The organism is Clostridioides sp. GD02377 (assembly GCF_045899875.1).
GTDB lineage: Bacteria > Bacillota > Clostridia > Peptostreptococcales > Peptostreptococcaceae > Clostridioides > Clostridioides difficile_A.
In genome coordinates, this window is the sequence record NZ_JBJODA010000001.1 from 346028 (window position 1) to 391130 (window position 45103).

The 45103-nt window shown below is 28.0% G+C and carries 34 protein-coding genes and 1 pseudogene (1 of these 35 only partly in view); 4 read left to right on the forward strand and 31 right to left on the reverse strand.

Features of this window, described 5'->3' with window-relative positions; all coding sequences use genetic code 11:
* Positions 1 to 716: the 5' portion of a hypothetical protein gene (locus tag Q3304_RS01675; protein WP_407813295.1), read on the reverse strand. The gene continues 202 nt to the left of window position 1, outside the view; 716 of the gene's 918 nt are visible here — the first part of the coding sequence; it begins with the start codon at positions 714 to 716; its stop codon lies beyond the left edge, outside the window.
* Between the two features lie 211 nt (positions 717 to 927).
* On the opposite strand from Q3304_RS01675, the gene Q3304_RS01680 reads away from it, so the two are divergent.
* Complete coding sequence (locus tag Q3304_RS01680; protein ID WP_054269615.1) at positions 928 to 1326, forward strand: hypothetical protein; 399 nt, start codon at positions 928 to 930, stop codon at positions 1324 to 1326.
* A gap of 121 nt (positions 1327 to 1447) precedes the next feature.
* Here Q3304_RS01680 and ccpA read toward each other — a convergent pair whose 3' ends face one another.
* The 5 genes from ccpA to Q3304_RS01705 form a co-directional block, all read right to left on the reverse strand.
* Positions 1448 to 2470 carry a LacI family transcriptional regulator CcpA gene (gene ccpA, locus Q3304_RS01685; RefSeq protein ID WP_054269614.1) on the reverse strand — a complete coding sequence of 341 codons (1023 nt, stop codon included), beginning with the start codon at positions 2468 to 2470 and terminating at the stop codon, positions 1448 to 1450.
* Positions 2471 to 2716: 246 nt separating this feature from the next.
* Complete coding sequence (locus Q3304_RS01690; RefSeq protein ID WP_054269613.1) at positions 2717 to 2923, reverse strand: hypothetical protein; 207 nt, start codon at positions 2921 to 2923, stop codon at positions 2717 to 2719.
* Positions 2924 to 2957: 34 nt separating this feature from the next.
* Positions 2958 to 3137, reverse strand: coding sequence for a hypothetical protein (locus Q3304_RS01695; RefSeq protein ID WP_054269612.1), 180 nt, complete (start codon positions 3135 to 3137; stop codon positions 2958 to 2960).
* Between the two features lie 218 nt (positions 3138 to 3355).
* Positions 3356 to 3562, reverse strand: coding sequence for a hypothetical protein (locus tag Q3304_RS01700; RefSeq protein ID WP_054269611.1), 207 nt, complete (start codon positions 3560 to 3562; stop codon positions 3356 to 3358).
* Between the two features lie 47 nt (positions 3563 to 3609).
* Entirely contained in the window at positions 3610 to 4035 is a 426-nt protein-coding gene (locus Q3304_RS01705) for a hypothetical protein (protein ID WP_407813294.1), read from the reverse strand.
* Between the two features lie 171 nt (positions 4036 to 4206).
* Between Q3304_RS01705 and acpP the strand changes: the two genes are divergently transcribed.
* Complete coding sequence (gene acpP, locus Q3304_RS01710; RefSeq protein WP_003418905.1) at positions 4207 to 4434, forward strand: acyl carrier protein; 228 nt, start codon at positions 4207 to 4209, stop codon at positions 4432 to 4434.
* 140 nt (positions 4435 to 4574) lie between these two features.
* On the opposite strand, the gene Q3304_RS01715 is transcribed toward acpP, so the two are convergent.
* The 12 genes from Q3304_RS01715 to Q3304_RS01770 all read right to left on the reverse strand — a co-directional run bounded on the left by Q3304_RS01715 (position 4575) and on the right by Q3304_RS01770 (position 16106).
* Positions 4575 to 5579 carry a nucleoid-associated protein gene (locus Q3304_RS01715; protein WP_054276200.1) on the reverse strand — a complete coding sequence of 335 codons (1005 nt, stop codon included), beginning with the start codon at positions 5577 to 5579 and terminating at the stop codon, positions 4575 to 4577.
* 13 nt (positions 5580 to 5592) lie between these two features.
* Positions 5593 to 6495: an RluA family pseudouridine synthase gene (locus Q3304_RS01720; RefSeq protein ID WP_407813293.1), complete on the reverse strand. Its 903-nt coding sequence runs from the start codon at positions 6493 to 6495 to the stop codon at positions 5593 to 5595.
* 177 nt (positions 6496 to 6672) lie between these two features.
* Positions 6673 to 7848 carry an acetyl-CoA C-acetyltransferase gene (locus Q3304_RS01725; protein ID WP_054276199.1) on the reverse strand — a complete coding sequence of 392 codons (1176 nt, stop codon included), beginning with the start codon at positions 7846 to 7848 and terminating at the stop codon, positions 6673 to 6675.
* A gap of 81 nt (positions 7849 to 7929) precedes the next feature.
* Entirely contained in the window at positions 7930 to 8775 is an 846-nt protein-coding gene (locus Q3304_RS01730; RefSeq protein ID WP_021383883.1) for a 3-hydroxybutyryl-CoA dehydrogenase, read from the reverse strand.
* 99 nt (positions 8776 to 8874) lie between these two features.
* Positions 8875 to 9672, reverse strand: a complete 798-nt coding sequence (locus tag Q3304_RS01735) for an enoyl-CoA hydratase-related protein (RefSeq protein ID WP_054269606.1) — start codon at positions 9670 to 9672, stop codon at positions 8875 to 8877.
* An 18-nt stretch (positions 9673 to 9690) separates the two neighbouring features.
* Entirely contained in the window at positions 9691 to 10701 is a 1011-nt protein-coding gene (locus tag Q3304_RS01740) for an electron transfer flavoprotein subunit alpha/FixB family protein (RefSeq protein ID WP_054269605.1), read from the reverse strand.
* An 18-nt stretch (positions 10702 to 10719) separates the two neighbouring features.
* On the reverse strand, positions 10720 to 11502 hold the full coding sequence (locus Q3304_RS01745) for an electron transfer flavoprotein subunit beta/FixA family protein (protein ID WP_054269604.1): 783 nt from the start codon (positions 11500 to 11502) through the stop codon (positions 10720 to 10722).
* Between the two features lie 55 nt (positions 11503 to 11557).
* The gene (locus Q3304_RS01750; RefSeq protein ID WP_054269603.1) at positions 11558 to 12694 is read right to left on the reverse strand and encodes an acyl-CoA dehydrogenase; all 1137 of its coding nucleotides are present in this window, start codon (positions 12692 to 12694) and stop codon (positions 11558 to 11560) included.
* A 716-nt stretch (positions 12695 to 13410) separates the two neighbouring features.
* Positions 13411 to 13878 (reverse strand): YbaK/EbsC family protein, encoded by a 468-nt coding sequence (locus tag Q3304_RS01755; RefSeq protein ID WP_054269602.1) that lies wholly within the window; start codon positions 13876 to 13878, stop codon positions 13411 to 13413.
* 87 nt (positions 13879 to 13965) lie between these two features.
* Entirely contained in the window at positions 13966 to 14508 is a 543-nt protein-coding gene (locus tag Q3304_RS01760) for a hypothetical protein (protein ID WP_407813292.1), read from the reverse strand.
* Positions 14509 to 14559: 51 nt separating this feature from the next.
* Complete coding sequence (locus tag Q3304_RS01765) at positions 14560 to 15246, reverse strand: ABC-2 transporter permease (protein WP_054269600.1); 687 nt, start codon at positions 15244 to 15246, stop codon at positions 14560 to 14562.
* Positions 15246 to 16106, reverse strand: coding sequence for an ABC transporter ATP-binding protein (locus Q3304_RS01770; RefSeq protein WP_054269599.1), 861 nt, complete (start codon positions 16104 to 16106; stop codon positions 15246 to 15248). The genes Q3304_RS01765 and Q3304_RS01770 overlap by 1 nt, the downstream gene beginning before the upstream one ends.
* 137 nt (positions 16107 to 16243) lie before the next feature.
* On the opposite strand from Q3304_RS01770, the gene Q3304_RS01775 reads away from it, so the two are divergent.
* Both Q3304_RS01775 and yfcE read left to right on the forward strand, forming a co-directional pair.
* The gene (locus tag Q3304_RS01775; protein ID WP_054269598.1) at positions 16244 to 17044 is read left to right on the forward strand and encodes an NAD(+)/NADH kinase; all 801 of its coding nucleotides are present in this window, start codon (positions 16244 to 16246) and stop codon (positions 17042 to 17044) included.
* Positions 17045 to 17068: 24 nt separating this feature from the next.
* A complete protein-coding gene (gene yfcE, locus Q3304_RS01780; protein WP_407813291.1) occupies positions 17069 to 17638 on the forward strand; it encodes a phosphodiesterase in 570 nt (189 codons plus the stop codon).
* A 172-nt stretch (positions 17639 to 17810) separates the two neighbouring features.
* Here yfcE and Q3304_RS01785 read toward each other — a convergent pair whose 3' ends face one another.
* From Q3304_RS01785 to Q3304_RS01845, 13 genes and pseudogenes are all read right to left on the reverse strand, one after another.
* Positions 17811 to 18863 (reverse strand): cell wall-binding repeat-containing protein, encoded by a 1053-nt coding sequence (locus tag Q3304_RS01785; protein ID WP_407813290.1) that lies wholly within the window; start codon positions 18861 to 18863, stop codon positions 17811 to 17813.
* Between the two features lie 205 nt (positions 18864 to 19068).
* The gene (pepT, locus tag Q3304_RS01790) at positions 19069 to 20295 is read right to left on the reverse strand and encodes a peptidase T (RefSeq protein WP_407813289.1); all 1227 of its coding nucleotides are present in this window, start codon (positions 20293 to 20295) and stop codon (positions 19069 to 19071) included.
* Between the two features lie 89 nt (positions 20296 to 20384).
* Positions 20385 to 21437, reverse strand: a complete 1053-nt coding sequence (gene ytvI / locus Q3304_RS01795; protein WP_407813288.1) for a sporulation integral membrane protein YtvI — start codon at positions 21435 to 21437, stop codon at positions 20385 to 20387.
* A gap of 150 nt (positions 21438 to 21587) precedes the next feature.
* Entirely contained in the window at positions 21588 to 22841 is a 1254-nt protein-coding gene (locus Q3304_RS01800; RefSeq protein ID WP_054269593.1) for an HlyC/CorC family transporter, read from the reverse strand.
* Between the two features lie 129 nt (positions 22842 to 22970).
* The gene (locus Q3304_RS01805; RefSeq protein ID WP_074179580.1) at positions 22971 to 26498 is read right to left on the reverse strand and encodes an AAA family ATPase; all 3528 of its coding nucleotides are present in this window, start codon (positions 26496 to 26498) and stop codon (positions 22971 to 22973) included.
* The gene (locus Q3304_RS01810) at positions 26485 to 27696 is read right to left on the reverse strand and encodes an exonuclease SbcCD subunit D (RefSeq protein ID WP_054269957.1); all 1212 of its coding nucleotides are present in this window, start codon (positions 27694 to 27696) and stop codon (positions 26485 to 26487) included. Before Q3304_RS01810 ends, Q3304_RS01805 begins: the two co-directional genes overlap by 14 nt.
* A gap of 44 nt (positions 27697 to 27740) precedes the next feature.
* Complete coding sequence (addA, locus tag Q3304_RS01815) at positions 27741 to 31565, reverse strand: helicase-exonuclease AddAB subunit AddA (RefSeq protein ID WP_407813287.1); 3825 nt, start codon at positions 31563 to 31565, stop codon at positions 27741 to 27743.
* The gene (gene addB, locus Q3304_RS01820; protein WP_407813286.1) at positions 31565 to 35032 is read right to left on the reverse strand and encodes a helicase-exonuclease AddAB subunit AddB; all 3468 of its coding nucleotides are present in this window, start codon (positions 35030 to 35032) and stop codon (positions 31565 to 31567) included. Before addB ends, addA begins: the two co-directional genes overlap by 1 nt.
* Positions 35022 to 35852, reverse strand: coding sequence for a PD-(D/E)XK nuclease family protein (locus Q3304_RS01825; RefSeq protein ID WP_074179577.1), 831 nt, complete (start codon positions 35850 to 35852; stop codon positions 35022 to 35024). Before Q3304_RS01825 ends, addB begins: the two co-directional genes overlap by 11 nt.
* Positions 35853 to 35962: 110 nt before the next feature.
* Positions 35963 to 38188: an ATP-dependent helicase gene (locus Q3304_RS01830; RefSeq protein WP_407813285.1), complete on the reverse strand. Its 2226-nt coding sequence runs from the start codon at positions 38186 to 38188 to the stop codon at positions 35963 to 35965.
* Entirely contained in the window at positions 38181 to 40097 is a 1917-nt protein-coding gene (locus tag Q3304_RS01835; protein ID WP_407813284.1) for a hypothetical protein, read from the reverse strand. The genes Q3304_RS01830 and Q3304_RS01835 overlap by 8 nt, the downstream gene beginning before the upstream one ends.
* Positions 40098 to 40344: 247 nt before the next feature.
* Positions 40345 to 42363: pseudogene (locus Q3304_RS01840) on the reverse strand (N-acetylmuramoyl-L-alanine amidase).
* Between the two features lie 459 nt (positions 42364 to 42822).
* Positions 42823 to 44844 (reverse strand): N-acetylmuramoyl-L-alanine amidase, encoded by a 2022-nt coding sequence (locus Q3304_RS01845; RefSeq protein ID WP_407813283.1) that lies wholly within the window; start codon positions 44842 to 44844, stop codon positions 42823 to 42825.
* Between the last annotated feature and the right edge of the window lie 259 nt (positions 44845 to 45103).

Genomic DNA, 45103 nt, shown 5'->3' on the forward strand with positions numbered 1-45103 from the left:
TCATCGTCCTCACAATCTTCTTCATCTTCATAATCTGATTCCTCATCCTCATAATCTAATTCTTCATTGTTATCTTCATCTTTATTGTTATCATCACCTCTTAAAAGGCTACCAAGCAATTTAAGATTACTCATGCTTCCTAGATTATTTATATTTGCCAAAGAACTTAGACTGAATCCACCTTCTCCAAAGTCATCTGGCAAAAATAATTCTGCAAATAAGTCTATTTTCTTTTTCATTCCTATAGCTTTTTCAACTGAATTTTTTCTCTTTTCTGGGAATACATCTATAATTTCTTTTATCATCATATTCTTTTTATCATCGCTATCCATTTTTCTGAAAAAATCTGTCTCATCTTCTGTATCTACTAAATCTATATTATTTAATTTTTTTATGCCTCTAACTAAGTCTAAAACACTTTCTATTTTTATTAGTATTTTTCTTTCATCTCTTGACATGTATTTTTTAGTTCTAGTTATTATTTCCATTCCCATTTCTAAATCTTCTTCACTCAAATCCATAAGCCTTAAACCTCTTTTTATATCATTTGCATCAAACCTTAAATTTCCATGTGTAGATTGTGATAGTTTATCATTTGCATTTTTTTTGTTTTTTCTAACTCTATTATTTCCTTTTGATTTATTTTTATCATCAAATATAGAGATATTACCATTACTCAATGCAATCACTCCAATCAAAAATAGTAAATTATTCAAGACAATTCCCCCTTATATTATATAATTGCCCTATATTAAAGTATGTTTTTCATATTTTAATGTTCCATTTTTAAAGCTCAGTGCATATATATTATCTATAAGAATTTTTATTTATATTATATATCACTCACAATTCACCACTTCAATATTATTTCTATATATAAATAGTATGAATATAATTCAATATATATTTATAGAAAGGGGTTTTTTTATGAAAAAATTAGATACAGAGTCATTAGAAAAAATGGCTAAACAAAAAAATATTGACAAGGATAAGATAGAAAAGATTGCTGATAATTACAAAGGAAAGTCAGAAAACGAACTTATGGAGGAACTTATAAAGATAGGTAAAAACTTGGATGGAAGAGATGAAGTAGTATCAAAATTCAAAGCATTTTTAGATGAAAATCAACGTAAAAAATTAGATAATATAATGGAAAAAATCTCAGATGCAGAAACTCAAAGAGATACTAAGGCGACTAAGACTAAGAAAACTAAACCTACTAAAGGTAAACCAAGTTCACCTGCACCAAAAAATACACCAAATGGTCAACAAAAAAAATCTAAAGGTTTATTTAAGAAAACTAAGAAATCCAATCCTCATGAATAAATAAAAAGTAAACCATTTAAATATTAAAACAATTATTTTTTTAAACTATTCTTAAATTTGATATTATTGACATAAAAAATCAGGTAGTGCTTTAAGCGCTACCTGATTTACTTTAATAGTTTTATTTTTTTCTTTCTATAACACTTTCTCTATCAACAATTCTATAAGGTAATTCTATTTTTTTATTTTCAATTATTTCTTTATTTATTAATTTTATAACCATTCTTATTGCTACTGCTCCCATATCATATAAAGGTTGATATACTGTAGTAAGTTTAGGTCTATACATTTTAGCTATCTTAACATCATTAAATCCTGCAACTGATATATCTTCTGGAACTTTATATCCAGCATCACAGATAGCATTTATAGCACCTATAGCGGCCTCATCACCTGTTACAAAAGCTGCGTGAGGTATTATTCCATCATCTAATAATTCTTTCATACTGTTGTATCCACTTTCATAATCAGTTCCACCATATTTAATTAAACTCTGGTCTAATTCTATGTTGTTATTTGAAAGTGCTTTCTCATAACCTGAGAGTCTCTCCATCTCTAAAACAGTATCATCTTTACTCGTCATTATAAAAGCTATCTTTTCATGACCTTTCTTTATAAGATGTTCTGTCATATCAAAAGTAGCCTCTTTATTACTAGTACTTACTGTATATATATCATAATCTCTAGCAGTTTTACTTATATATGTTGCTGGTATACCACAATTTTGTATATAGTTGATGTGTTCTTGTTCAACCACCCATGAAATCATAACTATACCTTCCACTTGTTTTGCTCTCAATAGATTTATACTCTTAAGTTCTTGTTCTTTATCAGAGTATGTATTAGCTAAAAGGATGTCATAATCATACATTTTAGCAACTTCCTCTATCCCATTTAATACCTCATTAACAAAAGAATCTGAAACTTCTGGAACTATTACCCCTATTAATTGACTCTTCTTAGTTACTAAACTTCTCGCAAGCGGATTTGGTATATATCCAGTTTCTTTTATAACCTCTAAAACTTTTTGTTTGACTTCATCAGTCACAGGTTTTGAATCATTTATAACTCTAGATACTGTAGATATTGACACGCCTGCTTGTTTAGCAACATCTTTTATCGTTATATTGCCTTTCATCTTCATCCTCCTTATTTTACTAAATTTATCTAAAACTGAACCAAATTTATGAAGGTTCCTATTTTAACTATATTTATATAAGTTTTTATTTTACCATAAAAGCAAGTACATTTAAATACATTATATTTTATATTATACCCTATATTCAACAAATTTAATAATATTCATTATTAATTTAAATCATATTAAAAAACAAAATAAAAAAATGCTGGTATTTTATACCAGCATTTTTCCACTTTAATGATATTAGTATTAGCAACCGCAGCCACAGCCTCCATCACCATCAAAGAATCCACCACATGAACAAGTTATTAATAATAGTATTAAGAAAGGTATCCATGACATTATGTCAATATCTCTCCAGCAATCTTCAAAAGCTAAGAATAGGAAGAATAGTACTATTATCCACCATCCTCCTCCACCAAAGCATCCTTCTTCTCCAAAAAATCTATCTAACATAACAAAGCCCTCCTTTTTTTAGTAACTACTATCTTTACTCTAAGCATCCACCACAGCAGCAAAGTATTAATAAAACTATTAGGAATGGTATCCATGCCATTATGTCAAATTCTGCCCAGCTTTCTCCAAAAGCTAAGAATAGGAAGAATAGTACTATTATCCACCATCCTCCTCCACCAAAACATCCTTCTTCTCCAAAGAATCTATCTAACATTCCACGTTACCTCCTGTTGATATTTTGTTGAGCTTTTCGCTCCTAACATATACTATGCATTTGGTTTCCATTTTGCTAATGTATTTTCATTATTTTTTTAATTTTTTCTCATCCTAAAAAAGTAAGGTTTGTACATTCATCTTATAATCTAAACTAAAAAAGGCAAAACCACAACTTGTATAAGTTACTGGCTTTGCCTATTTAATAATCAATATTTTTTAGCAACAACAACCATCATCGAAGTTAAATAACAACAATACTATTAGTATAACCCATATCCATATATTGTCATCGCATAATAAGTCTTCTAAAATGTCTGTACATAATAATAAGAATACTACAACTATTATTATCAACATTTTATTACTAAAAAAACCTTCGCATCCTCCAAAGAAACGTTCCATATTGTCTTCTAATTTTGTCATAACTAATCCTCCTTGAATCATTAAGAGACTAAGTTCTGTCTCTTTAATTAAATATATGTAGTAATAGACAGATAAGTTACTTCTAAAAAGTTTTTATTGATTAGTTTATTTATTTCTTTTTCGCCCAGTTTATTGTATCTATCAACTTCATCTAGATAGTCTTTTTTTTCTTCTGATATAGTATAAATTAAACTTTCTATTGATTTTACTTTGTACTCTTTATATCTTTCTATCAAGAAGGATGTTTTTGAACTTTCTATCCCTTTCTTCACATGCATTAATCTTGATATGTAATCTTCTTTTTCATTAGATACATAGCTTTCTTTTTCAGCTACATCTTCAAGGATTAAATTGGTTTCTATTACATAATCCTCTATACGTTGCATATCTAAAGTTATTGAATTATAATAAAAATTTACTGCTATAAGTAAAAACATTCCTACTGATGCTAGTAATAGTCCTACATATTTCATAGCATTTCCTCCTAAGTTATATTTGTTATCAATAAAGTTTATTCATCAAATAATACTTTATTACTACCTTTATAAAATTTTATTATTTTTTATGGATTCCATATTGAAAAATTCTCGATATTATATTAAACTAACATTAAAATTAATTAAAACTGCTTTAGGAGGCTTAAAATGTTTGAAAAAATAAAAGAAATAATAGCAGAACAATTAGGGGTAGACAATTTAGATGAGATAACTATGGAAGCGTCTTTAATGGATGACTTAGAAGCTGATTCACTAGATGCTGTTGAAATTATAATGGCCCTTGAAGACGAATTTGGAATAGAAATACCAGACGAAGAAGCTGAGAATTTTAAATGTATCGGTGATATATGTAAATATATCGAAGAAAACAAATAATATTGTTTTGTCTACAAATATAAATAGTCTGTGTAAACTTCTATATAATAATTTATATCGAAGTTTACACAGACTATATTACGTTTATTTACAATTATAGAAAATATTCAATTTTCATATATAAATTACTCAAATTAAAGTTACTTTTCTTCATAAAATGTTACATTCTTTATTACTATATCTATGGTTCCATCTTGATTTTGTTTTACAGTATATTTCATTGGGTCTTCAAAATCAGTTAAATTTCCTTTTATATCAAACCCATTATCTGTTTTTATACTTCTTTTTTTAAGCTTTTTCTCAACCCATTTCTTATCTATACTAAAACCTTCATCAAGACCTTTTTCCTCCATATGTTCTTTGAAGCTATCTTTTAGCTCCTCATCTTTAATTGAATTATCAACAAAGTCATTTATATCAACCTCATGTTTTTCCTTCAATGTATAGTTTAATATACTTCTTACATCCTCTGCTTGTTTTATATCATTACTAAGGGCATTCGTTATCCAATTTTCAGCTGTGTTTTTAAACACTTTTGTTTTATACTTATCGTCATCAATTTTTTTAGCATTTAAAAATTCTGTAACAAACTTTGATTCTGACCCTTCTTTTTCTGCATCTTTATCTAAAAGTCTTAGATGAAACTCATCATTCATTCCACTTAAACTAATTAAAGCTCCTTGTTTTTGTCTTAGAGTCTCTGGAATACCAATTTCATTTGAAACCATTTGAATATTGAATTTATCATCTACAAATTCAATTGAATGAGTATACAATTTTTTATAATCTAATTTTAATATAGCTACACTCTTTTCATCTTTAATAGTATATAAACAAATTGCCAAATCACAAGATTCTAATGCAGCATTGATTTTCATAACATCAAACAAGTAAGATGCAATTTCTTTAGAGTTTTTTAAAAAAGAACTTTCATCATATATTATTTGCTCACAACAATTCTTAATTAAATTATCATTATAATCTTTAAAAATACCTTTTCTTAAATCCTCATCTTTCGCAATTCTCTTTATAGCTTTTTGAAAAAATCCATCCACTTCTTGATTAACCTTGCCTTCAAAATCATTTAATATTGGAACATCACTATTTTTATCCAAAACATGTATTATAAATTTATGTATTATCATATATATCACCCCATTATCTTAATTTCGATATTAACTCTTTCATATCCTTTGGTATATCTGCTTTAAATTTCAATTTTTCTTTTGTTCTTGGTTGCTCAAACTCCAACTCATAAGCATGAAGTGCTTGCCTATCTATAAGATTTTCATCTACACAACCATATAACTCATCACCTATTATTCCATGTCCTATATGAGCCATATGAACCCTTATTTGATGTGTTCTACCAGTTTCTAAACTTACTTCTAGTACAGTTGCATTTTTTAATCTCTCTATCACCTTATAATGAGTAATAGATACCTGTCCTCTTTCATCTATTATTCTCTTTATAGAGTCCTCTGTTTGTCTATAAATCGGTTCATTTATAGTTCCTTCATCTTCTTCTATAATTCCATCAACTACTGCTATATAAGTTTTTTTAACCTTATTTTCACTCATTGCTATAGACAAAGTGTGATGTGCATAAGCATTTTTAGCTACTATGACAAGTCCTGATGTATTCATATCTAACCTATTTACAAATCGTATTTTTACATTTTCCTTTTGATTATCTATATAGTAACTGACACCATTTGCTATTGTTTTATCATAGTGGCTTTTGGTTGGATGAACTACCATAAATGGAGGTTTATTTACCATGATTATATCAAAGTCATCATATATTATTTGCAAATTTAAATCTTGAGGTTCAAATTTTGCTTTTTCTTCTTCTATTTTTACCTCTATCAAATCACCACAATATACTTTTATGCTTGGTTTTTTATATACTCCATTTACTAGAACACTCTTTTCTCTCTTCATTTTTGATAATGACCTAACTGAGAAATTCAGTTTGTCCAATAAAACTTCTTTTAAAGTCATTTCTTCTTCATTTGTATATGATATTATATTATATCTTTGATTTTCTTTTTTAAACAATCCTTTACCTACTTTCTTTTATATCTTCAAAATCATGATATTATATATTTTACACTATTTTTGTTTAATAGATAATAATTATTTTTAACTATAAAAACCTGTAAGAATAACGAATAGTTACTCTTACAGGTTACATTCATGTTTAAATATTTAATTTTAAAAGATTATAATTTAGAACTATCTTTTAACTATTAGTGTAGTTCCCATTCCACCACCTATACAAAGTGTAGCTAAACCAGTTTTAGCATCTCTTCTCTTCATTTCATATAGAAGTGTAGTAAGTATTCTTGCTCCTGAACAACCTATTGGATGCCCTATAGCTATTGCTCCACCATTAACATTAACTTTAGCCATGTCTATATTCAAGTCTTTTACTACAGCTATAGATTGAGCAGCAAATGCTTCATTAGCTTCAACTAAATCTATATCTTCTATAGTCATATTAGCAGCTTCTAAAGCTTTTTTAGTTGCTGGAACTGGTCCATATCCCATTATCTTAGGGTCAACACCAGCTGTTCCATAAGAAACTATAGTAGCAAGAGGCTCTATTCCTAATTCTTCAGCTTTTTCCTTAGCCATTACTACTAACATAGCAGCACCATCATTGATTCCTGATGCGTTACCAGCAGTAACTGTTCCATCTTTCTTAAATGCTGGTCTTAATTTAGCAAGTTTCTCCATTGTAGTACCAGCTTTTATATATTCATCTTTATCTACTATAGTGTCGCCTTTTCTACCTTTTATAACAACTGGAACTATTTCTTCGTCAAATTTTCCTTCAGCTTGAGCTTTTTCAGCTTTGTTTTGGCTTGCAAGAGCTAGCTCATCTTGTTCTTCTCTAGTTATATTCCATTGTTCTGCTATATTTTCAGCAGTAATACCCATGTGGTAGTTATTGAATATGTCTGATAATCCATCTTTTATCATTGAATCAACAAAAGCAGCATCACCCATTCTTGCACCGTATCTAGCACTTGGTACTAAATAAGGAGACATACTCATGTTTTCAGCTCCACCAACTAGCATTATATCAGCATCACCTAATGCTATAAGTTGAGATGCCATTGAAACAGATCTTAATCCAGAACCACAAACTATATTTATAGTCATAGCTGGTTTTTCTACTGGTATTCCTGCACCTAATGCTATTTGTCTTGCTACATTTTGTCCAAGACCAGCTGTAAGTACTCCTCCTAAAAGTGATTCATCTATCATATCTGGAGTTATATTCGCTCTTTTTATAGCTTCTTTAGCAGCTGTTATTCCTAAGTCTACTGCTGAAACTGATTTAAATGCTCCTCCAAAACTTCCTACTGCTGTTCTAGCTGCACTGGCAATTACTACTTCTCTCATATTCATTACCCCCATTAAATTAGATTTTTATCAGATTTCCGAAATTATTTCTTAAACAATACTATTTAAATTTCTAAACTCTTATTTATTGTAATCATAGAATCCTATCTTAGTTTTTCTTCCTAACTGATTAGCTCTAACCATTTTAGCTAAAAGTGGATGTGGTCTATACTTAGTATCTCCAAATTCAGTATATAGAACGTTCATTATAGCTAAAACAACGTCTAATCCTATTAAGTCACCTAATGCTAGTGGTCCCATTGGATGGTTTGCTCCTAATTTCATAGCTTCATCTATTTCTTCTTTACTTGCAACGCCATCTGCATATATACCAACAGCTTCATTTATCATAGGTATAAGTATTCTGTTTACTACAAATCCAGGAGATTCAGATACATCTACTGGCACTTTATTGATACTCTTAGATAGTTCAAATACTGTATCAAAAGTAACTTTTGATGTTAACTGACCGCTTATAACCTCAACTAATTTCATCATAGGAACTGGATTGAAGAAATGCATTCCTATAACTTTATCTGGTCTAGTAGTAGAAGAAGCTATTTCTGTTATAGATAAAGATGAAGTATTTGTTGCTAAAATAGTATCTTCTTTGCATAACTCATCTAATAATTTGAAAACATCTTTCTTTATGTTCATATCTTCCACAGATGCTTCTATTATTAAATCCATATCTTTTAAGTCTTCATAGTTAGTAGTTGAACTAACATGACTTAATATTTCTGCTTTTGTAGCTTCATCCATTTTTCCTTTAGTAACTAACTTAGTTAAATTTTTATCTAATAAGCCTAAACATTTATCTATAGCACCTTGAGTTCTACTCTTTAAACATACATCATGACCACAACTTGCAAAAGTTTGTACAATACCACTTCCCATAGTTCCACTACCTATTACAGCTAATTTCATAGTTATAACCTCCTGTTATTTTAGTATTTATATTCTGCTAACTAGATTAAAATATTTATTTAATCTAGTTAACAGCAAATATATTTTTAATTAGATTTTTTACCCTTTTATAAAGTTCGCTTCTCTTTTTTCAATAAAAGCTGACATTCCTTCTTTTTGGTCCTTAGTTGAGAAACAAAGACCAAATAAATTAGATTCTATATCTATTCCAGTATTTATATCAGTTTGAGCACCAAGTTGTATTGCTTCTTTAGAGTATCTAACTGCAAGTTGAGCATTTTTAGCTATTACCTTAGCTAATTTTTCAACTTCTTCCATTAAAACTTCTGGCTCAACTACTCTATTTACTAGCCCTATTTTTTCAGCTTCATCAGCTTTTATAACTTGACCTGTAAAGATTAGTTCCTTTGCTTTTGCCATCCCAACCAATCTTGTAAGTCTTTGAGTTCCTCCATATCCTGGAGTTATTCCAAGAGTTACTTCTGGTTGGCCAAATTTAGCTTTAGCAGATGCAATTCTTATATCACATGCCATTGCAAGTTCGCATCCTCCACCTAAAGCAAATCCATTTACAGCAGCTATTACTACTTTTTTGCTATTTTCTATTTCTCCACAAGCTTTTGCTCCTAGGCCACTAAAATCTTTAGCAGCTACAGCATCTAAATCTTTCATATATGCAATATCTGCTCCAGCTACAAATGCTTTTCCTTCCCCTGTCAATATTACAACATCAATAGTTTCATCATTATTAATATCTACAAATATTTCATAAAGTTCTTCTAAAGTTTTGGAATTTATTGCATTAAGGGCTTTAGGTCTATTCATTTTCACTGTGCATATATTTCCATTTACTTCAACAGCTACATTCTCATAAACTTTAACATCACTTGTACTCATAATATCCTCCCCAAGAAATTAGTTAGCTAAAACTTCACCTTTTTCTTTTGCAACACTTAATTGACTGATAAGTTCTGGAAGTACTTTATGAACATCTCCAACTATACCAACATCAGCATATTTAAATATTGGAGCTTCTGGATTTTTGTTTATAGCAACTATAAACTCAGCATCTTCCATACCAGCTATATGCTGTATTGCTCCAGATATACCACATGCTATATAAAGGTCTGGTCTTACAGTTTTACCAGTTTGACCAACTTGTCTTGCTTTGTCTAACCATCCTGCATCTATAGTGGCACGAGAACCAGAAACTTCTCCACCTATGATTTCAGCTAATTCATAAAGTACGTCTAAGTTTTCTTTTCCACCCATTCCACGTCCTGCAGAAACTAGTATCTTAGCATCTTCTATCTTAACTTGTTTTTTAGCTTCTTTTATTACTTCTACAACTTGAACTAATTTGTCAGCTTCAGTAAATTCTACTTTAAAACGATTGATTACAGCTTCTTTAGTTTCATCGATTTCATTTTTCTTCATAACTCCTGGTCTAACTGTAGACATTTGAGGTCTGAAATCTTTACAAACTATTGTTGCCATTATATTTCCACCAAAAGCAGGTCTTGTCATTAATAATAATTTTGTATCCTCAGCTACTGCAAGACCTGTACAGTCAGCAGTAAGTCCTGTATGTATTCTAGCAGATACTCTAGGAGCTAAATCTCTACCTATTGAAGTTGCTCCAAATAGTACAACGATTGGGTCAGCTGCTTTTATTGCTTCATAAGCTGCTTTTGTATATGGTTCAGTTGTATACACTGCTAAAGCTTCATCATCAACTACAATTACTTCATCTGCTCCATAGTGTGCTAATGTATCTATTAAACCTTCTACTTTACTTCCTAAAAGTAATGCAGAAACTTTTGTATCATAATCTTTTGCTATTTCTGTAGCCTTTCCTAGCAATTCTAAAGAAACGGTTTGAATTACATTTTCTCTTTGTTCTATTACTACTAAAACGTTACCCATTCTTTATCCCCCCTTAAATTATATGATAAACTTCTCTTTTAATTTATCTATTACAATTCCAGCTGATGTTTTTGCATCTTCATTGTATATTGTGCCAGCTGGTTTAACTGATTTTGTAAATGATTTAAATACACTAGTTGGAGAACCTTTAAGACCTAAATTAGTAGGGTCAACTTCTATATCTTTTACAGTCCAAGTTTCTACTACATCATTTTCAAATGCATCGTATATTCTTCCAACCTTCATGTATCTTGGTGTGTTCATATCTTTAAGAGTTGTTATAAGGCATGGCATTTTAACTTTTAAGTCATGACAACAATCTTCAAATTGTCTTTTTACTAATACATATTCACCTTCAGTTTTTATTTCTTCAGCATATGTTATTGATGGAAGTTTTAAATGTTCAGCTATTTGAGGACCAACTTGTGCAGTATCTCCATCTATAGCCTGTCTTCCAGCTATTATAATATCAAAATCTATATTTTTTAATGCTCCTGCTAATGCTGATGAAGTCGCCCAAGTATCAGCACCTGCAAATGCTCTATCTGTTAATAATATTCCTCTATCTGCACCCATTGCTAAAGCTTCTTTTAAAGCCATATCTGCTTGAGGAGGTCCCATTGTTATAACAGTTACATGAGCACCCATTTCTTCTTTTAATCTTATAGCTTCCTCTAGACCTGCTTTATCATCAGGGTTTATTATACTTGGTACTCCATCTCTAATTAAAGTACCTGTATTAGGATCTAGTTTAACTTCTGTTGTATCTGGAACTTGTTTTATACAAACGACTATATTCATAAATCCTTCCTCCATATCTATTTTAATATCGACCTATTGTGTATATTGTATTTATCTATTTTAATAATTTTCCTGAAATAACCATTCTTTGAACTTCACTAGTTCCTTCATATATTTCAGTTATCTTAGCATCTCTCATCATTCTTTCTACTGGATAGTCACGAGTGTATCCATATCCACCATGAAGTTGTACAGCCTTTGTAGTAACTTCCATAGCTGTTTCAGCTGCAAATAGTTTTGCCATCGCTGCTTCTACTCCATAAGGTTTTCCTTCATCTTTGTTTATAGCTGCTTGATATACAAGATGTCTAGCCGCTTGTATTTTAACTTCCATATCAGCTAATTGGAATTGTGTATTTTGGAATTTTGATAGTGGTCTACCAAATTGTACTCTTTCTTTTACATATTTAACTGTTTCATCAAGAGCTCCTTGTGCTAAACCTAAAGCTTGTGCTGCTATACCAATTCTACCACCATCAAGAGTAGACATCGCTATCTTAAATCCTTGTCCTTCTTTTCCAAGTAAATTTTCTTTAGGTATTCTGCAATCTTCAAATATTAATTCGCTAGTAGCAGAACCTCTTATACCCATTTTCTTTTCTTTAACCCCAAAGCTAAATCCAGGAGTTCCTTTTTCAACTATAAATGCTGATATTCCTCTGTTCCCTTTAGACTTATCAGTCATTGCCATCACTACATATATATCACCAGCTATTGCATTTGTTATAAATATTTTTGAGCCATTAAGTATGTATTCATCTCCATCTAAAACAGCAGTTGTTTGTTGTCCAGACGCATCTGTTCCAGCATTAGGTTCAGTAAGACCAAATGCTCCTAATTTTTCCCCACTTGCTAATGGCTTTAAGAATTTTTGTTTTTGTTCTTCGTTACCATATTGATATATAGGCCAAGAACCAAGAGATGTATGAGCTGATAAGATAACTCCTGTAGTACCACAAACTCTAGACAATTCTTCAACTGCCATTATGTATCCTACAGTATCTCCACCTTCTCCACCATACTCTTTTGGATATGGTATACCCATCATTCCTGCTTTTGCCATTTTTTCCACTGTTTCGTATGGAAATCTTTCTTCTTCATCAAGTTCTGTTGCTAAAGGTTTAACTTCATTTTCAGCGAAGCTTGCATATAACTCTTTAAGCATCTGATATTTTTTAGAATTTAAATCCATAATAGCCTCCTCAGTATTTTATAAATATTTTATTTTCATTTATTAATTAAAATCTCGGCAGCATCTATAATAAAGTATTTGAACATACGTCGAGAAATTTATAACCTTAATTAAAGTCAGCTCTATATTTATATGCAATTATACTAACCAATTATGACATTAATTTAATTATAAATTGTTAATTTAAAATCAACTACACTTAAAAAAAATCTCGCTTTTTGGAATTTTGTGAAATTTCAAGCTAAAATAAGACTTCTCTCACAATGGTCATAGATAAAATAATTTGTTTATGATATTTACTTTTAGGGTATTTCAATAGTAAAGAGTATATACATTGCTACTTTCACTACTATTTTTAACCCATATAAAAATTTTTTCTCATATCAAAATTATTTTAATAGAGCTAAATAATCTTGCTTTTTTATGATTATTTTGTTTTTTAAATATCTTACATTTATAATAGTATCACTCAAAGGATAATTTTTCAATAATTTCTAATTATTTTTTTAACAATATTTACTACATTTTTTCCATTTTTTTGTCATTTTTTTTTAATTTAGAAGAAAAATCAGAATTTTTTAACTTTATTTTGGATTATTAGTTTAAATTAGATTTTCCCATTAGATTTATAAATATTTCATCAAAAAAACTATCCCTGTATACGATTTATACAGGGATAGTTTTTTACAAACTTCTACTATAATTTACTATATTTTTTACCAATTCTTACAAACATCCACCCATTTTTCACAATTAGAGAACTTCTCCATTTCATCACAAGTAAGTTCTATTGCAGAATTACTACTTCCACATGCAGGAAACACTGTATCAAATCTTTTCATTGAGTCATCTAAATAAACTTTTAAAGGATTCTTTAAACCAAATGGGCAAACACCTCCAATAGCATGTCCAGTAAACTCTAGCACTTCTTCTGGTGTTAACATCTTTGCTTTACAACTAAATTCAGCCTTATATTTCTTATTATCAATCTTAGCATCTCCAGCTGTTACAATTAATATTGCATCATCACCTATCTTAAATGAAAGTGTCTTAGCTATCCTTGCTGGAATAACACCTGCTGCTTCAGCTGCAAGCTCTACAGTAGCGCTAGATTGTTCAAACTCCAATATACTTTCTTCTCTTCCAAATCCTTTAAAATACTCTCTTACATTACTTATTGACATCAAATACCCCTCCTAATCTGAATGTTTATAAACCTCATATTATTCTTAATTATATATATGATTGGTTGATTTTTCAATTTTTAAAAATTATTCCATAATAGTGGAGTTCCATACATCATTATTTTTGCCAACTACTAAATATAAACCTTCTGCCATTGGAATATCGACAATGTATTCTCCCTTATATTCGACACTCATGCTAGACTGATTAAAGTATCTATAATCAAAACTTAACCCTTTTGGAATTATAAAGTCAACATAACCTTGATTATTTGGCTTTATTCCATATTTTAGAGTTTTTTCAGTTACAGAATTTTTTTCATTAGATAAATCTATATTTACATATGAAGAACATTTATTTATTCCTTTTTTATTTTCTACACAGTTTTCAAACTTCATTTTAGCACTTCTTAGCCTATAACTATATCTACTATTATTACTTATTTTAAATCTTACAATAGTACCAACATCTCTACTTCTCCTGCTATCAAAATCAAAACCAATTTCCTCTAAATGATTTATTTCATAATCTTTGACACTTACCATATCTCTATATACTAATTTATTTATAGCTATGAATAGTGTAAAAATCCCAAAAATAAAAAATGAAACCTTTATAAACTTATTCATTTCTAGTCTCCTTATATTTTGTGCTATTGTGCTATAATATTAATTTAAATTTTAATAATTAAACTTATTCTTTTTTGAAATCTTAATAGAAAAATACATCGATATTATAAAAATTATTATTGTTAAAAACGTAATGCTATACAGGTTTATGTATTTAGTATTAACCATATCAGTTACATAATTTGAAAGATATACTCCTCCAATTTTACTATAATTAAAATGCTTTACTTGATATACAACCATGCTAATCGTCTTTAAAAGACCCCCATATGCAAAGTAGATTAAAATACTTATTATTAGACTACAAACTTTCATTTTGCCATATCCAAATTTAAAAATTAAAGGAAGTAAAATCGCTAAAATTGCTAAGAATATATTTATAGAGAAAAATACATCATTTAAAACCATATTTCTGAAAAATACTAGTGATGTCAATTTGCTTATTAAAGACACAACTATTGTTACAGAAATTATTAAACCCACACCTAATAAATATTTTGAGTATACTATATCTTCTATACTAACTGGCATACTTCTTATAAAAATCCTTGAATCATTTTCATAATCACACTCAAATGTATTTATAAACATTAGATAACTCACAACAATACTTACTGTATAATATGAAATTGAATTAAGGAAAAAATAAAAAACAAAAAATAATACTATGTACTTTAAATTCCGTATACCATCTGAACTAATTCCTATTATTAAATCTTTCCTTATTAAATTAAACATTATTTCACCTCATTTACATAATAATACATTAGTTCTTCTATAGTAGGATTTTTGACCTTATGCTTATCAATTTCTACCAACAAACTTTTTATTTTCAAACTGTCTCCAACTTTAACAAGTGCCTCATTATAATATTTATACTCTTTTACCCCAACTATATTTTCTTTAATTTCTTCTAATTCTGCTTTATTTGCTCTAATTATTTTATATTCCTGTTCTATTAAATCTTTCTTAACTGTAAAAATCTGATTTCCTTTGTTTATGAAAACGAGATAATCAGCAACTTTAATTAAATTATCAGTGTTATGAGTAGAAATTATTACACTGCTGTTTCCATTTTTTACAAAATCTTTTAAGTACTGCATTATTTCAGACCTTACAATTGGGTCTATTCCAGCAGTTGGCTCATCCAAAATCAATAATTTAGCATTATGACTAAGTGCATTTGACAACATAAGTTTCTCAGATTGACCTTTAGATAAATTCTTAATATGCATATTTTCTTCTATGTCAAATTTTTTAAGATATTCATCAAATCTTTCTCTATCAAAATCACTATAAAACAATGATACTATTCTTCTAAATTCTTTAACCTTTAAGTGTGGATAAAATTGTAAAGAATCATATACAAAACCAATATTGTTTTTAAAACTTATTGGAGAATCGTCAATAGTCTCATCACAAAGTTTAATTTCTCCTTCATCTGCATCAATAATTCCCATTATAATTTTTATTAAAGTCGTCTTTCCTGAGCCATTTGGACCTATAATGCCGACAATATCCCCTTCATTTAGCTTCAAGTTTATATCATTCAACTTGAATTTACCTAATTTTTTTGTGATATTCTTTACTTCAAACACATCTTCACCTCTTATGTATGTTTTTATACCCGCCTATACATATTTTAACACATTCACAACAAGCTAGGTCATTTATAAATTTATAAATTAAGAATTATAAAACTATGTTATAATACAAAGTATGAAGAGGTGAATATATGAAAAGAATTATAACTATAAATACAAACCAATTAAATAAGTCCCTTGAGACTAAAGAACTCTTAACTAGAAAACTTACCAATGCTGGTTTTGAAGTGTATTCAGATGTTTATCCAGATACAGAGCTCATTATATCAATTGGCGGTGATGGCTCTTTTTTAAGGACAGTTAGAGATTTCGATTTTCCTGAAATTCCTATAATGGGTATAAATACAGGACATCTAGGTTTTTTTCCTGATATTTTACCAGATAAAATCGATAACTTTATTGAAGCTTATCTAAAAAAAGATTATATTATTCAAGAAATGTCACTTCTTAATGCTGAAGTATACACAACTACTAGTGGCTCTAACATGCTTGCTGTAAATGAGGTTGTTATAAGGGGGGACAAGTCTAGGACTATACACCTAAATTTAAACCTTGATAATAGACACATACAAAATTTTAGTGGAGATGGTATGATTATTTCTACTTCCACAGGTTCAACAGCCTATAACTATTCTGCTGGAGGTAGTATTGTTGATATAAATCTTGAACTTATGCAGATTACACCTTTACACCCAATAAACACCAACGCATATAGGTGTTTTACATCAAGTATAATATGTTCAAATGAATCTATTATAAAAATTGCACCAGAATACAGATTTGAAGATTCAGTATTAATTGTAGTTGATGGAGTTGAACACAGATTTAGACAAATCGAAAATATAAAAGTTAGTATATCTGATGCAAAAATAAAATTACTTAGGATGTCAAATTATGAGTTTTGGCATAGAGTATCTGAAAAATTTTTATAGACTGCACTTAGGAGGATTTTAAATATGAAAATAGGAATAATGAGTGATACTCATGGTAGCTTGCTTTACTTTGAAAAAGCATTAAATGTATTATCTGATTGTGATATTCTCTTACATGGTGGAGATGTCCTATATCATGGGCCTAGAAATGAGATTCCAGAAGGATACAATCCTAAAAAATTTATCGAAGTATTAAATAAGTTAGAAAATATTATGATTGTAAAAGGAAACTGTGATGCAGATGTTGACCAGATGGTAATAGAACATCCTATTCAAAGTCCTTATGTCATGAGTCAATTTGGTGAAATTAGAATTATATTAAATCATGGCTATACAGAATCAGAAGAAGAAATTATTGACAATGCAAAAAAAATGGGTGCTGACATATTGGTTTTAGGTCATACCCATATAAAGAAACTATATATGGATGATAATTTAATAGTTATAAATCCAGGAAGTACTTCTATTCCTAAAGATGGAAGCCACTCTGTAGCAATTATAGATATTATAAAAACTGATGATGAAGATGAACTTGAACTTGATATCAACTTAGTTGACATCCATACTGGAAATATAATAAATATTAACGAATAATAAACTTTCAATAAAAATAAATCAAACTTAATTCTTTTAAATGAACAAAAAAAACAAGTAAACTCTGCTATTTATATCTTAATTAGAACTTTAAAGATAATATCCTAGACCTCTAATTAAATCTAACTTAGTTTACTTGTTTTTATTATATGTTGTTATTGATTTATCTATATTACTGTAATTCTAATGCTTCTGTATATGGTTTACTATTCTTACCTCCACCAACTTGCACAAATTTATCAGCCTTTACTTTTTTTATAAAACTTTTCTGTGCACTACTTAAACTTCCACTTGCAAGGATTACAGGTGATTTTGTCTTTGATGCTAATACTCCAGCAGCAAGCCCATCAACTAAATCAGCTTCTCTTCCACTTCCATCTTTTGCAAAATACATATTATTAACTTTACTTAATTTTCCATAAAATTTTTCTAAAACTTTGGCATTTGTATCTTTTCTATCTGTACCTGCTAGCCTTTCTGAATTGGCTAATTGTCCCTCAAGGTTTTTACTTATACTATATTCTCCACCTATTATGTAAGTCTCATTTGAATTTTGTGTAATAAAACTCTTTGCTCCACTTCTTATACTATCTTTACTTGTATATATTATAGCCATATTATCACTTGCTGCTGGGCTTGATATTGAAGTTGCATCTGCTAACCCATTGTATCCATTAACTACTGCTACTTTTGAAACACCTAAATCTCCTGTATCATCCAGTTGCTTAGTAAGAAGTAATGAAGTTTCTTCTCTATCTGCTCCACCAATTCTGCTTACTAACACTCCTATGTCCTCAAGAGATTCTTTTACACTTGATGAAATAGCTCCTTCACTTCCGATTAAAATAACTTCTTCTGGATTAAGTCTTTTTATTTCATCTGTAACATTATCTGGTATACTATTTTTATTAGTAAGTAGTATTGGTGCATCCAGCTTGCTAGCTAAAGGAGTTGAAGCCAATGCATCTGGTAATGAATTTGAATTAACTAGAAATACTCTCTCTGAACCATTATTCCATCCACTTTGAGATATTTTTATGGCCGTATCAAATCTATCTTCACCAATTAATGTTTCTCCCTTTGGAGATTTTCTGTTTTTAAGATAATGATTCATACCTGTCTGTGTATTTTGATTTTTATCAGTGATGTCTGCATATACACAACTTGGTATCATAATTCCCACTACAAGTGCAAATGCTATTATTTTTTTAGATTTAATTTTCAATATAATTCCCCCTTTTTAATATTAATACTTATTGCTATCTGTACCTTTTATAGATACACACAATTAAAAATAATTATCCTTTATAAAACTAATTACAAAAATAGCTATATCATCTCAAATACAATACAAACTCATAATCAGTTTGACTTATAAAGAATGATATAGCTATTATAACTTTAAATGATTAGTTTTTAAATACTTTTAACTAAACTCTTTCAGCATATTTTTCAGCTATTCTTATAATTAATTGAGTAGCTTTCTCCATAGAACTAACTGGTATACATTCATTTTTACCATGGAAGTTTAATCCTCCAGTAAATATATTTGGACAAGGTAATCCATTAAAAGATAATCTTGCTCCATCAGTTCCTCCTCTTACAGGAACTAGACGTGGCTTTATACCTAATTCCTCCATAGCATCTTTAGCTATATCAACTATAAACATAACTGGTTCAATTTTTTCTTTCATATTATAATAAGAATCTTTTAAGTCTAATTCTACTCTATTGTCATATTTCTTATTTATTTTTTCTATATTTTCTATCATAATAGACTTTCTCTGTTCAAACTTTTCTCTACAATGGTCTCTAATAATATAAGCCATACTTACATTTTCAACATTTCCACCTATAGAATTTAGATGCCAAAAACCTTCATATCCCTCTGTTGTTTCTGGTCTTTCATCTGCTGGAAACATTTCTGATATTTCAGCAGCTATATGTATAGCATTTACCATTTTATTTTTAGCTGACCCTGGATGAACATTTCTACCATGTATAGTAATAGTTGCATTTGCTGCATTGAAGTTTTCACATTCAAGCTCTCCAACTATTCCTCCATCTAAAGTATATGCATATTTTGCTCCAAATTTTTCAACATTAAATAAATCAGCACCTCTACCAATTTCTTCATCAGGTGTAAATCCTATTTTTATATCTCCATGTTTAATTTCTGGATGATTTATTAAGTATTCTATTGCAGTTACTATTTCAGCTATACCAGCTTTATCATCAGAACCAAGTAAAGTTGTTCCATCAGTAACTATTAAATCATCTCCCTTAAATTCTTCTAACTCTGGAGAATCACTTATATACGTAACAACATTTAATTCTTCATTTAAAACTATATCTTTTCCATCATAGTTTTGAATTATTCTTGGTTTAATATCTTTTCCACTAACATCTTCAATTGTATCTAAATGTGATATGAACCCTATAGTATCCACACCATCAGTGTTTCCCTTTAAAGTAGCCATTATATAACTATTTTCATCTAAACTTACATCATCAATACCCATTGATTTTAGCTCTTCAACTATATACTTAGCTAAAACTCTTTGACCTTCTGAAGATGGACAATTTTCACATTGAGAATTGGATGTTGTATCAAATGATACGTATTTTAAAAATCTTTCTACTACTTTTTGTTTCACGTATATACCCTCTTTCTTATACTATTAATGAAATTTTTTATTTATTAGTGAATAAATTTTTATTAAAAAAAAGTTCTAAGTTATTATAATTAAAAAATATCCACCTTCTTAAGTATATCATGCATACACACCAAACCCAAACAAAAAATTACGCCAATTATTCCTTTTACTTGGATTCCAATAAAAATTGCAGCAAGTGTAGCCAGTGGATTTAATCCAACATTTACAGATACTAGTTTAGGTTCTAGTATTTCTCTAATTAAAGATAAGATAAAAAATATTATAGTCATACTTATAGCTATAAAATAATTTTTTATAAGAAAATAGTAAACTATTACTGGAAGGTATATTGTTATAATACCTAGAAATGGAATTAAATCCATTAAAGCTCCCACAAATCCTACTATTAAACCATATTTTAATCCAAATAAAGCAAAACTTCCCCAAATTGCAAAAAATGTTATAGCCATGAGTATTGTATAAGCTCTTATATATCCAACAAGAGAAAGACCTGCTTCTTTTTTTACATTTTTTACTTTCTTTCTGACATCAGTAGTGAACATATTATAAAAGCTATTTTCAATTTTATCTAAATCTTTTGCTATAAAATATGTAGCAATAAACAAAGTAATTATAAATATTATAATATATGGGATGGAAGTGGCTAATCCAAGGATACTTGTAAGAAGATTTTTTGTAATTTGCATCACTTCACCACTAAATTTATTTACTAACTGCTCTACATCAAAATTAGCTATTTCTTGAAATGTTTTCATGAAGTCGTTTACTTTATTTAAGAAATACATAATAGTATTACTTATATCTTCAGGATTAGCTGATACATTATTTAAAAATCCCATTAGTTCTTTTACTGAGTTTATTACTATTATTGTAGTAACTGTACTAACTATAGCAACTGCAAGAAAACTTAAAACCAACGTAGATACACCTTTATTTATGTGAAATTTATTTTCTAACTTTTGTGATATAGGATTAATCATAAGTGCTATTATACCACCTAAAAAAAATGGGGCTATGTATGGAAAAGCTTTATAAAGAAAAACAAATAACAATGTATATATACAAAAAAAGATGGTATTATTTTTTAATTTATATAAGAAATTATTTTCTAGTATGCTCATCTTAAAAATCTCCTTTCTTCTAATTTATATTTTTATTTTGTCCATTTCATACTAGTTTTATTTGAATATAAAATAAAAATAAGTGCATGCAATATAAAATTTAACTTTTACATTACATGCACTCATAATAAATTTAAGAACATTATTACATTATGTATATATTCTTATTTTTTTAATTCTATTTTTTTCTATACTCTCTATACAAAATCTTATATTATCGACTTCAATTACTTCATTCTCTTCTGGCAATCTGCTCAAGTGTCCAATTATAAAGCCACCTATAGAATCAAATTCTTCAGATTCTAAGTTTACACCAATAAGTTCATTAACATCACCAATTTTAGTACTTCCATCTACAATATACTCATCTTCTTTTATAACTTGTATTTCATCTTCTTCCTCATCATATTCATCCTCTATATCACCAACAATTACTTCTACTAAATCTTCTATAGTTAGAAGACCAGATGTTCCACCATACTCATCTACAACTATGGCCATTTGGCTTTTTTCAAGTTTCATCTCTTCAAGAAGTTGTGTTATTTTTTTGAATTCATATGTGAAAAAAGGCTCTCTCATATAGTTTTTAATGTCAAATGATTCTATTTCCTCATCTGATAAAAATATAATGTCTTTTATATTAAGTATTCCTACAATATCATCTATAGTCTCTTCATACACGGGCATTCTACTCAATTTCTCAGTTTTAAATACCTGTATTATCTCATCATAACTATCTTCCATATCTATAGCTACCATATCTATTCTTTGTATCATTGCATTTTTAGCTTGCATATCTCCAAATTCAAATACATTGTTTATAATTTCTCTTTCTTCCATTTCAAGGACGCCTTCTTCATGGCTTACATTTACCATGGTTTTTAATTCTTCTTCAGTTATGAATGATTTGGCTCCTTTATTTGTTATACCGAATAATTTAAATATAACACTTGTGATTATGTTAAATATCCATACTATTGGTCTTAATATAAATATAATTACTTTTATAGGTTTGGATACTAATAGAGAAACCTTTTCTGAATTACTTGCTGCTATTGTCTTTGGAGTAATTTCACCAAATATCAATACTAACACTGTCATCACAGCTGTAGCAAGTGCCACTCCTTTTTCTCCCATTAATCCTATAAATAAAGATGTTGATATGGATGTTGCTGCTATATTTACGACGTTATTTCCAACCAATATAGAACTTAAAAGTTTATTTGGACTTTCTATTAATGAACTTACTAACTTAGCTCCTTTAACTCCTTCATCTTGCATATATCTGATTCTGATTTTACTCAATGACATTAAAGCCGTTTCAGATGCTGAGAAAAATGCAGACCCCATAAGTAATACTATTAAAAATATAATCTGAATCAAATTATTGGGCGATTCCAACACTTACCACACTCCTAATTACATGTTTTTATATTAATATTAATTATAAATAACTTTAATATTAGTTTTAATTATATCACAATTATATATTTTTTGGAAATATTAGATAATATATTCAATTAACATATGTTTTTAACTATATTCAATTTTTACTTGTGAACCTACTCCAGCCTCACTAGATGAAACTATTAACTTAACAGGAACTCTATTTTTAAGTTCCTCGACATGACTTATTATACCCACACTTAGATTATTACTATGCAATCTTTCCAATGATTCTATAACAATTTCTAAAAGTTCACTGTCTAGTGAGCCAAAACCTTCATCTAAAAAGAAGAATTCTAGAGGTGCACTTCCCTTTAATTGTATCTGAGATGAAAGAGCAAGTGCTAATGATAGAGAAGTTAAGAATGTTTCTCCACCAGATAGGGTATCAATACTTCTTCTTTCTCCTCCATTAAAATTATCTCTCATTACAAAATTCAGCGTCGAATCAATTTCAAGTGCATATCTTCCTTTTGTTATTCTTTCCAATCTTTTTGATGCTTCCAAAGCGATATATTTTAATTGGTTTGTAGAAACATATTCTACAAACTTGTTTCCTTGCACACATTTATCTAATTCCTCTAATAAATCTACCTGGTGTTCAACTACTTTAAGCTCTTTATTAAAATCATTTATCTTATCTAAAGAGTCTTTTAATGTTATTAGCTTATTTTGATTAGCTCCAATATCTTTTGATATATTACCTATCTCAACTTTTAGATTATAAATCTCGTCTTTTAATTGCTCAAAGTATTCCTTCTTTACAGTCCTACCATTTAATTTTTCTTTTGATGATTTTATTTTAAATGTCAATAATTTTTGTTCTTCTTCATATTCTAATATTTCTTCAATTAATTTTTTTATTTCATCGCCATCTAACAAAGCTCTTTTTACTGCATATATACTTTCAAATTTATTTTCTGCTAATAATCCATTTAATATTACTTTTTGTTCTTTATATTGCTCTCTAGCTGTTTTAAGTCTACCATCTATATTGTGTTTTTCAGCAATATTTTTTTCATACTCTAATCTTTGCTCTTCTAATTTTTTTCTACTTGATTCTTCTTGTTCTAATATCTTACATATATTTTCTTCAACATTATGTAAAAGATTTTTAGCCAAATCACCCTTAGTTATGTTAATAACTTCTTTATACTTATTTTCTCTATGAACTTTTTTTTCTACATATAATTCTCTAGCTCTTATTAACTCTATCTCTATCTCATGTAGTTTACTTTGATTTTCTCTTATTTTAAGGTCTAATGAATCTCTATTTTTTAATAATTTGGAGTATCCAGTGCTTAGTAATTCTAATTTTTTTTCATTTTCTCTTATTTCTTCTACCTTTGATGATAGATTAGAAACTTTAGTAATCGTCTTTAATCCTATATACTCCTGTTTTAGTTTTTTACATTTATTTTCTAGACTTTCTATCTCTGTATTTAAGTCTCTCGTTAATTTCTTATAGTTATTCAAGCTTTCTTTTATTTTTAGTTCTTCTTTTTCAACTTTATTCTTCTCTTCTTTAACTAATGTTATCTTATTTTCGGTATCTTCTTTCTCTTTCTCCCATTCTTGAATGTTAGATTTAAGCAAAGCAAGTTTTCTTTGTTCGTCATCAAGCTTTTTTAACAATTGACTAGATGGAATATCACCTAGTTTTCCTTTTACATCTTCCAATTCTTTAGTTTTCATTTTTTCTACAGATAAATATCCACTTACTTTAGCATTTAATTCCTCTATATTGCGTCTTATACTTAATTTTTCTTTTTCCTGTTTTTCTAGTTTTTCTTTGACAAAAGCTATATTCTCATCATATTTAGTTATATTATGGTTTTCATGATGTTTTGACCCACAAACTGGGCATGGCGTATTTTCTTTTAACTCACGTCTAAGCTCTGATGCTAAATTTAAATATTTTAACTCTTCTAGTTCTTTTTCTAGGTCTTCTCTATTTTTTCTATTATTTTCAAGCTTCTCATTTAGTAAATTTATTTCTCTTTCAGTATTAAACTTACTTTCTAGTACTATCTTTAATTCATCTTGTATATTATTCTTCTTAATTTCATTTTCTTTAGTATTGTTTGCTTTATTTCTTAATTCAGTTACATATTCAGATTTTAAAAGTAAATCTTCACTCTTACCAGGACATTTTCTAAGAAGAACATCTAAGTGAAGAGATAAATTTTCTAAATTACGTTTTGTATCATTTTTATCTTTATCGATATATCTGATTTTTAAATTTATGTCTTCTGTCTCTTTAAGTATTTCTTCTAGTTTATTTACTTTTTGATTCTTCTCTTCTAAGACTTTATTATAATCTTTCTCATATTCATATGCTAAAAATATCTTTTGTTTTAATTCAGCACCTATATTTACTTTATCGATTTTTCCTTCAACTTCTTTTATGGACTTAATTACTGCATCTTTTCTAGATTCAGCCTCTTGTTTTACTTTTTCTAATTCTACTTTATTCTTATTTAAATTAACACCATGTTCTTTTAACTCTTTTAACTCTTTATCTAATAAAACTAACTCCTCTTCTAATCTTATTGCCTGTTGCAACCTTATCTTTTCTTCACTTAATTTAGGAACCTCTTCATTTTTAATTCTACTTATTTTTTCATATCTATTTTTTATGACCTCAAGTTCCTGATTTAGTATCACTAATTTCTTTTCTAAATTACTTACAGTAAAGTTATCTTCATTTATTTTTTTTTCTAGATTTTGAACAGAGCCTATGTATGGGTCTACTTTTCTTGCATTATTATCATTTTCTACAACACTTGTCTTTTCTTTTATCTCATTGCTTTTTAAATTAAGTTCATCTTTTCTAATCTCATTTTTCTCTAGTTTTAATTGTTCTTCATATACTGCTTTACTCTCTTCATAAGATTTCTGAGCCAAATCCAAAGCTTTATTTTTCTCTTTTTCAGTTTGTTTTAATTCTATTAATTCTTGATTTATATTGTTGTATACTTCTTCTGTAACTCCATCATATTGGCTTAATTTTGATTTTAAATCTTTTAAATTTTGTAAATGTAGGTTTTTTCTCTTTTTTACTTTTTCTCCAAGACTTCTTCCATATTTCTCAAGATTGAAAATTCTCTCTAACATGTCTCTTCTATCTGCACGTGACAATCTCAGAAACTCATTAAATTTATCTTGTGGCAAAACTACTGACCTAGTAAAGTCATTAGCTGTTAGCCCTACAACTTGAGCTACCTTTTCATTTACTTCCACAACCTTATCAGCTAAAACATTTTTAGTATTGTCATTCAATATCTCTATTAATCTAGCATTAGAAGTCTTTGTTCCTGTTTTGCTTCTAGCAATAGTTCTATCTACAATATATCTTCTTCTAGTATTTTTACTTCCTATCTCAAATTCATATGATATAATTGCCTTATCACATACACTATTTATATATTCTTTTGTATTTCTGGAGATATTTCCATACATAGCAATGGTTATTGCATCTAAAATTGTAGATTTTCCACTTCCAGTAGTTCCAAATATCCCAAACAAACCTCTTTCAATTAGCTTTTCAAAGTCTATAACTTGTTTATCAATGTAACTATTAAGTCCTGTAACTTCTAACCTAATTGGTCTCATCTGCTGATTCACCCTCTTCACTTATTATATCTAGAAACAAATCCATAAGCTCCCCCTTTGGCTCCACACCTCTACTAAAAGAATAAAATTCTTTAAATAACTCTGCCATAGACTTTTCTTTTATATCTACACTTTCTTGTTCATAGCAAGATGTTATTATTGGTTTTATTTCTATTATGTCTTTTAATAATTCCTTCATTTTTTTTATTTCATTCTGTGATATTATCTCATCAGTATTTATTTCAAAGTATGACCAAATATCTCTATTTTGATTTTGCTCACATATCTCTAAAGCTTCTTCTATACCATTACATTTAAATACTTCTATAGGTTTATAATTATTAAAGTATACTTCCCCAATTACTGGTTTTTCACCAGCCTTTATATCCACTATATATGCACCTTTAGTATATGCTCTTTCATCTTTACTATATTGAAGTGGAGAACCTGAATAATATGCGTTTAAACGTTCAGAAGCTTTTTGTTGTTTATGCAAATGACCTAATGCAGTGTATTGAGCTTTTTCTGGTAAATCTTTTCTTTCAACTAAAAAACTTCCTCCTAGTTGTATTGGTCTTTCTGATTCAGTACTCTCTCCACCTATTACAAATATATGTGATACTGCTATATTTATAGTATCACTTCTAAAGTTTTCTTCTAGATTTTTAAATATATTGCCTACCTTTTCAGAATAAGTTTTTTGTTTTTCCAAATCATCTTCACTCGAAAAAACTTCATTCAATCTTTTTTCACTTGGATAAGGTAAGGTAGCAATTACAACACTTTCACCATTTATATTTAGTGTTGTGCATCCTTGTACTGCATCTGTTATTTCAAAGTTTCTATACTTAGCTTTTGTTGTAGCACTTGATGGATAACCAAATATAAGTATTCCCTGTTCATGTGCTAAAGGTGTTATTGCAGAAAGTCTCTCTGGATTATCATGATTTCCTGAAATTATTAATACACACCTTTGCCCATTATTAGCAAGTTTTGAAACAGTTTGATAAAACAGTTTTTCTGCTTGTGCAGGAGGATTAGAAGTATCATATATATCTCCAGCAATTACAACCATATCTATTTCATTTGATTCTACTATTTCTATAAATTCCTCACAAAACTTTGCTTGCTCCTCAATTCTAGAATGGCCCTCTAGGGATTTCCCTAGATGCCAATCTGATGTATGAATAAATCTCATTTTTTCCCCTTCCTCTATCTTTATGTTTAATTTATATAAAAAAACTAATAACAAACAGCTTCATCAACACCAAATAAATATATACATTTTTCTTTTACTGACTTCCCTGTTAAAGTTTCAATAACATCTGCATATAAATCTAATTGTTTTTTATATTTCTCTATTATTTGATTTATATTTTCTTCATTTACAAAATCTGTTTTATAGTCAACTAAAACTATTTGATTATCTTCTTCAAAATAAGCATCAACTATACCTCTTAACATGACACTTTCTTTATCATAGAGTTTTTTATCATCATTTTTTATTAATTCTTCATAAATATAAATATCTTTCATATTCACTTGTGCATAAATGGATTTTTCTCTATTTATAAGTTCAGCATTCAGCATCCTTTTGCCTATATTTGAAGCAAAAAATTTATATATTTTATATGGATTTACTATACTAGCCTGTTTTTCTGTTATTACACCTTTTGAAATAAAGCCTTGTATTTGTGACTTTATATCATTTACACTATTTACTTTTTTTAAGTCTAAAACTTCCATAACCAAATGGACTATAGTACCTCTTTCTGCTCCATTAATCTTTTCTCTTTCTTCATCATTTTGAATGAATAGAGGTTTTTTTAGTGTTACTTTTTGTTCAAATATAGTATTTATTAACTCTTCCTCATAGTTGTTTTGTATTTTTTTTATTTCTGTAACAGATATACTAGCAGGTTTTCTTGTGCTAAACTCATATGGATATACATAATTTAATTTTCCTTCTATTTCAGTATAATAATTGCTATCAGGATTATCTACATCTATCTTTTCAAGGATTTCTTCAATACTTTCATTTTCTTCATTAGTCTTTCTTTCTATTAAGACATCATTCTTATTCCATAGTCTTCCATACCATTTTGAATTATGGTCAACATTAAAGACTGCATCTAAACCTACATCTTCCAATAAATTAGATAAGTCTTTATGCTTTAATACACAAGGCATTATCCAATCCAGAAAATTTTTACCTTTTAGTATCTCATATTGTGATATTGTATCCATACCTTCAATTCCATTTGCCCATCGTTTTATACTATCTTGTACATTTCTAGTAGAACCTGTTATAATCAATTTTTCTTTTGCTCTTGTAAATGCAACATATAAAACTCTCATCTCTTCTGATAGATTTTCTATATTTATTTTACTTTTTAATGCTTCCTTGGCTATACTTGGAAAAGATATTCTTCTTTCATAATCCACAAACTGAGGTCCATACCCTAAATTATGATGATATAAGATACTCTTTTTAAAATCTTGAGTATTGAAGTTTTTACCCATCGCAGAACATATAACTACTGGAAATTCTAATCCTTTACTTTTATGAATACTCATTATCCTAACAACATTTGCATTTTCTCCAAGTGTCTTTGCACTTCCCATATCAGAACTAGATTTTTTTAATTTCTCTATAAAATTTACAAAGTTGAATATTCCCTTAAAACTAGTCTCTTCAAATTGTTTTGCTCTCTCAAACAATACTTTTAAATTAGCTTGTCTTTGACTTCCACCTGGTAATGCCCCAACATAAGCATAATATCCAGTCTTTGTATACAAATACCAGATAAATTCGTCAGTACTCATGTACATTGATTTTTCTTTAAAGTCTCTTAATTTAACGAAAAAATCCTTGCTTTTACTTATACATTCTTTACTTGGTATAAACTCAGACTTATTTTCATTTTGAGAATCTATAAAATCATCATACTCTGATGTACTTTCTAAAACTTCATAAAAAGTCTTATCTTTATTCTGAATTCTAATATCAATCAAATCCTCTGGTGTAAATCCAAATATAGGAGATTTTAATACAGATATAAGTGGTATATCTTGTATTGGATTATCTATTATCTGAAGTAATGATAATATAGTTTTTATTTCAATGGTATCAAAATATCCCACTCCAACATCAGCATATGTTGGTATATCCATATTCATCAATTCATCTGCAAACACTGGAGCCCATGCTGATGTAGCTCTTAAAAGAATCACTATATCTCTAAACTCCACAGGTCTATATTCGTCAATTCCCTTGTCGTAGATTTTTTGGATTTTTCCTTCTTCATTAGCTCTCATTAAATCTTTAATAATCTTTCCAACCATTCTGGCCTCAAGTTGTATATTATCTAATTTTTCTTCTTCTAATTCATTGTCTTCATTATTATCACTATCATTTTTATTGTTTATAGTATCATCATCAAGTTTATTATCTTTTTGTATAAGATGTACTTCTGTTGCTCCGCCAATAATAGATGCTTCATCTGTATCCAATTTAAAATCAGCCCCCAAATTGAGCCTTTCTTTTTCTGTATATTCAATTTCTCCTATATTTTCATTCATTATATTTTCAAATATATAATTTACAGCATCTACAACTTCTTCCCTACTTCTAAAGTTTTTATAAAGCATTATTTTTCTATGAGAAGTTCCCTTTTTATCATTATAGTTACTGTATTTTTGTAAAAATAATTCTGGCTTTGCTTGTCTAAATCTATATATACTCTGCTTTACATCTCCAACCATAAACCTATTTGGTGTTTCTGTGTTAGCCACAGCTTTAAGCAACACTTCCTGTACTAGATTACTATCTTGATATTCATCTATAAATATCTCATAGAACTTCTTTCTATATCCCATTGCTATATCAGAAGGTACAATATTGCCTTCTTCATCCATATTGATTAGTATATTTAAGGCAAAATGCTCTATATCATTAAAGTCTATTATTCCTTTTTCACTTTTCTTATTACTATATTCCTCTTCAAATCTCAGTACAATATTAGATATAGGCTTGACTATATTATAAAGATATTTTATTTCTTCTTTAATAGAGTCATTATCTTTATTAAATGTAGCATTTACTATACTTTCTAAAGACTTCTTAGCCTTATCTCTCATAGCCTTTGCTTTTTCTTTTGATTCTTTTATATATGAAGGAGCATCTTTTGGTATCCTTTTTACTCCTTTTACATAGTTTTCAAAAGACATAGCTGCCATCTTTTTATATGCTTCATTCCAGGACTTATTACACGCTTCTGAAATACCTACTATTTTTTTATACTCAATAGCTAACTTTTCTGAAAAGGTTTCTAATTCTGCTATTGATTCAACTTCTTTTAATGCCTTTTCCATATTTAAACAAAGACCATTAATTTCTATTTTTACAGTATCTAATATAGCTCTAGCCCAAATAGATTGTGAAAAATCAAAGTCTTCATCAATATTAAATCTCTCTGCTGAATCAAGCAACCATTTTTTAGGTTTAGGAGAAGCCATTGCAAATGAATATATTCCTAAAATAATATCCTGTACTTCCTTGTCTCCTCCTCTTTCTGCATAACTTTCAACTAAATTTAAAAATCCCTCATTTCTTTCTTCATACAAGGTTTCAAATACATCTTCTATTGCCTCTTGTTTCAAAATAGCACATTCAGTTTGGTCTCCTATTCTGAAATTTGGGTCTAAATTTATTCTATGAAAGTTTGATTTTATAACATCCAAACAAAATGAGTGTATTGTTGTAATGCTAGATTTATTTAATAGAACCAGTTGATTTTGTAAATGTTTATTTTCTGGATTTTCATCTAGTGATTTTCCTATAGCATCACCTATTCTCTCTCTCATCTCTGATGCAGCAGCATTAGTAAATGTAACAACTAATAACTTATCTATATCGATTGGATTTTCCCTACTTGTTATCATTTGAATTATACGCTCAACTAGCACTGCTGTTTTTCCTGACCCAGCAGCTGCTGCAACCAATAAATTGCAATCTCTACTTTCTATGACTTCTAATTGCTCTTTTGTCCATTTAGGAGAACTCACTAATTAACATCTCCTTTCATCAGTTTTATTATTTCTTCATTGCTCTTATTATTTAAATTTTTATATTTATTATCTTTCATAGTTGAATCAAATTGGCATATAGCTGAATAATCACAAAAATCACATGATGTTCCATCTTTGTGTTTATATGGAGCTATACAGATTTCTCCACTTAACATATCTTCACATAAATCCTTTATAGCATGTTTTACATAATTTCTAAGTAATTTAAACTCCTCATAAGTTACTGTTGATGTGCTTTTGCCTACATTTCCATCCTTTGTAAGACCTACTGGTATTACTAAAGAGTTTTTTCTTTCTCCATCTATTAATGATTTATCCATTTCTTTTATTATATGAGAATCTTTTATTACAAGACCCTTCATTCTAAGTTCTTTTAGTATTGCTTCTTGTATTTCTTCATCATCTTTGTCTTCATTAAACTTTGCTATTGGGTTGTTTATTCTACAATATAATATTGCGGCTGGATTTATATTTACATCTTCACCTTTTACACTTTCAAGGATTGCATCTAAATACACAAGTAATTGTAATTGTAGACCATAGTATATTTCTGTCAAACTTATGGATTTATTGCCTGATTTATAATCTACTATTCTTATATATTTATTTTCCCCTTCTTTAAATTCGTCAACTCTATCTATTTGTCCAATTAAATTTACTTCTTCTCCATTGTCTAATACTATTTTTATAGGAGGATATTTTCCTTCTCTTCCAAAATTAACTTCATAATCTATTGGTTCAAATGAACCTTGTTTTATTTGTTGACTAATTATATTTACAGCAGTTGTCAGCATATTTTTTAATCTATATGCAAGGTATTTATACCTTTCAGAACTATTTAATATATATCCTGGTATCTTTGAAATTATTTCGTCAACTATTATATCTATCTTTAATTCTATATATTTTTCATCAATATCTCTCCAAGATAAATTATCTTGTGAAAGCTCCTTTGAAAATCTATCTAAAATATTGTGAATGAAAGTTCCTAAATCTGGTGGTGTAAATGAATATTCTTTACGTTTCCTAGCCTTTAGCCCATACTGTATAAAATAAGCAAATGGGCACTCTGCATATTTTTCAAGCCTAGATACACTAAGAGAATTACTTTTATATAACGACCTTATCTTTTTTTCTTCAATCTTATGGACTTGATTGGTATAACTAAGGCCTTTTATAACTTTCTTTGTTATCGAACTATACATTTCATCCTTTAGATAGTATCTATATATATCTAGCCAAATACTATTAATATCTTCTTTATTGTAACTATCATTATCATAATTTTTTATTACATTTATAAGTTCATTAAATGTAGGTGATTTAACAGTTATTTTTTTAAGTATATCTTCATCATTTTGCTTATCTTCTTCTACTAAATAACTTTTGTTGTCTATATTTGGAAATATCTTTTTAAGTCTTGATATAATTATTGATGGTCTAAGAGTTTTACCTTCATGGTCAGATATAGGATATGTTATGATTAAATTCTCAGATGTAGAAGTAAGAGCCTTATATACTAGAAACTGTTCCTCAAAACTTCTAGTTTTACTATCAATGTCAACTTCAATTCCTTTACTTCCAAGATTTTCTCTATCATTATCACTTAATATCCCACTATCTTTTGTAATTAGAGGAAATATACCATCAGTAGTTCCAATTAGATATAAATACTTAGTATTTGGATTTTTCATTCTATCCACACTACTTACAAGTACTTGGTCTATACTAGGAGGAACTAATCCTAATTCGTATTCATCAAAACCTAAAGTTATTAGCTTTATAAATTTTTCTAAAGAAATTATTTCGTCACCCATAAGCTCAACCATTTGGTCTAGTACATCCACTACTATATCCCAAACTTGTGAGTATTGATTGGCAACATCAAGTTCTCCTTTATCTTTAAAATTTACTATTAAACTTTCTATAGTTTCTGGCATATTTATATCCAGTAAAAATTCATATATATACTTACATATTTCTTTTACCCTATTTTTCCCTTTTAGTTTTTCTTGTAAAGTAACTATTGGCTCTAGTACTCTATTTTTTATTTCATTTATTTTATCTTTTAATTCTAGTTCAAAGTCACTTTCTTCACTAGAAAGACTCTGTGTTATTCTATAATCCCATTTTTCATCAAACCATTTCTTACCTTTTATTCCATTAGCTAGCACATAGTTTTCTAGTAAATTTATATCATTATTATCAATTCCTATAAGTCCGCTTTTTAAATATCTAAACATGGTCTCATATCCATATCGTCTATGCTTCATTTCTAAGGCTGAAATAATTAAAATAACTATCGGGTTACTTTTTGCTTCTCTCTTCTTATCTATAAAATTTGGTATATTATATTCATTAAATATAGAGTGTACTAAAAAATCATATCTATTTAAATCTCTTGTGGCTATAGTTATATCTCTATATCTAACATTCTTATCTCTAACTAAATGTACAATTTCTTTAGCTATTTCTTCTACCTCTGAATATAAATTATTAAACTCTTTTATCTTTATATTTTCAGTTGGATTTAAATATGTTTTATATGGATAAGCATTATAAAATCTTTCTAAGTGTTGTAATTCTTTGATTTCTTCAAATCTTTTTATAACACCTGTATTCAAATTTACTTGTGGAAGTATTTTTATCCCCTCTTCATTACACAATTGAGTTAACTTTGAATAAGTAAATTTAGTTCTAGAAAATACATCTGCTTTACTATATCCAATATAATTAATGTCATCTACAGTTAAAGAAATACTGACATTTTTAGCTTTATTTAATATGCTCTTTATCACATTGTACTGATTTGGTGTAAAACCTGTAAATTCATCTATATAAACACAAGCTCCATCTAAATAACTGCTTAATTCTATCCTATTTGCCAATGAGGTTAACATATCTTGAGCATCTACATAATTTTCATGTAATTTTCCTTCAAAAGAATTATATATTTTACTTATATCTTTTAATTTTAGGCTTAAAGTCTCATTATCTAATTCTCCTGATATATTTTCTAACATTTCAGGACTTATATTGTACTGTTTCATTTCCGATATCATATCTGTAATTGAACTTACAAAACCAGATTGTGACTTTGACTTTGAAAATACATTTAATTCTTCACTTACATCTTCAATCGCTCTATATACCATCATTGCTTTTCCACTAGAATTTATATTTACATCTGTTAATCCTCCTGCTTGAGAAAAAACTATATTACTTAGTGTTTTGAAACTAAGCACTCTAACTCTTAGATACTTATCTTTTTCTTTTCCTAAAAATAGTTTACTTACTCTATTTTCAGCCTCAAATGTGTATTGTTCTGGAACTAAAAGTATAATTGATGTTATTTCATTTCTTTGAGCTTCTCTTTTAATTTCATCTAGCATATAAGTAGATTTTCCACTTCCACCTCTACCTAATATAAACCTAAGTCCCATAAATTTCCGCCTCCAAAATACTATAATCTATTTCTTTATCATTGCATAATTTATTGAATTCGCAATACTTGCAATGGTTCTTATTTCTATAGCACATACGTTCTTCTTTATTATATACCTTTTCTATATCATTGTATAGATTGTCTTCGTATGTATGTTCTTCATAATTAGTATTCTTTATCATATTTATATAAGTTTGAATTTTATTTTTATTTGTTTCATGCTTTTCTTCATCATATGAAATGATGATTGGTAAATCATCAAATTCAGGTTGATAGTATTTCATATTTATATCTTTAACATTTATGTCCATTTTTAAAACTTTTGGGATTACTTCTTTTGCTAAAAACATATAAACAATTGTTTGTATTCTATTTTCTACATTTTTATAGTCAATCTTTCTAGACTCAGTTTTCCAATCCCATATCTCTATCTCATCTTTTCCAACTACAACTAAATCATACTTTGCCTGTAGTGTATCTCCTCTTAAAGTCATCCTTACTTCATACTCTGGTAGATATATTTTATCTTCTTTAATAGGGACAACTTTTTTTATATTTTCAATCCATTTTAAAAATTTTTTGCCATTTTTATCTTCATCATTAAAATAGATTCCAAGGGGTATATTACTAAAATACCTTTCGCAAATTAAATGAAAATCTCTTCCTGTTTTTAAGCTTTCATAATACTCTCTACTACCAATATCATCATTTTTCCAATTTATTCTATCAATATATTTATATTTAAACTTCAATGGACATGATTTATATGTGTTAATTGAATTTTGACTATAAGAAAAATATTTTAATTTATCATTCACTCATATCACTTCTCTCTTAACTTTATTTTTAATAGCTATTTGCTACTATCTATTGTTTTAACTTTTTCAATCAATATTTTAAACAATATATCAATCAAATTTATTATATATTAACAGTTATTCAACCTCTTTTCACTAATATGTCGGTTCAATCTGTTTAAATATATACTTGGTTTTTGCTCTTTTCTTTTATTCCCTATATCATTTTCATCTCTATAAGCACTTCCTGAAAGTATTAACATTTCCTTTGCTCTAGTGATTCCTACATATAAAAGCCTAATTTTTTCATTTATAGAATCAATCTTAGTTTTATGAGCATAGTCAGTTGAGATACTTCCTTTTAATATAGCCTCGATTTCTGATTTAATAATTGCCATAGGATTTTTGTATTTTTCTTTTAAATACCATTTATCACTCTGAAATTTTTGATTGATATTGTCAGGGAAATTATATTCAATAAGACCTAATAAAAACACACAATCCCACTCCATGCCCTTTGATTTATGATAGTTACATAATGTTATACTTCCAGGTTCTGGTTCATATCCATTTATTTCATATACTACATCTATTATGTGATTGAACACCTTATTTTTTACATCAAACAATAAATTATATACATCTTCTAAATCCATATGTATATTTTCTGATACTAGATACTTTATATAAAAAGATATATAATCAAGTATAGCCTTATCTTCTTTTTCTAAATTAAGTTTTTTCCCAATAAATAAAACTAATAGGTCTAACCTTATTACTGGATATTCTAATATATGTTTTATAATATCTATTCCTCTTTTGAAACTTATATATATATCACTTTCTTCATTAATTTCGATTAAATCAGTCTCTATCTTACTAAATTCAAAATTGTAGATAATTTCTTCTGTTGAATAATTTTTTATTACTTCTAAGAAAGTTTTTTTCTCTGCTTCATTATCAGTATTTATAAAAACCTTATCAAGTACATCTATTAACTTTTCTATATCATCACAATGTAGCATAAAATCAATAATAGATGCTATGTTGTTTATAATTTTCCTCTTACTCATGGAATTTGGACCTAATTCTTCAAAAGATAGATTGTATTCTCTAAGCTCTTTAGCAACTTGTGTAACTTGCTCATTAAATGGAACTAATATACCTATACTCTTATCTGGGTATTTATTTTTTATCCCTTTAACATATTTGGCAGTTTGCTCTATTTCATTTTTCCAGCTTTTATACCACTTTACATTTATATTGTAATGTTCTGGGCTAGGATTTTCTTTATAACCCATTCCATTTGGAACAGTCTTTATTTGCATGTCTTCAAGAGCATGTCTACATTCTTCCTGTTTAAATTCCTTTGTAACATAATCTACAAGAGTATTTGCTAAATTAAGTATATCTTCTGAACTTCTATTTGACATATTCATCCTATAACAGAAATCTGAGTTATTTATAAATTCTTTAAAAAATCTAGGGTCTGATGATGAAAATGTACCTGTTATACTCTGATTTATATCCCCCACTCTAACTAAATTTTTGTTTTCACTAGATATAATTTTTATTATATTACCTTGAATTTCATTTGAATCTTGGCATTCATCTTCAAAAATATATTTGTACCTAACTTGAAATTTCTTTCTAAGTGATTCATCTAATGTCAAAGTTTTTTCTGCTAAAATTAATATGTCATCATAATCTAGTAATCCATTTTGCTTCAACTTCCTATCATATAATTTATATATTGGTAAAATAATTTTAAGCATTCCTTTGTGTCCTCTTGACAATATTTCCTCAAGTTTATCTGGAGAAATCCCCTTATACTTAAGCTCACTTATTGCGTTTACTGCAAATTCAAAAAAACCTCTTTCCCAAGCCTCAAGAGTTATTTCCTTCCAATGCTCATCTTTTTGCTCCTTTAGAAACCATCTAAAAGCTCTTTCTCCTCCTTCAAATCTAAATCTATTTATACATTCATTTAATATAATATTTTTTTGTAAATCATCAGCTATATTAAAATCCTCACTTAACATTACAACTTCTGGTTTTTCCTTTATTATCTTTACAGCCAAACTATGTATGGTCATTACTTCATATGAGCTAATATCATCTATTTTGTTCTCTTCAAGAATCTTTTTTATTCTACCTTTAAAATTATTTACAGCACTGTTCATATATGTAAGAACTAATATCTTGCCTCCTTTATGCCTTTGCTCAAGTAATAGCTTCGCTACTAAGTTTGTTATTATGAATGTTTTTCCTGCACCTGGTACTGCTGGTACTGCCATAGTACCAGCTTCATAATTTATTATCGGTATCTGATCTTCTCTATAATTTATATTAATCATAATTCTTATCTCCTTTATGTGAGATTTTTAAGAGTATACTATATAACATACTTTCTTGAATATATCCGTTAATAGTATACTCACTCTTATATGCATAAATTTTATTTGCATTTAGTAATAAATTATATACAGTATTGTATAGATAATATTTCTTATAATATTCTTCCATTTCATTTGTATAAACCTTTTTTTCATCAAAAGATTTTCTAAGTACAATTAAATTACTTATATCTTTTTCTATTTTCATATTCCAAGCATTGCTTCCTATATCTACCCATATTTGTATACTTCTATCTATATTTGATGATATATATGAATAAGGAGTAGTTATTACTATTTTATCTTTGGATTTCAACTCCTCTATATCAACAACAGAGTAATAATCGTTTATTGTAGTCTTTAAAGCTTCTATAAATATTTTTTCTTCTCTCATACCAAGTAAATTTATACTTTCACTAAAAGACTCACTTTCAGTTATTATCTTTTTACATAACCCGACGTTCTTTTTACCTTCTTTTAAACCTAGCATTTTATCTATATAGAACTGAATTAAAAATTCATGTATTTTTATATCACTTTTCTTCTTATCTTCAATATACTGTAAAATATCACAGTACTGACTATATCCATCTATATCATCAATACTTGAATTTCTTGTTTCATTGAAAAGTTTAAATGCTTTTATCCGATTTATTTCTAAAAGAGTTTCTAAAAAGCTTAAATATTCATCCTCTTTTATAAAATCTAAATACCCATAAAATATGCAAGTAGCCACTACAAGGGCATTTCCATAAGGATAATCTATTGCTTTTTTGTCTTTTTTAGTATTAAAAACATCTATGTTTTTTTCTATCAAAGAATCCCTAATTTGATACTCTAATATAGTATTATTTATAGGAGATATAATTGCTATATCTCTTGGAGATATCCCACTTTCTATAAGATATATAATTTTATTACTTATTAAATCTAACATTTCATTGTACAGTTGGCTTGATTGATTCAATTCTACTTTTGCATTTAATAAATATAAATCCTCTATTTTAATACTCTTCTTCTTAATCTTATCTTTTTCTTGTGAGTCAATTTTTGATATTATCTTTTCATTTATATAGTCTATATCTATATTGTTAAATACAGAATAATCCTTGCTATAGTCAATATATATATAACTTTCTAATACATTGTCTAATGCTTTTGCAATAAAATCAACTTCTACATTACTTGAACTTTCAAGGCTATCCACTATTATATATCTTACTTCTTTAAATAAGTTTTTTATATAAAAATCATCAGTAAGCAGATATTGATTATATAGATATACACTTAACGCATTATCCAAAATTGAATTTGATAGTAATGAATTTATATAATACGATATAATTTCATCCATCTGAGTGTATGAAAATCTGTATATGCTGTCTCTATTTTTCTTTGATGAATATATTTTTTCTCCTATAGAATCAAAGTCAGTTAAATTGAATGCTGCTTTGTTTATATTAGTCATTATACTATTTGCTATTGATTTATTTGTTCCTGTAATATCTTCAAAGTAACCTTCTTGTATCCTTTTTTCCTTAATTTTCTGTACTATTAAATATTCACTTAAGCTGTTTGATATAAATGTTGGAGATACAGTTTTTTTATTTATTTCATTACATTTTTCTATTATAAGTGGCCAATACTTCAATAATTCTTTTTTTACAAAACCTATATATGTTGTTATTTTCAACTCTTCACTGTAATCTAAATTTAAAAACCTTTCATATCTTATTTTTGTATTATTATTTGGAACTAATAGTATGATGCTTCTTGAATTATTATAGTTTTTTTCTAATATTTCTCTGTATTTATTTAAAGGTTCATATCTATATTCTTTTAAACCACTCTTTTCAAGTAAATACTCCACATAATCACCTTCCTCAATTAAATTAAGTGTATATTATCTAATTATATCATATTGTGTATTTTACAAAATACAATCAAATTATTGCATTTAACTACAAAAAAGACTATATATACAGAGTCTTGCATTCATATATGCAACAATGTATATACAGTCTTTGATATTGATACACTTATATTTCATTTTATGGCTTTAATGTAAATTTACAATTATAAATTTATATTAAACTTTCAAATATTTTTACTTACAATTACTTTAATGACTCTTCTATTCCCTTAGCTATTTGTGTTCCCATTTCTTTTACTTTTGCTGGAGAGTTTATTAAACTCATGTCACTAGCATTATCCAAAAATGCACATTCTACAAGTACAGCTGGCACATTATTAGTTCTTAAAACATATAAATAGTCTTTTACAGGGTTATCGTCTAGAGTTCTTATTTTTATACCTCTATTAGTAAGTTTAAATTTCTCTAAAATCCTATTTAATATATTTGTAGCTACAGTCTTAGTAGTTCCTCCATTTTTATCTTTAAGTTTATAAAATACTTCTACTCCATGACCTTTTCTATTATTATCACCATTGTAATGTATACTTGTAAATAAGTCTGGTTTAAGTGAGTTAGATAAAGCAGTTCTACTTCCAAGTGATACAGTTTTATCTGCATCTCTAGTCATAATTACATTTATACCTTTTGAACGTAAGTATTCAGTAGTTGCAAGTGAAGTATTTAAATTGTAATCTTTTTCAATCATTCCTCCAAATGAATTTCCAGGTGCTGAACCACCATGTCCTGGGTCAATCATAACTGTCTTAGCACCAGTATTATTTCCTGGGTCTGTTGGAGTTGTATTATGTTTAGATAGTGATGCTGCTATAGAATTCATTACCTTCGAAGTCAATCCTCCGCCTATTTTATATACCTTATTAGCTGATTTAGCTTCTAAATTAGCTTTATGGTATGCAGACACATACGTCTTTGGCGTTATAAGAATTGGTGATTTTAAGCTAGCAGCTAATGGACCTGCTGCTAAAGCATCAACAAGTTCATCTGATTTAGCTACTAACACAGCTTCTCATTCATCCTCTGTATAGAATTTCTTTATTACATTTGCATTTGTTTCATGTCTATCTGCACCAGATACTCTATTATTAGTAACATTATCCTTCGTTATATCATTTACTTTATTAATTACATTTGTTGATATCATTTGAGGACCACCTATAAAATAAGCACTTTGTAAATCCTCACTCTCTAGCCATTGATATGTATTATTTGTAATACTATCTTTGTCAGCCACTATAATTGGTTGTTTATCTTGACCTGCTTTTGCTGCTATAGTAAGTGCATCTATTTCTCCACCATCCTTACCATTTGTTATATATACTTTATCTACATCATGATTTTTATCTATTTCTTTTGCTATCAATAGAGATGTCTCGTATCTATTAGAGCCATTTAGACGTGTTTGATTAGCATTTGCAGCCGATTTAATTTGATTAGCACTAGTTTTAGAAACGGAGTTTTCATCTCCAATTATAATTACATCTTTAGGATTTAGACGTTTTAACTCTGATTTTACACTATCTGGCACATTATTTTTTTCAACCAAAAGTATAGGTGCATTATATGTAGTTGCTAATGGAGTTGATATAATACCATCAATACTTACATCTCCATTTATTATAATTACCTTATCTGAACCATTTTTCCAGCCTTCTTTACTTATTTTAACTGCTGTTTCATATCTATCACTTCCTGTAAGCTCTGTGATAGGTGCAGAAGTTTTTCTCAAGTATTTACTTACATCTTTTCTTGAAGTTATGTCTTCAATTATACATTCTTGTGTTACATTATAGTCTTTTAAATTTAGTCCCATCTTTTCCAGGTCTTGTTTGTTTAAAGTCTTCGGATTATTTTCACTGTTTATTGTTATACCTTGTAACTCCCAAACATTTTGATATTCTGGGTCTTTATTATAATTGATAGTCCCTTCATATACCCCAGTTGATTTATTGTAATTTATAGTCGTATCTAATGGCATATCATAACACTTATATGTTAATGTAATACTATCTGCATCTGGCTTTTCTTTAAATTTAACACTAACTTTTGATGTACTACCTAAAACTATACTTTTTTTCTCTAAATTTATACTTAAATCTGCATTATTTTCCATAGCACTAGATTCAGTGGCAAATGCCATTGTCGGTGCAACAATTGCCATTGAAAGAATTCCTGTTGTTAATAATTTTGTATTTCTTTTCATATCAATCTCCTTATTTAAAATAAATTTCTAATTTAATCTTCTTAATTTTTTAATATGTCAAAGTGTATCTTCCCAAATTATAAATAATTTATAAATAAATTATAAAAATAAAATAATAAAAAAATAAACGTATTAGATACATTTATTTATCTTCACTATATCACTTATTACAATAAAAATCCATAAAAAACAAATAATAACACAGAATACCTTAATTTTCATCGTATTTTATAGGCAAATATCACCATTTTTAATAGCTAATAATATTCTTGGTCTATATGAATATTTTTATATTATACTTAACTACAAAAGGCTATATATACACTATTTTGCACTTATATGCAACAGTATATATATAGCCTTTCTTACTAATACAATTATATTTTATTTTGTAGACTTAGTCTAAGTTTAATACAATAATTTATTTTATATTAAGACCTTTAATTATTCTCATTTAGACTATTTTAGTGACTCTTCTATACCTTTACCAATTTGTGTACCCATTTCCTTTACTTTGCTTGATGTATTCAATAAACTCATATCTTTTTCATTATCTAAAAACGCACATTCTACAAGTACTGCTGGCATGTCATTTGTTCTTAAAACATATAAATAATCTTTTGTTGCATCAGTTGATAGTGCTCTCGTCTTAGCACCTCTGTTTTTTAAATTGAACTTTTCTAAAATTCTATTTAATATATTTGTAGCTAAAGTTTTGGTAGTTCCACCATTTTTATCTTCAAGTTTATAAAATACTTCCACACCATTTCCAGTTGTATCAGACGCATTATAGTGTATACTTGTAAATAAATCTGGTCTTAAAGAATTAGATAAAGCAGTTCTATTTCCAAGTGATAGAGTTTTATCTGTGTCTCTAGTCATAATTACATTTATACCTTTTGAACGTAAATATTCAGTAGTTGCAAGTGAAGTATTTAAAGTATAATCTTTTTCTTTAATACCTCCTAATGGTTTTCCTGTTGTTCCACTATCCGAACCACCATGTCCTGGGTCAATCATAACTGTCTTAGCACCAGTATTATTATCTGGGTCTGTTGGAGTAGTATTGTGCTTAGATAATGATGCCGCTATAGAGTTCATTACATTGGAAGTCAATCCACCACCTATTTTATATACCTTATTAGCTGATTTGGCCTCTAAATTCTCTTTATGATATGCAGACACATACGTTTTTGGTGTTATAAGTATTGGTGATTTTAAGTTAGCAGCCAATGGACCTGCTGCTAAAGCATCAACAAGTACATCCGATTTAGCTACTAACACAGCTTCTAATTCATCCTCTGTATAGAATTTCTTTATTACATTTGCATTTGTTTCATGTCTATCTGCCCCATATACTCTATTATTAGTAACACTATCCTTAGTTATATCATTTATTTTATTGATGACATTTGTTGATATCATTTGAGGACCACCTATAAAATAAGCACTTTGTAAGTCCTCACTCTCCAACCATTTGTATGTATTATTTGTAATACTATCTTTATCAGTTAATATAATCGGTTGCTCATCTTGACCTGCTTTTGCTGCTATAGTGAGTGCATCCACTTCTCCACCAGTAGCATTCGTTATGTACACTTTATCTACATCGTGATTTTTATCTATTTCTTTTGCTATCAATAAAGATGTCTCATATCTATTAGAGCCACTTAGACGTGTTTGACTAGCATTTACAGCTGTTTTTATCTGATTAGAACTAGTTTTAGAAATGGAGTTTTCATCTCCAATTATAATTACATCTTTAGGATTTAGACGTTTTAATTCTGATTTTACACTATCTGGCACATTATTTTTTTCAACCAAAAGTATAGGTGCATTATACGTAGTCGCTAATGGAGTTGATATAATCCCATCAATACTTACATCTCCACTTATTATAATTACCTTATCTGAACCATTTTTCCAGCCTTCTTTACTTATTTTAACTGCTGTTTCATATCTATCACTTCCTGTAAGTTCTGTGATAGGTGCAGAAGTTTTTCTCAAGTATTTACTTACATCTTTTCTCGAAGTTATGTCTTCAATTATACATTCTTGTGTTACATTATAGTCTTTTAAATTTAGTTCCATCTTTTCCAGGTCTTGTTTGTTTAAAGTCTTCGGATTATTTTCACTGTTTATTATTATACCTTGTAATTCCCAAACATTTTGATATTCTGGGTCTTTATTATAATTGATAGTCCCTTCATATGCTCCAGTTGATTTATTGTAATTTATAGTCGTATCTAATGGCATGTCATAACATTTATATTTTAATGTAATACTGTCTGCATCTGGCTTTTCTTTAAATTTAACACTAACTTTTGATGTACTACCTAAAACTATACTTTTTTTCTCTAAGCTTATATTTAAATCTGCATTATTTTCCATAGCACTAGATTCAGTGGCAAATGCCATTGTCGGTGCAACAATTGCCATTGAAAGAATTCCTGTTGTTAATAACTTCGCATTTCTTCTCATATTAATTTATTAATCTCCTTACTTAATATAAATTTCTATTTTGTTTTATAGATTTAAATTTAAAAAATATATCAAAGTGTATCTACCCAAAATTATAAATAATTATATAAAAAACAAACTTATAAAACACAAAAAATAAAAAAATTAAATATATCTAATATATTTAATTATATCCACTATATCATTTATTGCCAAAAAAATCTATAAAAGACAAATAAAAACATATAATAATTGTAGTTTTATTAAATTTTATACAACA

Coding starts and splice junctions, on each gene's coding strand:
- Q3304_RS01680 (WP_054269615.1), top strand. CDS start 928: ATGAAAAAATTAGATACAGAGTCATTAGAAAAAATGGCTAAACAAAAA.
- ccpA (WP_054269614.1), bottom strand. CDS start 2,470: ATGAAGATGAAAGGCAATATAACGATAAAAGATGTTGCTAAACAAGCA.
- Q3304_RS01690 (WP_054269613.1), bottom strand. CDS start 2,923: ATGTTAGATAGATTTTTTGGAGAAGAAGGATGCTTTGGTGGAGGAGGA.
- Q3304_RS01695 (WP_054269612.1), bottom strand. CDS start 3,137: ATGTTAGATAGATTCTTTGGAGAAGAAGGATGTTTTGGTGGAGGAGGA.
- Q3304_RS01700 (WP_054269611.1), bottom strand. CDS start 3,562: ATGACAAAATTAGAAGACAATATGGAACGTTTCTTTGGAGGATGCGAA.
- Q3304_RS01705 (WP_407813294.1), bottom strand. CDS start 4,035: ATGAAATATGTAGGACTATTACTAGCATCAGTAGGAATGTTTTTACTT.
- acpP (WP_003418905.1), top strand. CDS start 4,207: ATGTTTGAAAAAATAAAAGAAATAATAGCAGAACAATTAGGGGTAGAC.
- Q3304_RS01715 (WP_054276200.1), bottom strand. CDS start 5,579: ATGATAATACATAAATTTATAATACATGTTTTGGATAAAAATAGTGAT.
- Q3304_RS01725 (WP_054276199.1), bottom strand. CDS start 7,848: ATGAGAGAAGTAGTAATTGCCAGTGCAGCTAGAACAGCAGTAGGAAGT.
- Q3304_RS01730 (WP_021383883.1), bottom strand. CDS start 8,775: ATGAAATTAGCTGTAATAGGTAGTGGAACTATGGGAAGTGGTATTGTA.
- Q3304_RS01735 (WP_054269606.1), bottom strand. CDS start 9,672: ATGAGTACAAGTGATGTTAAAGTTTATGAGAATGTAGCTGTTGAAGTA.
- Q3304_RS01740 (WP_054269605.1), bottom strand. CDS start 10,701: ATGGGTAACGTTTTAGTAGTAATAGAACAAAGAGAAAATGTAATTCAA.
- Q3304_RS01745 (WP_054269604.1), bottom strand. CDS start 11,502: ATGAATATAGTCGTTTGTATAAAACAAGTTCCAGATACAACAGAAGTT.
- Q3304_RS01750 (WP_054269603.1), bottom strand. CDS start 12,694: ATGGATTTAAATTCTAAAAAATATCAGATGCTTAAAGAGTTATATGCA.
- Q3304_RS01755 (WP_054269602.1), bottom strand. CDS start 13,878: ATGTCAATAAGTAATGTAAGAGAGTATTTTAAAGGATTTGGAAGAGAA.
- Q3304_RS01760 (WP_407813292.1), bottom strand. CDS start 14,508: ATGAATAAGTTTATAAAGGTTTCATTTTTTATTTTTGGGATTTTTACA.
- Q3304_RS01765 (WP_054269600.1), bottom strand. CDS start 15,246: ATGTTTAATTTAATAAGGAAAGATTTAATAATAGGAATTAGTTCAGAT.
- Q3304_RS01775 (WP_054269598.1), top strand. CDS start 16,244: ATGAAAAGAATTATAACTATAAATACAAACCAATTAAATAAGTCCCTT.
- yfcE (WP_407813291.1), top strand. CDS start 17,069: ATGAAAATAGGAATAATGAGTGATACTCATGGTAGCTTGCTTTACTTT.
- ytvI (WP_407813288.1), bottom strand. CDS start 21,437: ATGAGCATACTAGAAAATAATTTCTTATATAAATTAAAAAATAATACC.
- Q3304_RS01805 (WP_074179580.1), bottom strand. CDS start 26,498: ATGAGACCAATTAGGTTAGAAGTTACAGGACTTAATAGTTACATTGAT.
- Q3304_RS01810 (WP_054269957.1), bottom strand. CDS start 27,696: ATGAGATTTATTCATACATCAGATTGGCATCTAGGGAAATCCCTAGAG.
- addB (WP_407813286.1), bottom strand. CDS start 35,032: ATGGGACTTAGGTTTATATTAGGTAGAGGTGGAAGTGGAAAATCTACT.
- Q3304_RS01830 (WP_407813285.1), bottom strand. CDS start 38,188: ATGATTAATATAAATTATAGAGAAGATCAGATACCGATAATAAATTAT.
- Q3304_RS01845 (WP_407813283.1), bottom strand. CDS start 44,844: ATGAGAAGAAATGCGAAGTTATTAACAACAGGAATTCTTTCAATGGCA.